This is a genomic window from Oribacterium sp. HCP28S3_H8 (assembly GCF_052064775.1).
Classification (GTDB): Bacteria; Bacillota; Clostridia; order Lachnospirales; family Lachnospiraceae; genus Oribacterium.
The window spans coordinates 115,343-173,013 of the sequence record NZ_JBQHUZ010000005.1 but is presented as its reverse complement, the minus strand read 5'-3'; the positions used below and the strand labels follow the sequence as shown (position 1 = coordinate 173,013).

The window sequence follows — 57,671 nt, the reverse complement described above, 5'->3', positions numbered from 1 at the left end:
TAAACATGTTAAAGGTTTCAAAATATACGACTGGAGTGATACAAACCAATGTATATTTCTGCTTTGATGATACAAGCAGGGAGTGTGTTATCATTGATCCGGCTGCGAATGCAGCTAAAATCATTGAGATCGTGGAGCAGCAGCTGCATGCTTTGCCGCAGGCAATTTTGCTCACACACGGACATTTTGATCATATGATGGCGGCGGAGGAGACGGCGGAGCATTTTGGCGTTGAGATATTCGCATCAGAAAAAGAACGGGAGCTGCTTAAGACACCGGAGTGGAATTTATCGTCCAATTTCCAGCTGGATATTGAGGTTACAAAGTTTACAGCGCTTAAGGATCATGACATACTTCCGCTGCTGGGTCACAGGTGGGAGGTTATTGCCACACCGGGACATACCAGCGGGTCTGTCAGCTATTATGTACCATTAACTATGGAGGAAGAGGCAGCAAATGCCGGCCTCCCGGAAAAGGAACGGCAGGTACCGCTGCTTTTTTCCGGGGATACCTTATTTAGAGAGTCTTATGGCAGAACGGATTTTCCCGGAGGTTCAGAAACCGAAATCTTGGACAGCATTTGTAACAGACTGCTGGTATTGCCGCCGGAGACGCTGGTGTTTCCGGGACATGAGGGGATGAGCAGCATTGCCAACGAGCAGAAGTACAATCCGGCAGCTTACCTTACCATGATGCAGCAGAAAAATAACGGGCAGTGAAACATAACGGACAGTGAAACAAAAAAATGAAAAAGGAAATGAGGCGAAGCATTGATCAGATTGATCTTAGATAAAGAAGCGGCAGAGTACGAACAGGATCTCCGTGAGCTTACCAAGCAGTTTTATCCGGGGGAAGACTTTGAAATCCATACACCGGATGGAGTGCATCTTTCGGAAACGACACAGGAAGAAAAGAACGCTCTTAAAAAGGCACAGGAGAGTGGCACTGCAGCAAGGGTGAACCGGAAGTCAGCTAAAAACCGCAGCCATATGGTGATGGAGCTGACACCGGAGGGCGCCGCCGACGATGCCATCCGGTTGAGTCTTACAGTGCATGCTGCAGAGCTTCCTCTGACCGGGGACCGCAGGACGGATAAATCCATGATTAAGGCGCTGGCATATCAGAAGCTTACGGGTCTCAGCGGCAAAGCGCTTCCCTGGGGAGATCTTACCGGCATCCGCCCGGTTTCCCTTGTGAGTCCGATGATGGAGCAGGCTATGGCAAAAGATCCGCTGCATCATCTTACGGAGGAGGACCGGGCTGCGATCCGACAGAAGATAAGTAAGGAATATATGCTTGAGGGTGAGAAGCTGGAGCTTGTGATGGAAATTGCGGAGCGCGAACAGCAGATCCTCGGGCGGATCCTTGCAAAAACAGGCAGAAGCTATCAGGAGGGCTGGAGTCTTTACATTGGTATCCCGTTCTGCCCGACCCGGTGCCTCTATTGCAGCTTTCTGTCCAATACCATCGACCACTGGGAATCAAGACTTTCCTTATATTTTGAGCATCTTGCAAGTGAGATCCGTCTCGCAGTTTCCGAAATGTCCGGGAGACTTGGCAAGACGCTGCAGACGATTTATATCGGCGGCGGTACACCAACGGCGTTAAATGCCTTCTGGCTTAAGCGGCTGATGGAGCTTGTTCATGAAGAGTGTGATTTTTCGGGCGTCGTGGAGTTTACTGTGGAGGCGGGACGTCCGGACTCGATCGACCGCGAGAAGCTTGAGATCCTTAAGGCAGCAGGGGTCGACAGGATTTCCGTAAACCCGCAGACTTTTCAGCAAAAAACCTTGGAGCTCATTGGCAGGAAGCATTCGGTAGAGGAAACCATTGCGGCGTATCGACTTGCGCGTGAAGTGGGATTTAACAATATCAATATGGATATCATCCTCGGGCTCCCGGGAGAGAAGCTTCCGGAGGTGACGGATACCTTATGTGAGATTGCAAGGCTTAAGCCGGACAGTCTCACGGTGCATACGCTTGCAGTGAAACGGGCGGCGAGACTGACTCTGGAGCGGGATTACTGGGCAGGCGTTTACCGCGCGGGAGATGAGCAGGAGATTGTGAGAGAAACAGAGCTCGCACATCAGGCGGATCAGGATGCCGGGCTTACATTCCGGTATCCGGAAATTACCAGGATGATGATGGCAGCAGAGTATACAGCGGCGCTTCTGGATCTGAAGCCCTACTATCTCTACCGTCAGAAAAATATGGCGGGAAATCTGGAAAATGTCGGATACTGTCTGGAAGGCAAGGAATGTCTTTATAATATCCTCATGATGGAGGAGAAGCATAGCGTCATCGGCTGTGGCGCAGGTACGTCCACCAAGCTTGTGCTGCCGGACAAGGATGGAATTTCAGGGCAGAAGCGAGTGGAACGATGCGATAATGGTAAAAGCATCGGAGAGTATATGGATCATTTTGAGAAATATAAAGAGAGGAAGCTCCGGCTTTTTAAAATGTTTACGTGAATTTTACAGTTTCATAGAATTGAAATTTACAGAAGCCTCCTATAGTGGCGATTGTAAGGAGAGAAAATCCTTACGATTGGACTCACTACAGGAGGCTTTTTATTATGAAAAAAACAATCGGAACTTTACTTTCTATGGCACTTATTGCAGGCGCACTCAGCGGATGTGGAGCAAGCGCTGCCAAGACAGAGGCTGCAAATACCAGCACTGCAGCGGCAGCAAGTACAAAAGCAGAAACTACTGCTGCAGCATCTAAGGCTGAGGCAAGCAGCAAGGCAGCAGAATCAACGCAGGCGGAGACTGCCAATGCCGGCGGCGCAGATGGATCGTTTGAGGGCAGCATTGACGTAATTTCCAGAGAGGATGGTTCTGGCACAAGAGGCGCTTTTATCGAGCTCATGGGCATTGAAGAAAAGAACGCGTCTGGTGAAAAGGTGGATAATACCACACAGGATGCGGAGATCACAAACTCGACAGAGGTTATGATCACAACTGTAGCCGGAGATGCGCAGGCGATCGGATATATTTCACTTGGATCCTTAAACGACACGGTGAAGGCACTTTCCATTGATGGGGCAGAGGCAACCGTCGATAATATCAAGTCCGGAAAGTATAAAGTCGCAAGACCTTTTAATATCGTTACTAAGGGAGATGTCAGTGCAGAGGCACAGGATTTCATCAAATTCATTTTTTCCGAGGATGGTCAGAAGGTTGTAGAAGACAATGGCTACATTTCACAGGGCAATGAGGGTGCCTATACTGCAGCAGGCACCTCCGGAAAGATTACTGTTGCAGGCTCCTCTTCTGTAACTCCGGTCATGGAAAAGCTCGCAGAGGCGTATAAGGCGCTCAACCCGCAGGCTACAATCGAAGTACAGCAGTCTGACTCCACAACAGGCGTTACATCCGCAATCCAGGGCGTATGCGATATCGGTATGGCATCCAGAGAGCTTAAGGATTCGGAAATCTCACAAGGTGTCAAGGCACAGGTTATCGCCATGGATGGCATCGCAGTCATTGTCAACAAGGACAATGGCATCAATGGCCTCACATCAGATCAGGTTAAGTCCATCTATGTTGGTGATACCACAGACTGGTCTGATCTTAAGTAAAGAAAGCTGAGGAAACATGGAAGCGGAAAATGTTACCATGCTCAGGACGGAGGCAGATGTAAAGCGTATGGTTAGAAATCAGCCTGGCGGACACGGGAATTCCGCCAGACTTAAGGAAAGCATAGCAAAATATATTTTCATGGTACTTGCCAGCATGAGTATTGTCCTTGTTGTGCTGATCTGTGTTTTCCTTTTTGCCAACGGTCTGCCTGCGATTTTTAAAATCGGTCCGAGAGAATTTTTACTTGGGACCACATGGAAGCCTGGAAACAATATTTACGGGATCCTGCCAATGATTCTGGGCTCGGTGATTGTAACGATCGGAGCTATTATTGTGGGGGTACCGATAGGCATTTTAACTGCGGTCTATCTGTCCAGATTCTGCTCAAGGAAGCTGTATAAATTTATTTATCCGGCAGTAGAACTTCTGGCAGGGATCCCATCGGTTGTATACGGATTTTTTGGACTGGTTGTCATTGTGCCGGTTGTCGCGGCACTGACAAAGGAGCTTGGCGGCAAGGGCAAGTCGATTCTTACGGCGTCTATCCTGCTTGGTATTATGATCCTGCCGACCATTATCAGTATGGCAAAAGCTGCGCTGGATGCGGTGCCGGAGAGCTATTATGAAGGTTCGCTTGCACTTGGAGCTACGCATGAGAGAACCGTTTTCCACGTTATGGTACCAGCAGCAAAGTCAGGCATTTTTGCCGGCGTTGTCCTTGGTGTTGGTCGGGCCATCGGCGAAACCATGGCGGTAATCATGGTGGCAGGAAACCAGGCGAGGATGCCGAAAGGAATTTTACAAGGTATCCGTACAATGACTGCCAACATTGTCCTTGAAATGGGGTATGTTACGGATCTGCATCGGGAAGCATTGATTGCGACCGGAGTGGTGCTGTTTATTTTCCTCTTAATTATTAACTCAATTTTTTCCTGGATGAAGAGAAAATCAGAAGCGGAGCATTAATCTTATGAGTCAGAAAACAGAAAGCATATTGCTTAGACTTTTAACATATATTGCGGCGATTCTTACTGTGGCAACACTGCTGTTTCTCATTGCGTATATCCTGATCAAAGGGATACCGTATCTGAAACCAAGTCTTTTTGCCTGGGAATATAATACGGAAAATGTTTCCCTGATGCCTGCACTGATCAATACCATTGTGATGGTTTTCCTATCGCTTCTTGTAGCGGTACCGATGGGAGTCGGATCAGCCATCTATCTTGTGGAATATGCTAAAAAAGGCTCAAAACTGGTGGAGCTTATCCGGCTCACGACAGAAACACTTTCCGGCATTCCTTCCATTATTTATGGCCTTTTTGGATATCTCCTGTTTGTGATGCAGCTTGGTATGGGGTATTCCATCCTTGGAGGCGCTCTTACGATCAGCATCATGATCCTGCCGCTCATCATGCGGCAGACAGAGGAATCGCTGAAGGCAGTGCCGGATCTTTTTAGAGAGGGTTCGTTTGGACTTGGCGCTGGAAAGCTAAGGACGATTTTTGCGATTGTCCTGCCGGCCAGTATCCCCGGCATCCTGGCGGGAGTGATCCTTGCTATTGGCCGAATCGTCGGCGAAACCGCCGCATTGATTTATACCTCCGGGACAGTAGCGGGGATTCCTGCCAGTGTGATGGGATCGGGCAGAACGCTTGCAATCCATATGTATGTCTTGACCAATGAAGGACTCTATACCAATCAGGCATATGCCACTGCGGTCGTTTTACTGGTAGGGGTTCTGGGGATCAATGCATTGTCTGCATTCGCGGCAAAAAAACTCGTAAAGGTCTGAGTATAGCAAGAAATCAGGAGAAAAATGGACACTTCACAGAACAAGTTTACAATACGAAATATGAATCTGCATTATGGTCAGTTTCATGCACTGCATAATATCAATCTGGATATCAAGACCAATGAAATCACGGCGTTTATCGGACCGAGTGGATGTGGAAAGTCCACACTTCTTAAATCCTTAAACCGGATGAATGATTTAGTCGAGGGCTGTGTCATTGATGGAGAGGTCCTTCTGGATCAGGATAACATCTATGACAAGTCCATGGATGTGAATTATTTAAGGAAACGGGTTGGTATGGTTTTCCAGAAGCCAAATCCATTCCCAATGTCGATTTATGACAATATTGCTTACGGACCAAGAACACATGGAATCCGGAATCGTCAGAAGCTGGATGAGATCGTGGAAACTTCGCTTAAGCAGGCGGCGATCTGGGATGAGCTTAAGGATCGTCTTGGGAAATCTGCGCTGGGACTTTCCGGTGGACAGCAGCAGAGACTTTGCATTGCAAGAGCGCTGGCGGTAAAACCTGAGGTACTCCTGATGGATGAGCCGACCTCTGCACTGGATCCGATTTCCACGGCTAAAATTGAGGATCTCGCGATTGACCTTAAAAAAGATCTTACGATTGTCATTGTCACGCACAATATGCAGCAGGCAACAAGAATCTCGGATAAGACAGCGTTCTTTCTGCTGGGAGATCTCATTGAGACGGGTCCGACAGACCAGCTGTTTTCCATGCCTAAGGAGAAAAAAACCGAGGATTATATTACAGGAAGGTTTGGGTGATCATATGAAAAGTATAGGATTCTGGGACCTTGCAGTGATGTGGTTTTATATTGCGGCTTTGCCGAAGCGCTGCCTGGCAAAGGCGTGCCGGAGTATCTGGAGTCTGACACAGGAATTTTTTAAGAAAAACATGAATCCGGAGGTAAGATGCCATGCGGAACAGATTTGACCGGCAGCTGGACGATCTTAATCGTAATCTAACGGAAATGGGGTCCTGCTGCGAAGAGTGCATCGGACAGGTTGCGGTAGCATTGTCCAGTATTAATGAAATCAGCAGGAGTCATGAGTCCGGTGTGACGGAACGTCTTATTGAAAAGATCTATGAATCGGATGCGGAGATTGACAAGCTGGAAAGAACGATAGAAAACCAGTGCTTACGTCTGCTCCTGGAGCAGCAGCCGGTGGCAAGAGACCTCCGCTACGTTTCTGCCGCACTCAAAATGATTTCCGACATGGAACGAATCGGCGATCAGTGTTCGGACATCGCGGATATTGCAAAGTACCTGTCGACGGAAAACAAGGGTACACTGGAATCGGCTGTCCATATCCAGGATATGGCAAGCGCAACCATGAATATGGTCATGCGGGCAGTGGACTCTTTTATCAAAAGAAATCTGGAAATAGCAAAGGTCGTGGAGAAATCCGATGATGTCGTGGATGAGCTTTTTGTAAAGGTCAAGGAAGAGATTGCGGAGATGATATCCAGGCATCCGGAGCAGGGAGAGTCACTGCTGGATCTTCTGATGGTCGCAAAATACTTTGAGAGGATCGGAGACCATGCGACCAATATCGCCGAGTGGGTAGAGTTTTCCATCAATGGAGAGCGGCCGCTTAAGGTAAAATATCAGTTTGATGAAGCAAGCCAACAGGAAATCAAAATCGATAAAAAAACAAGCTGACGGAGATTTCCTTAAGCTTACTGAAATTATATCAGTCATGCATAAATCATGCGGAAGCGCCTGGAAGTGCAGCATAAGACGCTTTACATACTTGCAATATTGTTTGATTTCGCCTATACTTTCCGGGTATAGGCGAAATTTTTGTTCTATAAATTATGAATCATAGAAAAATGACGGAAATTCCTTTTTAAGGATGTCCGATAGACAGGAGATCATATGGGATTTGAATTTAGAAGAAAGCTGCCTTCCTCGGCAGAAATCAGAGAGCAGATTCCTCTTTCCGCAGAGCTTGCCGAGATCAAGGCGGAACGGGATGAAGAAGTTAAAGCAATTTTCCGCGGGGATTCCAAGAGATTCCTTCTGATTATCGGACCATGCTCCGCGGATCACCCGGACCCTGTGCTGGAGTATTGCGGCAAGCTTAAAGAGGTCGCGGAGCAGGTGAAGGATCGGATCATGATTATCCCGAGAATCTACACCAACAAGCCGAGAACTACAGGTGAGGGGTATAAGGGCATGCTGCATCAGCCGGATCCGGAAAAAGGCGCCAATGTTGCGGATGGCATCGCAGCCATCCGTAAGCTGCATCTCGCAGTGCTTAAGGAAACCGGGTTTAGTACGGCGGATGAAATGCTGTATCCGGATAATCTCAGGTATCTCTCGGATATCATGAGCTATGTCGCGGTAGGCGCGCGTTCCGTAGAGAACCAGCAGCACCGCCTGGTGGCCTCCGGCATTGATGTGCCAACCGGTATGAAAAACCCGACTTCGGGGGACCTCGGTGTTATGCTTAACTCTATTTATGCCGGTCAGCATCCGCATGATTTTATCTTCCGCGAGTGGGAGGTAAAGTCGGATGGCAACCCGTATACACATGCGATTCTCAGAGGCTCGCAGAGTAAGCATGGTCAGATTATGCCAAACTATCACTATGAAGATCTGAAGCTTTTGCTTAATCTTTATAATGAACGAGAGCTTGAATATCCTGCAGTAGTTGTGGATACGAATCACTGCAACTCGGCTAAGAAATACAAGGAGCAGCTGCGGATTGCACAGGAGGTTATGCATTCGCGGAAGTACTCACCGGAGTTAAATGACTTTGTCAAGGGTCTCATGGTGGAGTCCTATCTGCTCGAGGGCAGCTGTAAGGTGGAGGAGCATATTTACGGTAAATCCATTACCGATCCATGTATTGGCTGGGAGGATACGGAAAGGCTGATCTCCATGATTTATGATTATATGCAGCAGACAACGGTCTGATAATCAACGGAAACTATAGAAAGAGGGTATCATATGGGAGTTTATGAGGAGCTGGTAGCTCGTGGTCTGATCGCCCAGGTTACGGACGAGGACAAAATCAAGGATCTTGTAAATAATGGTAAAGCCACTTTTTATATTGGTTTTGATCCGACGGCAGATTCTCTGCATGTAGGACATTTTATGGCGCTGGTTCTGATGAAGCGTCTGCAGGCTGCCGGCAATAAGCCGATTGCTCTGGTGGGCGGCGGAACCGGTATGATTGGTGATCCATCCGGACGTACAGATATGCGTAAGATGATGACCATTGAGCAGATTGATCATAACTGCGAATGCTTCAAGCAGCAGATGAGCCGCTTCATCGAGTTTGGTGAGGGCAAGGCCAGAATGGTAAATAATGCAGACTGGCTTCGGGATCTTAATTTCCTGGAGTTTATGCGGGATATCGGCTCCTGCTTCTCGGTAAACGATATGTTACGTGCGAGAGCCTATGTAAATCGTATGGAGAGAGGACTTACCTTCCTGGAGTTCTCCTACATGCTGATGCAGGGCTATGATTTCTATCGTCTGTACAATGACTATGGCTGCAATATGGAGTTTGGCGGAGATGACCAGTGGTCCAATATGCTTGCCGGAACAGAGCTGATCCGTAAGAAGCTGGGAAAGGATGCCTATGCGCTGACCATTACCCTGCTGACCAATTCGGAGGGCAAAAAAATGGGCAAGACCGTCGGCGGCGCGGTATGGCTGGATCCTAAAAAGACTTCTCCGTATGATTTCTACCAGTACTGGAGAAATGTTGATGATGCAGATGTAATCAAATGCATGAAGCTTCTTACGTTTATTCCGCTTGAGGAAATAGATGAGATGGCGAAGTGGGAGGGCGCTGACCTTAACAAGGCAAAAGAGAAGCTTGCGTTCTCACTTACGGAAATGGTTCATGGCAGAGAGGAAGCAGAAAAGGCGGATACGGCAGCCAAAGCCATATTTATGGGCGGTGGAGATTCTGAAAATATGCCCAAAGTTCTGCTCAAGGATGAGGATTATAAGGATGGTTCCATTGACATCCTCGGGATCCTGGTAGCCTCCGGTCTATGCAGTTCCCGCGGCGATGCGAGAAGAAATGTGCAGCAGGGCGGAGTCACTGCAGCAGGAGAAAAGGTCACAGATATCTCTTTGAGCTTTACTAAAGAAGCACTTAAGGATGGCATCGTGGTGCAGAAGGGCAAGAAAAAGTTTGTGAAGGTGATCGGATAAGACTCTGTAAATTTTACAATTCTCTTACTAAAAACCGCATTGCTTGCCGATCCCTTAAAACTGCACTATAATAAAGCCTGTAATCTTAAAAGGAGATTGACAGATTATAATGTTAAGTTTAAAAACCTTGAAGCTGGGAGCTCTGCTCAGTGCGATGATTTTGGGAACAGCTTTTCCGGCGATGGCTAAAACAAAAAGTGCTGCGCAGGCACAGGATCCGATTCGCCTGGTGATGGACAGCGACTATGTTGATGGCAAGGTCAATGATCCTGCATCTAAAAATACACGCAAGGCTTATATCGTTTGCAATAATGCGGAATTTCATCTGGAGTCTGCAAGCTCTGATATTTCGGAAGCAGACGTCATAGTATATGAAAACACTTACGTTGACGGGCAGGATTTTGGCGTTCGAAACCGGATTGTTAAAAAGACCTTAAAGATCAATGACAGTGAGCAGCTTCTGCCGGACAATATCTATGAGAGCTGTCTTGGTGACGGATCGCTTTATGATTTTGTCAATCACTGTTATGATGTGCGTGTCTATATGGATGAGCAGGATACAAAATATGTGGACTATTATTTCGGCATTGTAGATGACAATATTTTTTCTGAAATGTTAAAAGCACAGCAGGAAAAACAGGCTGCGAGCAAGGAAACAGAGTCTGCGGCTTCCGGTGGACCGGTTGTCACAAAATAAAAAGTCAAAAGACATTGCCTTTGGCAATGTCTTTTTTTAGTGTATTTTTGATTTTTTTCATGCGTTTTTTTTCATGTTACCCCTATAGGATCTGAAGAAGTCTTATCAAAATCTGCAATAATGTAAGAAAGTGTAAGGGAAATTATGTAGCATAAGATCATGTGTGGATGATATCATTTAACTTAAAACCGACTAGTTTATGACTGAATGTTGAGACAGAAATGGAGGCATACAATGCATCTTAAATTTACCGGCAGGAAACTGCTGTTAAGCTTTGCGACTCTTATGATGCTGACCTGTGGGGGAACCATAACAGCATTTGCGCATAACCTTACGGCAGCTATACAGTCCGTAACCATTGACACGGCTACCAAGAACACAATCAATATTAATGTGTCAACCAATGGAGACAGCACGGGCACGGATGGCAAGCTCTATATATTTGAGATAAAGCCGTATCAGAGCGATTTAAGCGGCAGATCCGATCCGATTGCGTCGGCACCGATTGCAGGCAATATGGACTTTTCCGCCAGCCTTCTTGCAGGTCCCGGTGAGAAGCGGATCTACAGTGCGTTTACAGCCGCGGTGAAGGAAAACGGAAAATATCAGATGGTTGGCAGCAGGCATTACATCACCAATCCGGAGGTCCTTGCCACCAATACCGATCCGGCACTGAATCCCGGCAAAAAAGGACTCAGGATTGAAAATTATCTTGCGGATGATGCCATCAGCATGAACATTAAACATGCCGGTCTGGACCTTGCTACAGAGCATTTTTTTGGAAAGGGGATCTGGTACTATTACGAAGGTAAAAATTATCAGATCAATGCAGATATGATCAGCTATATTGATCAATCTGTAAAAAAGCTGAGTGACAATGGAGTAGCGGTTACACTGGTGCTGCTTAACAGCTGGAACCCGGCTTATCCGGAGCTCTACCGTCCGGGCGTTACCCAGCAGGCAGGAAATGTAGCCTTGTATTATGACTTCAATGTCGAAACAGAGTCAGGCTATCGCGCAATCAAGGCCATGGCATCCTTCCTTGCAAAACGTTATAACGGTAAAAACGGATATGGCAAGGTGACAAACTGGGTGATCGGCAATGAGATTAATAATCAGTACTGGAATTATGCGGGTATTTCCGATATTACAACATATGTCCGGATGTATCAGAGAGCCTTCCGTGTGTTCTATACAGCGATGAAGAGCGAGTCTGCCAATGACAACGTGATGTTCAGTCTGGATCTTTACTGGAACATGCTTCCGGAGAGCGGGGTATTTGGCAAGTATAAGGCAAGAGATGTACTGGATACCTTTAATAACATAGATATTGAGGAGGGGCGGATCGACTGGGGTCTGGCACTTCATCCTTATCCTTATCCGTTGGTATCTCCTAATTTCTGGGATGACCTTACTACAAATCAGGGGAAGGTGACGACCGATGTCAATTCTCCGATTGTAACCTTTGCCAACCTTAACGTCATTACCGATTATATGCAGAACGCAGGCATGCTGGATACGCATGGCAAGGTACGGCATATTTTCCTGACAGAGCAGGGATTCACCTCTGTTTCCGGACAAGGGCAGGATGTGTCACAGGAGCAGGCAGCGGCAGTGGCGTATGCCTATTACATCGTATACAACAATCCGTATATTGATGCGATGCTTCTGACAAGGCAGATTGATGTAGCCGCAGGCGATGGTATGTCGGATGGGCTTGAGTATGTTGGAAAGGATGCCAATGGACAGGAAGTGATGATTCACAAGCCTGCAAGAGATGTCTTTGCCAATATTGACAATCCGGCGTTGACACAGCAGACCTCGGAATTTGCCAAGGCAGTGGTGGGTATCACAGACTGGAATCAGGTCATCCCGGGCTTCCGCTATCCGGGGCAGTAAGCTATGGCAGGATATTATCTGATACTGGTAAATGTACTTGCCTTTGTACTTTACGGGGTGGATAAGTGGAAGGCGAGGCGGAGTCTATGGAGGATTCCGGAGGCAGAGCTGATTTCCATTGCAGCCATCGGAGGTGCTGCCGGAGCACTTGCGGGTATGCTGTTTTTTCATCATAAAACCCGAAAACCTAGGTTCCGTTATGGGATACCTCTGATTCTTATTCTTTGGATTTTACTGATTCTTTATCTTACACGACTTTAAAAAATGCCGCACTGCTGAAATGCAGTGCGGCATTTTTAATACTGCAACAGTATCGTTGGAGAGCGAGTAGCTCTGACTTCACTGGATTTTTTTTGTAAGAAAGTGGAAAAAGTATATCATTTTTGAGATTCTCCCTTTAAGTATATGTAAAGTACAGGATAACTAAAAGTTAACACTTCTATAATAATCTGCTATACTATCAGAATATATCGATATGAGGGGAGTACATCATGCAGAAATTAAAAGTACATCAGATATTGGTAATTGGATTTATGCTGTTTTCCATGTTTTTTGGCGCAGGCAACCTGATTTTTCCACCGCTTCTCGGAGCGCAGGCGGGCAGCAATACCATACAGGCGATGGCAGGACTTACAGTTACCGCCGTGGTTTTTCCAATACTTGCGGTTGCTGCCGTTGCAAAGCATGATAATCTTATGAAGCTTGGAAGCTACATCCATCCATGGTTTGCATCTGCCTGGACGGTATTGATTTGTCTTATGATCGGACCATTTGTCGCAATCCCAAGGACTGCGAGCACCTCCTTTGAAATGGCGGCGGCTCCATTCCTCTCACTGGATGCGCAGGGGATGTTTCTGGCAAGGGTGCTGTATTCCCTGATATTTTTCTGTCTGGCAACCTTAGTCGCAATGAAACCACATAAGCTTAAGGATCTCCTCGGCAGGATTATGACACCGGTTCTGGTTGTACTTATCGGAAGTGTCTTTGCTGCTGTACTGATCAAGATCCCGGCGGCTGTTTCAGCGCCAAATACGGAGGGGTATAGGGATGCACCATTTGTCACCGGCTTTGTTACGGGATATCAGACAATGGATATACTTGCCGCGCTGAATTTCGGTCTGGTTATTGCTGTAAATATCCGGGATTTTGGTGTGACGGATCGTAAAGCAGTTGCAAGGGAAACGATTAAGGCAGGGGTCATCGCCGGTCTGATGCTTGCCGGAATCTATTTTGCGACAGCGTATATCGGAGCAGTCATGAGCGCAGTCCCCGGGCTTCTCAAGGAAGGAGAAACCGGTGCAGGCATACTTACCTATGCAATCCTTCAGTGCTTTGGACCGGCAGGACAGATTCTCTGCGGTCTGGTATTTCTAATCGCATGCTTTGATGTATGCTGCGGCCTTTTATCCAGCTGTTCCGAATATTTTAACCGCCTTGTACCTATGGTTACGTACCGGACATGGCTTTTTATATTTGCAATATTCAGCTTTGTGGTTTCCAGTGCAGGCCTTTACAGGATTTTGAGCTTCTCGTTCCCGATCTTAAAGGTCATGTGCCCGATCTCCATTGCGCTGATTATTTATGGTCTGATCCGGAAACGGAATCCGGATGATAAGGCTTAATTAAAAGGAAAAAACTATGCCATCACCTCCATCAATTTGACGGGAGACTGAAAAAGCTCTCATGAGCCTATGGCAGCAGCTCAAAAAATGCTTCGGGATCTGCAATGCGGATCCCGTTTTTTTCTATGGAAATAAGTCCATCCTCCTGCATGTTGTTAAGCTCTCTGGACACACTGGGTCTTGCTGCATTGACAAAATCCGCCAGATCTTCACGCTTCATGGCAAAGAGCCCGTCCGCGTTTTGAAAGGTCGGGAGAGAAATCGCCTTGGCAAGCTTTTGCCGGAGTGTTGCTCCGGTTACCGATTGAATCCGCTGATTCAGATAGTATGCCTTGGAAGCAAAGACACACATTAGATTATAGATCATCCTGCTTTTCAGTTCGTCGACATGAGTTACTTCACGGAAATAGCTGATTGGTATTTCCAGAATCTCTGATTTTTTCTGAGCGGTTGCAAAACAGTCAAAGCCATGACCAAGGAAGGCATATACCTCTCCAAACAGCTCGCCTGCCTCTGTAAAGGTCGCCATAACGGACCTCCGCCCCTCGGGGGAGGTCCGCCCGACCACGACCATTCCGGATAAAAGAACCAGAACATATTTGGGCTCGTCCTCCTGATGAAACACAAAGCTGTCTCTTTCATATTGCTGGATATGAGCGCCGCTGTCCTCGAGTGAATGAATGATTTCATCGGCTTGCATGTGGTGGAACAACGGACATTCCGTGAGCTGTCTGGCTGCTGTTTGCATTAACATATCTTAACCTCGATCCTTTTATAGTAATATTCTATAAAAATAGTATCAGAAAAAGAAAAAATCAGCAAATAAGATCATCTGATTCCGGTATCAATCAACTTGATCCGTAAAACCCGGAAGATGAAAAACTTGCAGTTGTCCCTCTCCCTGGCAAAGCTTATAATGAGATAAGACAACATCGTGCATTTAATTATGACAAAAGAAGGAGACGAATATGGGACTTTTACGTGTTGCAAAGGGCTCTCTGGACACGGTACTTGCAGATCAGTGGCGTGAATATTTCTACGCAAGTGCACTCAATGAGGATATTCTTGTTACTAAAGGCATCCCCAGACAGCAGAAAAAATCCTTTAATACAAAGAAGACGGACAATATTATCACCAACGGATCTGTGATTTCGGTCAATGAAGGCCAGTGCATGATCATTGTGGATAATGGAGCGATTGTTGAAGTCAGTGCCGAGCCGGGCGAGTTTGTATGGGACGCATCAACGGAACCGTCGATTTTTTATGGCGGACTGCAAAAGGGAATTGTGGATTCCTTTAATACATGGAAAAAACGTGTCGGCTTTGGCGGAGATACTGCTAAAGATCAGAGAATCTATTATTTTAATACAAAAGATATTATCGGCAATAAATATGGGACACAGAGTCCCATTCCGTTCCGTGTGATTGATGCAAATATCGGACTGGATACGGATGTGGCGGTACGGTGTCATGGTGAATATGCCTACCATCTCGCTGACCCGATCCTGTTTTATAAAAAGGTCTGCGGCAATGTAAGTGAGGATTTTACCAGAGACCGTATTGACAGCCAGTTAAAATCCGAGCTGTTAACTGCATTACAGCCGGTGTTTGCCGAGATTTCCATGAAAGGAGTACGGTACTCCCAGCTGCCTGCCTATACCGGGGAACTCACCAGGGTGCTTCATGCAGAGCTCAGTAAGACCTGGGGCACACTTTACGGGATAGAAATCACATCCTTTGGCATAAATTCCGCAACGATTTCGGAAGAGGATGCAGAGAAGATCAAGACATTACAGATGAACGCAACGCTCCGCAGCCCGCAGATGGCGGCAGCAACGCTTGCAGCTGCACAGGCGCAGGCAATGCAGGATGCGGCTAAAAATCAAAATGCCGGTCCAATGATGGCATTTGCAGGCTTAAATATGGCAAATATGACCGGCGGCATCAATGCAGCAAGCCTTTATCAGATGGGAGGACAAAGCGGAGTCGGAGAACCACAGGCCCCGGAAAAACCGGATCAAATGCCTGAAAGCACCGGGACTGCAAAAATGCAGCCGGGAAGCTGGATCTGCCCTAAGTGCGGTAATCAAAATGCTGGAAATTTCTGCTCAAACTGTGGTACGGCTAAACCTGAACCCACGGCCTGGATCTGCTCCTGCGGCACGCAGAATATAGGAAATTTCTGTACCAATTGCGGAAAACCCAGGAATCAGCAATAAAACGGACAGGGCAGCTTAAAATAGTAAAGGAGAGCATAAAAGAGCTGCTGCAATTTCTGTAAACGAAACTGCAGCAGCTCATATTAAAATGCTCCTGGGCGGATTCGAACCGCCACTACTGGCGTCGGAGGCCAGCGCTCTATCCATTAAGCTACAAGAACTTGACCCGTATAGTATACGACATTCCGGATAAAATGACAAGTGCTATTAAAAGAGAAATTTTCCTGTCACCATTTACATTGAAAACATTTTTCTTTTATGCTATATTTATGAAAGTAAACATATGTATTTTATTTCTATCTAAACTAACTCTAAGAAATTAAGAAAAGGTGGCATATATGCAGGAAGATTATCTTACCAAAATCCGGTCCGCGTACAATCAGTTTACCAAAGCAGAAAAGAAGGTCGCGGACTATATTCTTGCCAATCCCAATAAAGTACTCTTTATGTCAATTTCGGATCTCGCAGAGGCATGCAATGTAGGAGACACTTCGGTGTTCCGTTTTTGCAAAACCATGAATGTCAAGGGGTATCAGGAGTTTAAGATGATGCTCTCATTGTCGATGCGTTCAACGGACGAGGATATTACCGAGACCTCCGAGCGTAATATTACGCTGGAGGATGATATCTCCAAACTTGCAAAAAAGGTTTTGACAGAAAATATTTCTGCGATTCAGGAAACGTATTCCCTGCTGGATCTGAAACAGATGACAGCCGCAATGGATTTGCTTTCCGGTGCAAGGAAAATCATCTTTTTTGGTGCCGGAACCTCTATGCTTACCGCGATGAAGGCGATGAACAAGTTCCTGAGGATTGAGCAGAAGGTCTACTGCAATGAGGTTGTAAATGTGCAGCTGATGACCGCGGCTACAATGAGTCCTGATGATGTGGCAGTGATCTTTTCTTATTCCGGTGCGACAAAGGATACGGTGGAAATTGCGCGTCTCGTAAAGGAAGCAGGAGCAAGAACGATCGTCATAACAAGATTTAACCGCTCACCGCTTACAGAATACGCGGATATCATCCTGCTTTGCGGAGCGAATGAGGGTACACTGCAGAGTGGATCCACGTCGGCGGAAATCAGTCAGCTTTTCCTTGTAGATATCATGTATTCAGAGTATTATAGGAGGCATTACAAGAGGTGTTCTGCCTATTTGGAAAAGACTTCCAAGGCAATCGCGGATAAATCATTTAACTGAGTTTATGACAGATTATAAAAATAAAGACATCAATGTCGAGTTGCTCCGGATTGTGGCTTGCTTCCTCGTAATCATGAACCATATCAAGGCGTTTGATTTCACAGGAGCAAACCTAAATCGCGGAGCATTGCTCATTAACGGACTGGTTACACCGGCAGTCGGGATTTTCTTTTTGATCAGTGGTTTCTTTTTAAGCAGTCACTCCACAATCCGGAGATCCTGGAGCCGCTTTTTTAAACGCGTGGCACTGCCGGCGTTTGTGCTTGTTATTGTGACTGGGTATCTCAGAGCCTGGCTTGCAAGCCCGGCGGACAATGGTACAGTAACAACGCTGTGGCAAAGTATACGTAAGACGGAGCTTATTGGCAATCTGCGGAATATCGTACTTGGCATATTGGCATTTGATGCGGGAGTATTTGGCAAATATACGGAGCATCTGTGGTTTGTACTAAGCTATGGAGCAGTTATGATTTATCTTCCCATCCTGCTTGCCATGATCCGGGCGGATATGGAGAAATGGATGGCATTTCTTTCCGGAATCACGCTGCTTCGTCTTTTGATGACGGATATCACCATGCAGGAAGCACCTCCGATACAGCTTTATATACCAAAGGGTATCCCGATTCAGCCGGTATACTGCATGCTGGGATATCTTTTGTATCAGCTTGTCAGGAAATCCCGCTGGATTTTAAGTGGAGCGCAGGTGTCGGAGCGCCCCGATACAAGGCATGGCGGATGCCAAAGGCAGATCCGGCTGCTTCTTTTTTTTGCAGCCTTTTATATCGTCGTAATGCTGCTTCTCTGGAAGGCGCAGTTTACATATACCTATAAAGGACTTGCTGCGGGCAGAAGCGTTGCCGAGATGGAAGAGGATACCTACTACTGTACATGGCTGAGCGGGCTTGGACTTTTAAGCTCTGTGGGCCTCAGCGGAATGGTGCTGTCCCTGCCGCTAAAAAGGATACCGGAACTCGTTAAACGATTGATTGTACGCCTGGGATTCTATACATATCCCATCTTCCTTATGCATTATATGATCGTACAGAAGCTTAGAATCATCGAGCTCGAGCCTGAGATAAAAGAAAAGCTTGCTGCAGATGGCACGCAGGGAGCGATCCTGTATGCCTTTTTATATGCAGCGTTTATTTTTATCATCACATTGGGAATCTGTATCCTGATTCACCGGAGCTTATGCTTTTTACAGCAGAGTATCCGGAGGATGACAGGTAAGAAAACAGAAATTATGTCTTAGCTTTACGGATCTCGTCAATTTTATCCCGGTAGCGTGCGGCATCCTCAAAGTTAAGCTCGGCAGCAGCAGCCCGCATCTTTTTGGTGAGTTCCCGGATCAGTTTGTCGATCTCCTGATGTGTCATGGACTCCACATCCTTGGAGATTCCCCTGACATCATCGGCGTCGGCTGCCTTGGAGATGGAAATCAGATCCCGAACCGCCTTTTTAATGGTGGTCGGTGTAATGCCATGCTCCTCATTATACTTTTCCTGAATTTTCCGACGGCGGTTGGTTTCCTCAATCGTACGATCCATAGACTCTGTAATGGTGTCAGCATACATGATGACATGACCCTCCGCATTTCGGGCGGCTCTGCCTACCGTCTGGATCAGCGAGGTTTCCGAACGCAGAAAACCCTCTTTATCCGCATCGAGGATGGCGACCAGCGTGATTTCCGGAATATCCAGACCCTCTCTTAAAAGATTGATTCCCACAAGTACATCAAATTTATCGAGACGCATGTCCCGGATGATGCTAGCCCGCTCCAGTGTATCAATGTCAGAATGCAGATATTTTACGCGAATGTCTGCCTCCTTGAGATATTTCGTGAGATCCTCCGCCATACGCTTGGTAAGGGTGGTTACAAGAACCTTATGCTGCTTGTCGGTTTCCTTATGGATTTCGGAAATCAGGTCGTCAATCTGACCCTTTGTAGGGCGGACCTCAATTTTAGGATCCAGAAGACCTGTAGGACGGATGATCTGCTCCGCCCTTAGCAGCTCGTGATCTGCTTCGTACTCGCCCGGAGTGGCTGAGACAAACATCATCTGATCAATTTTCTGCTCAAATTCCTGGAAATTTAAAGGACGGTTGTCCAGTGCCGATGGCAGACGGAATCCATAATCTACGAGTGTCATTTTGCGGGAAAGGTTTCCATTGTACATACCGCGTACCTGAGGCAGGGTAATGTGCGACTCATCCACGATAATGAGATAATCATCTGGAAAATAATCCATCAATGTATAGGGCGGTTCCCCGGGCTTCTGGAAATTGAGATGCCGTGTGTAGTTTTCAATTCCGGAGCAGAATCCGGTTTCCTTGAGCATCTCCACATCATAATTGGTGCGTTCCGCGATTCTCTGGGCTTCGATCAGCTTATCCTCGGATTTAAAGTACTTTACCCGTTCCTCCATTTCCGCAAGGATATTATTGCATGCAAGATTGAGCTTTTCCTGAGGGATAACATAGGGACTTGCCGGAAAAATCATCACATGCTCAAGCGTTGCCTTGGCTTTGGCGGTCAGTGCATCAATCAGCTGGATCCGGTCGATCTCATCGCCAAAAAATTCAATTCTATATGCCTGTTCTCCCTCGGATGCTGGAAATACATCAACAACATCGCCCATAACACGGAAGGTGCCACGCTTAAAGTCAATATCATTTCGGTTGTACTGGATGTTGATGAGCTGCCGTAAGAAATCGTCGCGGTCTCTGTTTTGTCCGGGTCTCAGAGAAATTGCCATATTGAGATATTCGTTTGGTGCACCAAGACCATAGATACAGGATACGGAAGAAACCACGATGACATCATTCCGCTCCGACAGGGATGCCATGGCGGAGTTCCGGAGCTTATCGATTTCGTCGTTGATATCCGAGTCCTTTTCTATATATGTATCTGTCGCCGGCATATATGCCTCCGGCTGGTAGTAATCATAATATGATACAAAATACTCTACCGCATTTTCCGGGAAAAATTCCTTCATTTCCGAGTAGAGCTGTGCCGCAAGGGTTTTATTATGCGATATAATCAGCGTAGGCTTTTGCAGCTTCTCTATGACATTTGCCATGGTAAAGGTTTTGCCGGAGCCGGTGACACCCAGGAGGGTCTCAAACTGATTTCCTTCCCGGAAGCCCTGCACCAGCTTGTCAATGGCCTGTGGCTGATCTCCGGTGGGCTTGTAGTCGGAATGTAATTTAAATGAATGATGTTCCATTGCATGCTCCATGTGATTCGTGTGTGACAATAATTTCAATAAAGGCGATTTAAGTAAAGGAATTATACCACTGAATGTGCATGACAGCCATAAAAGATAGCTATTCGCTTTTATGGAAAAAGCAGTGTACACTGACGATACATAAATACGCTATTATACTGTCAAAATAATGCTGATATAAAAAGGAGTCGTATCATGAATTTTAAAATTGTAACTATCCCCGGAGACGGTATTGGTCCGGAAATTGTACGTGAAGCGCAGAAAGTGCTTGAAAGGGTGGCAAAGGTCTATGGACATAAGTTTTGCTTTGAAAGGGTACTGATGGGAGGATGCTCCATTGATGCGTATGGCGAGCCGCTTACGGATGAAACCATTGAAATCTGCAAGAGCGCGGATGCTGTGCTGATGGGCTCCATTGGAGGGAAGGTAGGACAGTCCAGCTGGTATGAGCTTCCGCCGGAGAAGCGTCCGGAGGCAGGACTTCTCAAGCTTCGGAAATCGCTTGGTCTCTTTTGCAATCTAAGACCGGCACATCTCTATCCGGAGCTTAAAAAAGCATGTCCGCTCAGAGAGTCCATTGCCGATCAGGGCTTTGATGTAATGATGGTCCGGGAATTGACGGGCGGACTGTATTTCGGCACACGCAAAACGGAAGTGGTCGACGGGGTAGAGGTCGCCACAGATACATTGGTCTACCATGATTATGAAATCCGCAGGATTGCGGAAAAGGCATTTGAAATTGCGTCCAAGAGACAGTGCCATGTAACCTCTGTAGATAAGGCCAATGTGCTGGACTCCTCCAGACTCTGGAGGAAAATTGTAATAGAGGTAGGCAAGGCGCATCCGGATATTGCACTCGATCATGCCCTGGTAGATTCTACAGCGATGCAGCTGGTACGAAATCCCGGACAGTTTGATGTGGTCGTGACCGAAAATATGTTTGGAGATATTCTGTCAGATGAGATGGCAGAGATTGCGGGATCCCTGGGAATGCTTCCATCCGCATCTCTCCGTGAGGATAGTTTTGGACTTTATGAGCCGAGTGGCGGATCTGCACCTGATATTGCCGGTCTCAATGTTGCCAATCCTCTGGCTACCATTTTGTCTGCTGCCATGCTGCTCCGGTATTCCTTTAATTTAAGCAAAGAGGCGGATGCTGTGGAGGCAGCTGTAGCGGAAACCTTGACGGCTGGTTTACGCACTGCGGATATTATGGAGGATGGTGTTTCCGGGCTGACCCGGCTGTCTACCTCGGAGATGGGAGACCAGGTTGCCGCAAGGATCCGGTAACCTGGCAGGTTGAATTTATTTTTTAGCATGATTGCAGGAGAGCTTCCGTCACAGTGACGGGAGCTCTTTTATGTTGTACTAATGTGAATACATAAAAAATATTTATTATGTATATAAATGTAAACGGTGGTATTATAGCATCATATCCGAAAAGGAATATAAATCATAAGAGGTATAATGTATAATTATATCTTTGCCAAAGGAGATATGGATATGAGCAGAGTTTACAACTTCAGTGCAGGTCCGGCAGTTCTGCCGGAGGAGGTCCTCAGAAAAGCAGCGGAAGAGATGCTGGATTATCATGGGTGCGGAATGTCTGTCATGGAGATGTCACATCGTTCCAAGGATTTCCAGGATATCATCGACCAGTGTGAGGCGGATATCCGGGAGCTGCTGGGGATCCCTGATAACTATAAGGTACTGTTTCTCCAGGGCGGTGGAAACACACAGTTTGCGATGGTGCCGATGAACCTCATGCGAAACAAGGTTGCGGATTACATTGTAACCGGAAACTGGGCTAAGAAGGCCGCGAAAGAAGCGGAGCTTTATGGCAAGGTGCACGTTGTTGCAAGCTCTGCGGATAAAAACTTTACCTATATTCCGGACCTTTCGGATCTTCCGATTGATGAGGATGCGGATTATGTATATATTTGCCAGAACAATACCATCTATGGCACAACAATCCGGGAACTTCCGGATACCAAGGGCAAGGACCTCGTGTCAGATGTATCCTCCATGTTTCTCTCCGAGCCGATGGATGTTTCCCGCTATGGCATTGTGTGGGGCGGCGTACAGAAAAACGTAGGTCCGGCAGGCGTCACGATTGTCATTATCCGGGAGGATCTGATCCGGGAGGATGTACTTCCGTTTACACCTACCATGCTCCGTTATAAGACTCACGCAGACAAGGGATCAATGTATAACACCCCGCCCTGCTACAATATTTATATCTGCGGGCTCGTATTCCAGTGGCTTAAGGAGATGGGCGGACTTGAGGTTATGAAGGAGCGGAATGAAAGGAAAGCCAAGGTGCTGTATGATTTCCTTGATCAGTCCCGCATGTTCCATGGAACGGTAGTACCTAAAGATCGTTCTCTTATGAATGTTCCCTTTGTTACAGGAGATAAGGATCTCGATGCAAAGTTTATTGCAGAGTCCTCTGCCGCAGGCTTTAAAAACCTCAAGGGACATCGCACCGTCGGAGGTATGAGAGCATCGCTCTACAACGCAATGCCATATGAAGGGGTCGTAAAGCTTGTTGAATTTATGGATCAGTTTGAAAAGGAGAATCATAAGGCATGAAGGACCGTAAAATTTTTTGCTTAAACAATATCAGTCGTGTCGGAACCGGAAAATTCCGTAAGGGCTACACACTCGTTGACCAGATGGAGGAAGCAGCAGGAGTCCTCGTCAGATCTCAGGATATGGATGACATGGCATTTCCAAAGACTCTGCGCGCGATCGGGCGTGCAGGAGCCGGGGTTAATAATATCCCTCTGATCGACTGCGCAGAGCATGGCATTGTAGTATTCAATACACCAGGCGCCAATGCCAATGCCGTAAAGGAGCTTGTGATTTCAGGACTCATGATGGCAAGCCGGGATATCCTGGGCGGAGCTGACTGGGTAAAGGCCAATGCACAGGATCCGGACATTCAGAAAAAGGCGGAGAAGGCAAAAAAGAACTTTGCCGGTGTGGAAATCAAGGGTAAGAAGCTTGGCGTCATCGGGCTTGGAGCAATCGGTGTACTGGTAGCCAATGCGGCGGTTGATCTCGGAATGGAGGTGTACGGCTATGATCCCTATCTCTCTGTAGCATCCGCATGGAATCTCTCGCAGAAGGTGCATCACACTGCGCTCACCGAGGAACTGTTTGCCAAGTGCGATTATCTTACGATCCATGTGCCGGCAACGGACTCCACTAAGGGAATGCTTAACAAAAAGGCTTTCCAGCAGATGAAGGATGGTGTGCGGATCCTCAACTTTGCACGAGATACGCTTGTGAATGATGACGATATGGCGGAAGCGCTGTCACAGGGCAAGGTTAAGGTCTATGTTTCCGATTTCCCTAACCCAAAGGTTGCCAATATGCCCGGAGCGGTTGTACTGCCACACCTTGGTGCATCCACCGAGGAAGCAGAGGATAACTGCGCGGTGATGGCGGTTGAAGAGATTCAGGACTATCTGGATAACGGAAACATTCACCATAGCGTTAATTTCCCGGATACAGAAATGGGTATCTGCCAGACCGATGGCAGAATCGCGATCCTCCATAGAAATGTGCCCAACATGCTGGGACAGATTACAAGAGCTCTGGGAGATGCCGGCATCAATATTGCAGGCATGCAGAACAAATCCCGCGGTCAGTATGCATACACACTGATGGATATTGACAGACATCTTACAGATGAGGGCTTTACCAACCTGCAGCAGATTGAGGGGATCCTGAGAGTAAGGAAAATCAAGTAAGTAGGTAAGCTTTGCGAAGGGCTCTGCCTTTAGATGCCCGCTTTATGCGATAAAATACAATGATGCGGCTTTGATAAACAGGCTTTGTATGTTATTATGTTAACACACATTTGCTGAGCTGAATGTGAAATTATCAGGAGGCGTAGAGTATGAATATTTTATTTGTTGTTCCGGTGCTGGGTGTACTGGCACTGATCTTTGCCGGCTATCAGGCAGGCAGAGTTTCCGGAACAGAAGCGGGAAATGACCGGATGAAGGAAATTGCCGGAGCCATTTCCGAGGGTGCCCATGCATTCCTCTTTTCGGAATATAAGATTCTGATTATTTTTGTTGCCGTGCTGTTTGTAGCAATCGGACTGGGAACCGGATCCTGGGTTACTGCAGTCTGCTTTGTGTTTGGAGCGCTGTTTTCAACACTTGCAGGATATTTCGGTATGACGGTTGCAACCAAGGCCAATGTCCGGACAGCAAATGCAGCGATGACCCATGGCATGAATCATGCACTTCAGATTGCATTTGCAGGTGGTTCGGTTATGGGCATGTGCGTTGCAGGCTTCGGTGTAGTCGGAGTCTCTCTTATTTATCTTATTACAGGAAATGTAGGAGTGCTCTCCGGATTTTCCCTTGGCGCATCCTCCATTGCATTGTTTGCCCGTGTTGGAGGTGGTATCTACACTAAGGCTGCGGACGTTGGAGCGGATCTTGTAGGTAAGGTAGAAGCGGGCATCCCGGAGGATGATCCGAGAAATCCTGCTGTTATTGCGGATAATGTTGGTGACAACGTCGGTGATGTTGCCGGTATGGGTGCGGATCTTTTTGAGTCTTACGTCGGCGCGCTGGTTTCTGCCTTGACTCTGGGAATCGCCTATTATCAGGTTGCGGGGGCCCTGTATCCTCTGCTTCTTGCTGGCTGCGGACTGGCTGCCTGCATCATCGGCTGCTTTTTTGTCAAGGGCGATGATAAGATGGATCCGCACAAATCCCTGAACCGTGGCACGTATATTGCGAGTGCTCTGGTGCTTGTGATTTCGGTTGTTCTTTCTGTTATGATCTTCCATACCATTTCCGCCGCGGTTGCGGTTATCTCCGGACTTCTGGTCGGTCTTGTGATTGGTATGATTACCGAGTATTACACATCCGGAGACTACAAGCCGGTACAGGAGATTGCCAAGGAGTCCGAGACCGGAGCAGGCACCAATATTATTTCAGGTCTTGCTGTTGGTATGCGCTCTGCAGCAATCCCGGTGCTTCTGATCTGTGTAGGTATCTTTATTTCCTTCCAGGTGATGGGACTGTATGGCATTGCCCTTTCTGCTGTAGGTATGCTTTCAACAACAGCCATTACTGTTGCGGTAGATGCGTATGGACCGATCGCGGATAATGCTGGTGGTATTGCCGAGATGTCCGGTCTGGATGAGTCTGTCCGGGATATCACAGATAAGCTGGACGCGGTTGGAAATACTACAGCAGCCATGGGTAAGGGCTTTGCGATTGGCTCTGCGGCGCTTACAGCGCTGGCACTGTTTGTTTCCTATGCAGAGGCAGTCGGTCTCAAGTCCATTGATATCCTCAATAACCGTGTTACGATCGGACTTATGATTGGCGGCATGCTGCCGTTCCTTTTCAGCGCATTTACGATGAGTTCGGTTTCCAGAGCTGCATATACGATGATTGAGGAAGTACGCAGGCAGTTCCATGCAGATGCCGGGATTCTTGCCGGAACCTCCCGTCCGGACTATACCTCCTGTGTAGCTATTTCCACACAGGCAGCCCTCAGGGAAATGATTATCCCGGGAGTGCTGGCGGTATTTGCTCCACTCGCAGTAGGTTTGCTGCTGGGACCGGAAGCTCTCGGCGGACTGCTCGCCGGCGCACTTGTTGCAGGCGTTATGATGGCAATTTTTATGTCCAATTCCGGTGGAGCCTGGGATAATGCCAAGAAGTATATCGAGGAAGGACATCATGGCGGTAAGGGCAGCGAAGCGCACAAGGCAGCAGTTGTTGGTGATACCGTAGGTGATCCGTTTAAGGATACTTCCGGACCATCCATTAACATCCTTATCAAGCTGATGACGATTATTTCTCTGGTATTTGCGCCACTTTTCTTAAGTGTAGGCGGTATCCTTTAATCTAAATTGTATAATCAAGCCTGCCGGGTCCATCCCGGCAGGCTATTTTAAAAGGTATAAGTTATTTTATGTAAAGGAGCAGAGTTCATGGCAGTGATTAAACCATTTCGCGCGATACGACCGGCAGCTCAATATGTAGAGCAGGTTGCAGCGCTTCCGTATGATGTGTATTCCCAGGCAGAGGCTAGAGCAGCCGTGCAGGGCAAACCGCTTTCCTTCCTTAATATTGATCGTCCGGAGACACAGTTTCCGGAGCGGCAGGATATGTATGCACCGGAGGTATATCAAAAGGCATCTGAGATGCTGGATCAGGAAATCCGGGATGGAGTTTTTATCCAGGATGCAGAGCCATGCTATTATGTTTACGAGCTTACCATGGACGGCAGAACGCAGACAGGGATCGCGGCGCTCTCTTCGATTGATGATTATTTAAACAATGTATGTAAGAAACATGAAAATACGGTTGCCGAGAAGGAGCAGGACAGAATACATCATGTGGATGTCTGCTCGTGCCAGACGGGTCCGATTTTCCTTGCGTATCGAGGCGAAAGCAAAATAAATGACATTGTAACGGAGACCAAGAAGACCGAAGCCCTATATGATTTTACTTCAGAGGATGGCATTCGCCACAGAGTTTTCAGAATATCGGATCCGGATACGGTCAACAGACTGCAGGGATATTTCGCTGAGATTCCGGCAACCTATATTGCGGATGGACACCACAGAGCAGCCTCGGCAGTGAAGGTCGGGCTTAAGAGAAGGGCAGAACATCCGGATTATGATGGCTCAGAGGAATTTAACTATTTCCTGTCGGTACTCTTTCCTGATGAAGAGCTTAAGATCATGGACTACAATCGGGTTGTGAAGGATCTCAATGGATATTCGGCGGAAGATTTTATGATTTCCATCGAGGAAAACTTCCAGGTATTTCATATTAAGGAAGCTTTTAAACCGAGAGTGAAGGGCGAGATCTGCATGTACCTGGGTGGAGAATGGTTTCTGATCCGGGAGAGAGAGGCTCTTATGGAGGAGAGAAGCGAGGACCCTGTTAAAACGCTGGATGTTTCGCTTTTACAGGATGAGATTCTGAAGCCGCTTCTCGGCATCGGTGATCCGAGGACGGATCAGAGAATTGAGTTTGTCGGAGGAATCCGGGGACTTAAGGAGCTTGAAAAAAGAGTCAGCCGCTACACGTATCAGCATGCCATGGATGGAACGCTGGAGGAAACAGGTCCGGCAGTTGCATTCGCAATGCATCCGACCAGTATTTCGGAGCTTCTCAATGTGGCAGATCATGGACTGCTTATGCCGCCGAAATCCACCTGGTTTGAACCTAAGCTTAGAAGCGGTATCTTTTTACATCGCATTGAAAGGTGATTGCAGCGTGATCGTAAGCTGCCCGGGGATGTTTTAACCTGGGGGCAGGTACATAAAGCGGCTGCTTCCTGAGGTTAAGTTTACACTTATTTCATAACAGTCACCTTGATTTATCCGACTATGCCCCGTATAATAAATTGAAAACTGTTTTTATTTTATGACAGTTAAATACCAGGCGCAAAACAGGAGATATGGATGGATAATAATGACAACAGAGGCGATGGTGGAAGGTTCCGAAATACCAATTCAGGGCAGACATTTCTGATTCTGATCATTGCGGCAGTCGTTACCTTCTTTATATATACAATGGTAAGGCAGTTTTTTGTATCCGGGGTAAGTCAGGAGCTGAGCTACTCTGAGTTTATCCAGATGGTGGATAACGACCAGGTAAAAGAGGTGCGCTGGGGAGATAACCAGATCACAATCACGCCTAAATATAATGCGCTTGACAACAGCATCGGCACGTCTAACACGTACCAGCAGTTTCTAAACCAGAGCAACATGACCTTTTATGTGGTGCCGGTCAATGCAGATGCTGCAAATCTTGTGGACCGGATGCTGAAGCATAATGTCGTGATTTATAAAAACAAGCCTGATAATACCGGCTATATCATGGAGACATTGATCGGACTTGTGCTTCCGTTTGTGCTGCTTTTTGTGATCATGAATATGACCATGAAGCGGATGGGAAGTGGCGGCGGAGTGATGGGAGTCGGCAAATCCACAGCCAAGATGTATATGCAGAAGGAAACCGGCGTCAGTTTTAAGGATGTTGCCGGTGAAGATGAGGCAAAGGAAAGCCTGATTGAGATTGTGGATTTCCTGCATAATCCTGCAAAATATAAGGCGGTTGGAGCAAAGCTCCCTAAGGGCGCACTGCTGGTAGGCCCTCCGGGGACCGGTAAAACCTTGCTTGCCAAGGCAGTTGCCGGTGAGGCACAGGTTCCGTTTTATTCTCTTTCTGGTTCTGACTTTGTAGAAATGTTTGTCGGAGTCGGTGCAAGCCGTGTAAGAGATTTATTTAAGCAGGCTTCGCAAACGGCACCCTGCATTATCTTTATAGATGAGATTGATGCAATTGGTAAAACCCGTGATACCCGTTACGGTGGTAATGATGAGCGGGAGCAGACGCTGAACCAGTTGCTTTCCGAGATGGATGGCTTTGATGCCTCCAAGGGCATCATGGTTATGGGAGCGACAAACCGTCCGGAGATTTTAGATCCTGCGTTGCTGAGACCCGGCAGATTTGACCGACGCGTCATTGTGGAAAAGCCGGATTTAAAGGGACGTGTCAATATTTTAAAGGTACATGCCAGGGACATCCAGTTGGATGATTCTGTAGATTTTAACGAGATTGCGCTGGCAACCTCGGGAGCTGTAGGCGCGGATCTTGCCAATATGGTAAATGAAGCAGCCATTACCGCTGTGAAGCATGGCAGATCAAAGGTCTCTCAGGCGGATCTGTTTGAAGCGGTTGAGGTTGTGCTTGTTGGTAAGGAAAAGAAGGACCGGATCCTTAGCCAGGAGGAACGTAGAATTGTGTCCTATCATGAGGTAGGGCATGCGCTTGTTTCCGCGATCCAAAAGGATTCCGAGCCGGTGCAGAAGATTACGATTGTACCGAGAACCATGGGTGCGTTAGGCTATGTAATGCAGGTTCCGGAGGAGGAGAAGTACCTCAATACAAAAAGCGAGCTGCTAGCCATGCTTGTCGGGCTTCTGGCAGGCAGGGCTGCGGAGGAAATTGTCTTTGATACCGTGACAACCGGTGCAGCCAATGATATTGAGAGAGCAACCAAGATTGCCCGTGCGATGGTTACGCAGTACGGTATGTCCGACCGCTTTGGACTGATGGGTCTGGCAACACAGGAAAATATGTATCTTACCGGCAGGACGGTTATGAACTGCGGAGATGATACTGCTACAGAGGTCGATAAGGAGGTCAGCAGCCTGCTGAAATCCTGCTATAATGAGGCAAAAAGAATTTTAAGCGAGAACCGCTATGCGCTGGACCGGATTGCAGAGTTTCTGATTGAGAGGGAAACCATCACCGGTAAGGAGTTTATGCAGATCCTCCATGATGTGCAAAGAGAGCATGCTGCAGCTACGGGTCAGAGCCCTGATGCTGCTGTATCCGGTAACCATCCTGAGGTGTCGGACGGTGGCTCCGGGGTAGAGAACATTCAGGAAAGAGCTAAGGCGCTGGAAGCAGACGTGCGTAAGGCTGAGCAGAATACAAGTGGAGGCAAGCGAAGCTTTGAGGAGGTAAGAGCAGCTTACACGCATTTTGCGGATGATACAGCTGCTGCACCTGCAGAAAATGCTTCAGGTGCTCAGGAGTCAGCCTTATCAGATGCAAAGGATACGGAGCATAATTCAAAGACCGACGATCCATCTAAATCTGGAGACTGATCAGAGACTGAGATGGGGCGCTTCTTAAGGCACAGAAAATGCCCGGTGATGATGCGTAGAGCAATATCAAATACCACATAGCATACATAGAAAACTGTCTGTCCGGAAGTCTGGCAGGCAGTTTTCTTTATGACAGATCATATGAAATACCTTACTTCAGCTTGATGGGATAAACTCCATAATGTCCATCACATTACATTTTAATATGCTGCAAAGATGTCGGATTGTTTCCGTAGAGACGGGAAGATTGTTTCTGAGACGATTGACTTGTCCTGCTGAGATGTTATGGAACTTTATCAGCTGATACTGACTGACCTCGGACTTAGCAAGCGTTTGCCAGAAGGGACTGTAAGAAATCATGAGACCTCCTTAGGTAGTTGTTCGGTTTGATAGGTTCGGGGGAGTCCTGCTAAAACAGAAATCCACTGCATTAATAATTTATCAGAACAAATTTAACTTAACAATTAATAAAATGCATAAGGATTTGGACCTTTTAGATGTAAAAAATCTTGCACAATCAAAGAAAAACATCTCATATAAGGAGATCACTGTCTTTAATGAGATAACATTAGTAATGCAATTACATCCAAATAAATTAATAGATTTTATAATATTATTAAAGCATTGACTCTGGATTTGAAATTCACACAGAGATCCATGTTGCGTTGTGATAGTTCTCTATGGTAAATATATAGGGTCGGATTTTTAACAGGGATCATGAAAATATGGAAGAACTAACATTTAAGCTGGAACATTTTGAGGGTCCTCTGGATCTTTTACTCCATCTGATTGACCGGGACAAAATAGATATTTTTGATATTCCCATTATACAGATTACTGCGGAATACATGGAGTATATCAGCCAGATGGAGGAGGAAGACCTTGAGATTGTTTCGGATTTCCTCGTTATGGCGGCGACGCTTTTGGAAATCAAGTCCAAAATGCTGCTTCCTAAGGAAGTGAATGAAGAAGGGGAGGAAATTGATCCCCGGGCAGAGCTGGTTGAGAGACTTCTGGAATATAAAAAGTATAAGTATATGGGACAAGTGCTGGAACAAAGGGAAGATGAAGCAGGGCTTCGTTTTTATAAGGATCCAACGATTCCCAAGGAGGTGGAAAAGTATGTACCTCCGATCAATCTTGATGAGCTTCTTAAAAATGTCACCCTGGAAAAGCTGGGAAAGCTCTTTAATGATGTGATGAAACGTAAGGAAGACTCGATTGATCAGCTGCGTTCCAAGTTTGGCGTCATTAAGAGGGAGAAGGTAAGTCTTGAAGGCAGGATTGTTGATGTGCTTAAGTATGCGCGGTCCCACCGGCATTTCTCATTCCGGCATATGGTCCGGAAAAAGAAGGACAAAATGGATGTGGTCATCAGCTTCCTGGCAATTCTTGAGCTGATGAAGATGGGTAAAATTACGCTGGTACAGGAGAGACCTTTTGCGGATATGGACATTACCACAGTGGAGAGCGGAGATACTGTCGAAGATGATGCACTTGAGCTTCAGGGTCTGGAGGATTTCAACTGATGGGATTGGATGAGAAGGAACAGAAAATAGCAGACCAGATTGACCGGGAATACTCCGACGAGCTCCTCCGGGAGGAAAATACGATCGAAGCGCTGCTTTTTACAATGGGCAGGTCTGTGTCGCTGGATCAGATTGCGGCAGCACTGGAGCTTGGTAAAAAGCCTGCGGAGCAGGCGGTAAAGCGCCTGATGGACAGGTATGCAAAACGAAATGGCGGTATCCGTATCCTGCAGCTTGATACCCGGTATCAGATGTGCACCGCGCCCGAGTATTATGATGCGTTAATCCGGGTAGCCAAGCAGCCGCGGAAGCCGGTTCTCACGGAGGTGGTGATGGAAACTCTGGCGATTATTGCCTATAAGCAGCCGGTGACCAAGGCGGAGATAGAAAAAATCCGTGGAGTAAAATCTGACCATGCCGTCAATAAGCTTGTGGAATATGAGCTGGTGGAGGAGGTCGGCAGACTCAATGCCCCGGGACGGCCGACGCTTTTTGCTACGACAGAGGAATTTCTCAGAAGATTTGGAGTTTCCAGTCTGGAGGAGCTCCCGGGACTGAACCCGGAGGTGCAGGCAGAAATTGAGCAGGAAGTGCAGGATGAAGTAAAAAACGTACTGGGAACGACGGACGAACAGGAATCCAATGCACAGAATGAGGATCCGGAATCCGCTGTGGAAAAAAGCCCGGAAACCGGGGAAATACAGGATCCGGGACAGATGGAAACAGCCGGGACAAGTGAAAATGGAGTAAAACAGGATGGAAAAGACAATACGGATACATTATCACAGCAATGAGATATCAAAGCTTCAATATATCGGTGGCAAAAGTGACTGGATTGATTTACGAGTCGCCGAGCATGTAAAGATGAAAAAGGGTGAGTTTCGACTCATCAGCATGGGGATTTCCGTACAGGTGCCGGATGGATATGAAATGATCCTCGCTCCCCGAAGCTCCACATTTAAAAATTACGGTCTGATCCAGACAAATTCTATCGGGGTTATCGACGAGAGCTATTGCGGTGACAATGATATTATCCGTATGCCTGTGTATGCAACGAGAGATACGGAAATTCAGATCAATGACCGGATCTGCCAGTTCCGCATCCTGGAGCATCAGCCTGTCATCCGCTTTGAAGAAACAGATTCTCTTGGAAACACGGACCGGGGAGGATTTGGAAGTACAGGCAGACAGTAAGAGGAAAACAGATGATAAAACGAGGCAGAAGATGAAAAAGAGACCAAGGCTCCGGCGAATGCTTTTTGCCACTGCTTGTGCACTTATGATACTTGGTACCATGAGCTCCTGCGGAAGTAAGGCAAAGGAATTACGACTGGAGGGAATCGCACAGCTGGAAAAGGGCGACTATCAGGATGCCATCACAACGCTTAATAAGGCACTGGACGAAAGCAATGGGCAGATTTCCAAGGTGCAGTTTGATATCCTTCTCTACCGGGCAGAGGCAGAGTACATGACGGGAGATCTTGCGGCAGCACAAAAGACGGTCAACATTCTCACCAAAATTGATGGGAAAAATGAGACATATCAGAAGCTGCAGACACAGATCGATGCTAAAAAGCTGATACAGGATGCTGCTACGGCGCTTAATGAGGAGGATCTTGAGACTGCTCGCGCAGATCTGGACAAGGCACGTGATGCAGGTCTGCAAAACGACAGAGACCTTTTGTTTAACGAGGCGGTGTATCTTGAAAAAACAGCGCAGTGGCAGTCAGCTTATGATGCTTTTACCGATTATCTAGGTATGTATCCGGGAGATGAGGAAGCCAAGAGGGAATTAAGCTTTTTGGAAACGCGTGTGGATGCGCTGAAGCATAATGCACTGTTGTCAGGCGGCAAGGCGGATACCTCGGAAAGCAGTCAGGCAGCAGATGGTCAGGCAGGCAGTCAGACGGGCAGCAGTGGAACTGGCAGCAGTTCGACAGAGGAGACAAGTGCAGCAGCAAAAACTGCTTCCTGAGCTTAAGATGAACTGCTGAATCATATGAGTTAATTCTGTAAACCAGCGTATATTCCACCAAGGAAGCTGAAATGAAAGCAAAAGTAGGCACTTGAAAGCGGTGGAAATTAAGTATATACTGCATCTAACCATACGGTTTTCTATGGGACTTTCTTTGGCAGAAGCGGGAGGATAGGATGAAGACATACGATACGATGACCAGAGAGGAACTAAAAGGGGAGCTTGCTCAGCTTAAAAAGGAGTACAGCAGATATCAGTCTATGGAAATGAGCCTGGATATGAGCCGCGGCAAGCCTTGTAAGGAACAGCTGGATCTCAGCATGGGACTTATGGACGCGCTCAATTCAGATGCGGATATGTACTGTGAGGATGGTACAGACTGCCGTAACTATGGTGTACTGGGCGGCATTGAGGAAGCAAAGGTACTGCTTTCCGATATGATGGAAAACAATCCGGATAATATCCTGATTTTCGGCAATTCCTCGCTCAATGTAATGTACGATTCCATTTCCCGCTCTATGACGCACGGCGTAATGGGCAACACGCCCTGGTGCAAGCTGGATAAGGTTAAGTGGCTGTGCCCTGTACCCGGATATGATCGTCATTTTGGCATCACCGAATATTTCGGCATTGAGATGATCAATGTGCCTATGTCGGAAACCGGTCCGGATATGGATATGGTAGAGAGGCTGGTTGCTGAGGATGAGGCAATCAAGGGCATCTGGTGTGTACCGAAGTACTCTAATCCACAGGGATACAGCTATTCTGACGAGACAGTGAGACGCTTTGCAAGATTAAAGCCGGCAGCGAAGGACTTCCGTATTTACTGGGACAATGCCTATGGCATTCATCATCTCTATGATCATGATCAGGACTACCTGATTGAGATTCTTGCAGAGTGCAAGCGGGCAGGAAATCCTGATCTTGTATATAAGTTTGCATCTACCTCCAAGGTTACGTTCCCGGGCTCCGGTATTGCAGCGCTTGCCACATCATCCAATAATCTGGAGGATATCCGTAACCAATTAAAGCATCAGACAATTGGATATGACAAGGTAAATCAGCTGCGCCATGTAAGGTTTTTTAAGGATATCCATGGCATGGTGGAGCATATGAGGAAGCATGCGGATATCATCCGTCCGAAGTTTGAAATGGTGGAGGATATCTTTGAGAAAAACCTGGGAGGCCTTGGAATCGGTTCCTGGACCAAACCAAGGGGAGGCTATTTTATAAGCTTTGAGACCATGGACGGCTGTGCCAAGGCGGTTGTTGATAAGTGCAAGAAGGCAGGAGTTAAGTTGACCTCTGCAGGTGCAACCTTCCCATACGGCAAAGACCCGCATGACAGTAATATTCGTATTGCACCAACCTATCCACCGATTGAGGATCTTAGGACTGCGGCACAGCTTTTTACACTTTGCGTAAAGCTTGTCAGTGCTGAAAAGCTTCTCCGTGAGATGCAGGAAGGTACAGCAGTGAAGGCTGAGAGTACAGTAAAATCAGAGGATGCATCTAAGCAGTCCTGATATCGGACAGAATGTCCGGTTTTGATAAAAGAAAAAGAAATATCGAAATCAGCATAAAAAAAGCTCCGAGGATGATCCAGTGATCTTTTCCGCGGAGCTTTTACTGTCCTAAGCTTTAACAGGATTGCCTTAATACTTTATATTTTTGCATCTGCTTATCGTTCTGTTTATCGTTTCCAGCTGGTTTGATTTTACATTGCCTAAAGAGTTTTCCTTATCAGGCGAGCGGTATATAGGACATATCGATAGATTAATCGGTTTAACCCAGGAGCTGCTTTATGATATAAGCATAAATTTTTTGATTTTTTTCCGACCAGCGGGAGCACATAAGCTCTGCAGATTCCTTATCCGGGACATTAAGCTCCAGAGAGTAGAGGATAGAGTTTTCCTCACGTACCTCCATCTGGACAATATAATTACCATCATCGGTTTCAGAATAGTCGGTATAATTAGAGGACTCGGCACGTAAACGGATTTTGTTTTCCTTAAGAAACCGGTCCATATCCTCAATTGCGCCGCTGGTGATTTCGCCCTTAAAAAACTCCAGGGTATCAGAGCCCTCGCGTGTAATCTCATAGCGTGTGGAATTGCGGGAGGAGTGCGCGGTAATCAGCTTGGCTTCTACCAGCTCGGAAATTGCCTGCTGAAGGGTAAAATATGTGGTATATTCATAATCCAGAAAAAATCCGCTCAGCTGATTGTTGGTGAGAGGATAGTTTACGGATTTTAACAGATATAGAATCATCAGCTTATAAAGAGTCAGGGGTTCGGTAATCATACATTCTCCTTTGAGAAAGAGCATGAGCTGCTCAAGTCTCTTTATCTTATCAGGAAGAAAGAATGATTGCAATTATTAAGATAAGCACTTTAACTGGAGAGCCTCCTGTGCTAAAATAAACACTTACGGAGAAAAAAGCATGAAAGAACGTATTAATAAACTTGCCCGAGGAATCGTCGATATGATTTCCCCGGAGCTTAAGATGTCCAAAGACCGCTTTGAGGGGACGTTATCCGCAGGTGAGATCTCAAAATTTGATATGGTGCTGACATCGGAAAACGGTGTGCAGTTAAAAGGGCTGATCTATTCGGATAATCCGAAGGTAACAGTCCTTAAAAGTGCGTTCGGAGGTGTGCGCACGCGGATTTTCCTGTCGGTTGATGCAAGGGGGCTGGAGAGTCGTAAAAAGCTGGAAGGAAAACTTACGGTAGTAAGCAATGCGGGAGAGCTTGAGATCCCGTATGTATTTTACTTGAAATCTCGTGCCGGAGATGAAGAAGCAGCTTTGGACAGTGCTGCGGATTTCCGCCGTCTGTTTGAGGAGGATGAGGAACATGCCATCCGCGTTTTTGACACGGATGATTTCCGTCATGCTTTTTTTATGCAGGATTCCAGAACCCGGGCGATTTATGACGGGCTGCGGCATGGGAAAAACAAGAGAATTGCGGTCATCGAGTTCCTGAAGGCATTGCATGAGGCACCGGAGCTTTCCGGACATAACCCGGAGTTTACGGATACTGCCGTGATGGCTAAAGCCGCTGCGGGAAGTTTAACAGAGGATGCCGGAGAAGGACAAAATAATATAAAAGTTGCTGCAGATTTAAAAAATGCAGCACTTGTTGAAGCTTTGGCAGATCAGTATATAAAAGAGGAAAGAGTGGATCGGGAGGCATTCCGGGTTTACAGCAAAGCCATCAGTAATGGGTCAAGGATTACAAGACTGTATGAATACTATCTTTACGCTCTGCCGGAGGAGTATACGGATCCATTACCAAGAGAGGTATATCTGTACTTTGCCTTTGAAAACAGTATTGATGATAAGGTCAAGCTTCCGCTCTTTTATAATGTCCTTTTAAACTTCAGCGCAGATACGGATATTTACCAGAGGTTTGAACGCAAAATACAGGAATACGCAATTGACGAGCTGCTTCACTCAAGGATCAATGACAGACTGGCACTCATCTATGACCGGATGATTTTTGCGGAAATGGTGGATGAGCACATTGCCGAGGTTCTGCCTGCGATTCTTTACGCTTGTAAAATCCGGACAGAGGATCGTCGGGTGACAAGCGTGGTGGTCAAGTATCAGGAGCTTGATAAGGAAGAAATCTTTCGTTTAAGAGATGGAGCTCAGTATGTGCCACTGTACTTTGACAATGCGGTGATCCTATTTCAGGATAGCTTTGGCAACCGTCTTATGGACATTGCTTATGAAAAGACCAGAGTCATGCATAAGCCAGAGCTGGAAGAGAGATGCTTTACGGTCTATCCGGAGCATCCGATGCTGAAGCTTGCATATGCCCGGGAGATCGCGAAAAATGGCATTAAAAATGAACGAGAGCTCCTGGCAATCGAGGAAGCGGCAAGTACTGCGGGGATTTCACCATTATATCGTTCCTGGCTGTACACGGTCATCCTGCGTTACTATGAAGGGTTAAATGGAAACGGCAAGGATGAGCTTAACGAACCGGATATTGCATTCCTTAAGACGATTCCATCGGAGAACCTGACAGATATGGATCAGAGAGCACTTGTACGCGCGCTGATCAGAACAAAACAGTATGCGCTCGCATTTCATGATATGATTCTGCATGACATCAGAGATCTGGATCGGAAATATCTTGAGAGGCTGCTGGGATATATGGTTTTAAATAAAACGCAGGAGGATGCCGGCGTGCTGACACTTTTCTGCATGGATCTTTTTAACTCCGGCAGCAAAAATGCGGATGTACTTCAATACCTCCTGGAGAACTATAACGGAAGCTCCAGGGAAATGCTCCAGGTATTAAAACGCGGGACTCAGCTTACCTTGGATATTGCTTCGATGGCTGAGCGGCTCCTGGCGCAGATGCTCTTTTCCAGATCAGATGAAGGCATGGACTATGTCTATGAGCGGTATAGTGAGCTTCCGAAGCATTCGGAGCTGCTGGTCCGTGCGTATGTGACAAGGAAGTGCGCCGAATATTTTATTTATGGCAAGGGTATCGAGGAGAAATTCTTTGGGAAGCTCTTCCGGGATATCCATGCGGTAAATATCAAGGATAGAGTTCCGGTGATTCATCTCCTTGCGCTCACCAAGCACATGTCGCTGGAAAAATCACTTACGCCGGAGGAAACCATGGAGCTTCGGGAAATCATGGATGTTCTGCTGCGTAAAAAGCTGATTTTTGCATATACCAAGAAGCTTTCAAAATTTATTACGCTTCCGGATTATGTAATGGACCGTTATTACATTGAGTATACCGGGGATGGTAAAGCAAAGCCGGAGCTTAAGGTAAGAGTGCTGCCAGACGATAAGGAGTTCCATCCTCAGGAGTTTACAAGGGTGTATCTGGATACGTTTGTCTGTCCAATGGTCCTTTTTTCCGGAGAACGGGCAGAATATGAGATTTACTTAGGAGAGAGCAAAAAGCCTGTTAAAACAGGCGTTCTGGAAGCTGGTGAAGCAAGAAACAATCGCGGGGATACCTACGATATTTTAAATGATATGTCGGACAAGCTGTCCGGAACCAATGACAATGAGCTCAAAAACGCAATGCTGCGGTATGTGCGTAACGAATCGGTGATTGATGAGCTTTTTGCAGGGAAAGGCAGCCGGAATGCATGAACTGGAGACGGAGAGGAGAATATTTCCTGTGAAACGATATATAGGAATTTCACTGAATGACGACTACGCGGACCTGTCGGTGAATGGGGAAACTTACACAGTATCCGTACCTACCGTGGTTTGTAAGGAAAAAGGCAGTGAACAGTGGCTGATTGGAGAAGCCGCGTATGAATCTACGTTAAAGGGCTCCGGCATTATTGTCGATAAGCTGATGAGTCTGCTTAAAAAGCACGGGACTGCGACCATTGAGAAGCATCGCTACAAGGCATCGGAGCTTATGACCGAGTTTTTGAAACGGCTGATTCTGGAAGGCCTTTATGGGCTGCGATGCCAGGAAGCCCGCATTTCTCAGACGGATACAGAAGTGACTTCGGACGCTGACGCGGCGGAGGCAGAGACAATACGGGAAGACACGGGATCGGATCCGAATGCTGCAGTAACCGCGGAGTCGGCAGAGGCGTCAGAAAAAAAACCGGAGGAGAAGCCGGAGCTTAAGACAGATTTTGAGACAAAGCCTCAGCTTCCGGAAAGACCTGCCAGTATACCGATTGATGAGCTGCTTGAGGAAATCGGGGTGATCTGTATAAGCATCCGGAAGCCGGAGGAAGAGATGATTTCAGAGCTCCGTAAGGCACTGCTTCGCGTGGGTATCCCGGACAAAAAAATTCACATTTTGAGCCATACAGAGAGCTTTGTACGTTTTGTACTGAAACAGGATAAAAATCTCTATAACCGCATGGTAGGATTGTTTGAACTCTCCAATCAATGCTTTTATTACTATGAAATGCAGGTTTCGCGCGGGTCGAGGAAATATATCGTTGCGGATTCCGAAGCGGAGGAAGAAGCATTTCGACTGGATATTCTTAAAACCGAAGCCGGGCAGAAGATCGGGGATAAAATCCTTCGCTCCTGTGCGGAGCGGATCATGGAGCGGAAGTCTTATGCGTCCGTGTTCCTTGCAGGTAAGGGATTTGAATCTACGGAGTTTGCGCCGGATTTTATGAGCTATATCTGCTCACGCCGCCGCGTCTGCATTGAAGCCAGACTTTTTGCGCTGGGAGCGGAATACTATGCCGAGGACATTGACAACGGAGTAACAGATGAGTATATGATTCTCTGTGATACCCGTGTGAGCTCTGATGTAGATGTCAAGGTGATTGCGCAGGAGAAGGAGAGACGTCTGCCGATCGTAAGCGCAGGATCCAGCTGGCTGGAAGCAAAATCCTGCTGCCATATGATACTGGATCAGCAGAATTACATTGACTTTCAGGTGACTCCGCTGGTAGGATACCGGAAGCCGGTGCAGCTCAGGATGATGCTGGATGGATTTCCGGAGAGAGAAAACCGTACGACCAGGATTAAGATGAGTACAGAATTTCTGGATGCAGACCGTCTTAAAATCACGGTCCGGGATGAGGGATTTGGCTCGCTGTTTCCTGCAACGGATACGGAAATCTCCGAGGAGATTAATTTGAGAGAAACGCTGGAGAGAAACTGAGATGGGACTTTTACTATGTACAGAATATGCGGAGCATCCGTATCATTATGAAAAGCTGGATGTAGATTTGTGGTCCATCCAGGAGCTTTGCTATGTGCTGTACCATTATCCGGTGATTATACCGGAGGATTTTGTGGATAAGCGGCTCATTCACTGGCTTAGAGGAGAGCTTCAGCTGGAAACGCTTGCTGCAAAGCTTGAGCAGTTTATGGGTGCTGGTGAAAACCGGGATGCCATGATTCTTATGATTCTCAGGGAAGGTAATTATTATACGCAGGTGGAAATTGCCACCTTTGCACAGGAGCTTCGGAGACTGAAGGAAATTGACAGGGCATCCTTTAATGAGCTGCTGGGAGATACCTTTTTCCGTATGGGAAAGTATGGCAGAGCAGTAGAGTCCTATCAGGAGTCAGTTCAGGAGGGCAAAGATCCCAGGGTACAAATGAAGCTTGGAGACAGTTATGTGACCGTCATGGAGTTTCGCAGAGCCTCTGACCTTTATGAGGAAATATATATCGAGACCAACAGCGAGAAGCCGTTGCAGAAGCTTTATTTCCTTAACAAGCTGGAGCCGTCTGTCAATACCATTTCAAAATATGTAAATTATATTGATACTGCCAAGCTTAGTGACTGGGAACATACCTATGATGCTGTACTAAAAAAGGTAGAAAACTCGGAACGGGTGGATAAAATCAATAAGATATATCAGCAAGGTTCTGTGGAATTCCGCAAAGCAGCCGCAGAACTGATTCATAAATGGAAAAGAGATTACAGAGATAAGGTCTGAGAGGAGAGAGAATGAAAGAACTTGCAAAGGCGTACAATCCAGCTGAGGTCGAGGATCGCATTTATGACATGTGGATGAAGGGCGACTATTTCCACGCAGAGGTTAATCCTAACAAAAAACCGTTTACCATTATGATGCCGCCACCCAATGTGACAGGACAGCTGCATATGGGCCATGCCCTGGACAACACGCTGCAGGACTCTCTGATCCGATGGAAAAGGATGCAGGGCTATGAAGCCCTCTGGCAGCCCGGATGTGATCACGCAGCGATCGCAACTGAGGTCAAGGTCACCAATAAGCTCAAAGAGCAGGGCATTGACAAGCATGATCTTGGCAGAGAGGGATTTTTGAAGGAAGCCTGGAAATGGAAAGAGGAGTATGAAGCGCGTATTGTCAACCAGCTCCACAAGATTGGATCTTCTGCCGACTGGGACAGACTCCGCTTTACTATGGATGAGGGATGCTCCAAGGCTGTGCTTCAGACCTTTATAAACCTTTATAAGAAAGGGTATATCTATAAGGGATCCAGAATCGTCAACTGGTGTCCGGTATGCAAGACCTCACTGTCTGATGCAGAGGTAATCCATGAGGAGCAGAATGGTAATTTCTGGCATATTAAGTATCCGATTGTTGGTGAGGAAGGCAGATACATTGAAATTGCGACCACAAGACCGGAAACGCTTCTTGGAGATACAGCAGTGGCAGTAAATCCGGAGGATCCCCGTTACAAGGATCTGATCGGCAAGATGGTAAAGCTTCCGCTTACCGACCGGACGATCCCGATTGTCGGAGATGAGCATGCGGATATGACCTTTGGAACCGGTGCGGTTAAGATTACACCTGCCCATGATCCTAACGATTTTGAGGTCGGAAAACGTCACAATCTGCCGGAGATCAATATCTTAAATGATGATGCAACCATTTGCTGCCCGGGTTCAAAATATGATGGTATGGACCGGTATGAAGCCCGGAAGGCTATGGTTCAGGATCTTAAGGACCTGGGGCTTCTGGTTAAGATTGTGCCGACAAAGCATAACGTCGGAACCCATGACCGCTGTGGCACAACGGTTGAGCCAATGGTAAAACCGCAGTGGTTTGTCCGGATGGCAGAGATGGCAAAGCCTGCAATCAAGGCGATTGAAACCGGAGAACTCAAGTTTGTGCCTGAGAACTATTCCAAGACGTATCTGCACTGGCTTGAGAATATCAAGGACTGGTGTATTTCAAGACAGCTCTGGTGGGGACATCGTATCCCGGCATATTACTGTGATGACTGTGGAGAAATGGTAGTTTCCGCGGAGGCACCGGACCGCTGCCCGAAATGCGGTGGACATATGACGCAGGATCCGGATACGCTCGATACCTGGTTCTCGAGTGCTCTGTGGCCCTTTGAAACGCTGGGATGGCCGGAAGAGACACCGGAGTATAAGTATTTTTATCCGACCGATGTCCTCGTGACAGGATATGATATTATTTTCTTCTGGGTTGTCCGCATGGTTTTCTCGGGGATCGAGCAGACCGGTAAGGTTCCATTCCATAAGGTACTGATCCATGGACTTGTCCGCGATGATCAGGGACGTAAGATGTCAAAGTCTCTTGGAAATGGTATTGATCCGCTGGAGGTTATCGATAAGTATGGCGCGGATGCACTGCGTATGACACTCCTTACAGGCAACGCTCCTGGTAACGACATGCGTTTCTACTGGTCCAGAGTCGAGGCATCCAGTAACTTTATGAATAAGGTTTGGAATGCGTCCCGCTTTATTATGATGAATCTGGATAAGGCTGAAATTCCGTCAGAGATGCCATCTAATCTGCTGCAGTCCGATAAATGGATCCTCTCCAAGGTAAATAGTCTGATCAATGAGGTGAACCGTAATATGGAAGCCTTTGATCTTGGCATTGCTCTGGATAAGGTACAGAGCTTTATCTGGGAGGAGTTCTGCGACTGGTATATCGAGATGGTAAAGCCAAGACTTCATTCTGATACAGATCAGAGTAAAGCTGCTGCATTATGGACGCTGAAATATGTGCTTGTAACATCGCTTAAGCTTCTGCATCCGTTCTGTCCGTTCATTACCGAGGAGATCTTTGATACACTGGAGACTCCGAAGATTCCTTTGATGCGTCAGTCCTGGCCGGTATATGATGAGCGTCTGGCATTCCAGGAGGATGAACAGGAAGTAGAAATGATTAAGGAAGCGGTACGAATCATCCGCCAGGTACGTACCGGTATGAATGTTGCTCCATCCCGTAAAGCCAAGACGTATATTGTAACTACGTCCGAGAGAGTAAGAAAAACCTTTGAGCATAGTAAAGTATTCTTTGGTACGCTTGCCAGTGCATCAGAGGTTATCATACAGAGTGACAAAACCGGAATCCAGGAGGATGCGGTATCTGCCGTAATTCCGGATGCCAATATTTATATGCCATTTGCAGAGCTTGTAGATATTGACAAGGAAATTGAGAGACTGAATAAGGAAAAGGGACGTCTTGAAGGTGAAATCAAGCGCTCATCCGGTATGCTTGGCAATGAAAGATTTGTTTTAAAGGCACCGGCTGCCAAGGTCAGCGAGGAGCGGGAGAAGCTTCTGAAGTATCAGCAGATGCTTACGCAGGTTGAGGAGAGACTTGCCGCACTTACGAAATAATGTTCGATTAAAAACCGGTGTCCGGTGCTGGACGCCGGTTTTTGTAATAGGGATAAGAACCCAGAGGTCTGATCTTGTTCTTATCCATTTGGAGGTTACATATTGCTGCGTATTACAATCATAGCGGTTGGGAAGGTTAAGGAAAAATATTTGAGAGACGCCATTGCGGAGTATGCCAAAAGGCTTACAGCTTACTGCAATCTTAATGTGATTGAAGTCATGGATGAAAAAACGCCGGAAAATGCATCTTCGGCACTGAATGAGCAGATCAAAAAAAAGGAGGGAGACCGGATCCTTTCCAAAATACCCGACCGGGCATATGTGATTGCCCTTGCGATAAACGGCAGCATGCTAAGCTCCGAAGAATTTGCAGGTAAGCTGGAAGCACTTTCCGTGCAGGGTAGAAGTGAGATATGTCTTGTGATCGGCGGATCACTAGGGCTTGCGCCGGAGGTCCTTGAACGGGCGGAATATAAGCTGAGCTTCTCCAGGATGACCTTTCCACATCAGCTCATGAGAGCGATTCTGCTGGAGCAGGTTTACAGGGCGTTTAAAATCAATGCGCATGAGCCTTATCACAAATGACATTTATAAATGACTTAGTTAAAAATCAGCTTGAACACAAAATGCGGACAGCCATGCAACCCGGGCTGTCCGCATTTTTGCTAATTATTAAATTGTATGCTTCTGTACATTTCCTGTGCTTAAACATTGCTATTTAAATATTTTTGCTTACATGCTTTTACTTCACCAGTTCCTGATCCACAAGACTCTGAATGTAATCAGGCATTTCCTCGAGAGATTTGTCAAGGGCAAGAGAGAGCTCGGTATATAATATAGTTTCTGCCTGGGTGAGATAATGAAGGTCTGTGAGCGTAAGCTTTTTGCCGGCAGCCTTGCGGGACTGCTTCCTGCGATAGAGCGTTTTGATAACTCTCATGAGCTCATCCGGGTCACAGCTCCGGATACACTCCTTATAGGCTTCCTCCCGCTGTTTGTTGCTCTTGATATCCAGTGGAGCTATGGAATCTATGGTGGAAAGGAATGCCTCTGCCTCGGCTTTTGTCATGACCAGCCGCATATTAATTTTCTGCGCGTCTACAGGTGCATATACAGAGCCCTCCTGTTTGCCGCAGGGCTGCATCACATAATACTTCTTGTCCTTGGATATCCCGTCCATATCAAGAGTTGTGATATCCATAATCCTGTGAATCCCCTTACAACCATACACTACATATTCTCCTGGCTGAAACATCCATACCTCCTTTTTGATAATTTAAAAACAATTAAAGCATATGAATAAGTAATAAGAAAGTTTAATGATAAAAAGTTTTACTAATATATTGACTTCCGGATACTTACCATGTATATTACTAGTTTACTTCAAATCTAAAATAATTTCTATAGCTTTTCTTAAATCTGAGCATTCTTGTGAAAAATTTCGAGACACGCATTTTAAAGCTTGGCAACACTGCACAATCCGGGATGAAAATCATTTCTTTTGTCATGTAAAATCACAATGAAAGTTTAAACTGCAGGCTTATCGTGGCCTGGTCACAGTGCGACTTACCGGTAAAAAGATTGCGATCATTTCTAAGGTAATGTATACTATTTCGGTATATTGCCCTTCTACGATACCGGGCAGTACAAGGAAGTGTGAGTATTATGGTAAAGAAGCTGCTTAAGATGGGGATGGTGCTGTATCATAAATATACAGAGATATGCAATTACCTCATTATCGGAGGGCTGACTACGGTTGTAAGCCTTGCCGTTTACTATGGTTCGGTGCTGACTTTTCTTGACCCTTCGCGGCCGGTCGAGCTGCAGATGGCAAATATTCTATCCTGGATCTGCGCCGTAACATTTGCGTATTTTACAAATCGGAAATTTGTTTTTCATAGTCGTAACCGGAACATACTTAAGGAAGCAGGAAGCTTTTATGTTTCCCGTCTCAGCACGCTGCTTCTGGATATGGCAGTCATGTTTATCGGCGTTACAGTACTTGGACAGAATGATAAAATAGTAAAGCTCATTGATCAGGTTCTGGTTACCGTTGCCAACTATATTATCAGTAAGCTGATTGTTTTCAGGAAGAAGGGGTAAAGGCCTATGCAGTCAAAATTGATTCTGGATGAGACAACAGCAGCAAAAAGGATGCGGCTTAAGCCGCAGGATGCATATTTGTTTTCTTTTCTGATTCCGCTTCTGATCATGATTTTGATCTTCTTTGTCAAGGAAATTTTTCCTTTTGGAGAGGAAACTTTTCTCCGGACGGATATGTATCATCAGTACGCTCCGTTTTTTTCGGAGTTTCAATATAAGCTCCGTCATGGAGGATCGCTTCTCTACAGCTGGGATGTGGGTCTTGGAGTAAATTTTTCCGCACTTTATGCCTATTATCTTGCGAGCCCTCTGAACTGGCTCATTATCCTCTGCCCCAAGAGTCTTGTACTTGAGTTTATGACATATATGATCGTACTCAAAATCGCTCTCAGCGGGCTGACGATGGCATACTATCTCAGACATCATTACCGGACCTATGATTTTGGGTGTACCTATTTTGCAGTCTTTTATGCCATGTCAGGATACATTGCTGCGTACTCCTGGAATATCATGTGGCTTGACTGCATTATCCTTTTTCCACTGATCCTTTATGGCATGGAAAAGCTGATGCGGGGCGAGAGCGGGATGCTTTACAGTTTTACGCTGGGGCTATCCATCCTGTCCAACTACTATATTTCCATCATGACCTGCATCTTTCTGGTCATTTACTTCATTTGCTGCCTTATTTTAAGACCTGTCCGGAATTTCCGTGTTTTTTTTAAAAAGGCTATGCGCTTTGCTGTGTTCTCTCTGCTTGCCGGTGGAGTCGCCGCAGCTACTCTGTTACCGGAGATTGCAGCTCTCAAAGGCACTGCGTCAGGAGATTTTAATTTCCCGACTACGGTTACGCAGTATTTTACGATTGTAGACATGTTTGCAAGGCATATGCCGCTTGTATATACCGAGCAGGGATTGGACCACTGGCCTAATTTTTACTGCGGAGCTTTTGTATTTCTGCTGCTGCCTGCTTATGCCATACATCCCCAAATTCCTGTAAAGCGCAAGGCGGTATATTTCTTTTTACTTATTTTCTTTTATCTGAGCTTCTCAATTAATGTACTGAACTTCATCTGGCACGGTTTCCATTATCCTAACAGTCTGCCGTGCAGACAGAGCTTTATTTATGTTCTGCTGGTGCTGTCCATGGGCTATGAGGCTTATATCAAAAGGAAAGGACTTAACCGGAAGCAGGGGGCATTCTGTCTTGCCGCAGGGATGGTTGCAATTATCCTCATGCAGAAGCTGGTGACACAGGATGAGATCAAATGGTGGACCTATTATGTCACATTACTGCTTCTTGCGCTGTATTATATGTTTTTTGCGTTGGATGCCGGTAGAAAAACATCTATGCGTTTCCTTACGCTCGGGATGACGATCCTCATAACCGTGGAAAGCGCCGCCAATATGATGGTGACCTCAGTCACCACAACCTCGCGCACTGCGTATTTAAGAGATAATCAGGATGTGCATACACTTGTAAATGAGGTCCGCAGCACAGATGAGGGATTTTATCGTTTTGAGAAAATGAGTCGTAAAACCAAGGACGATGGTGCCTGGATGAATTTTCCCAGTGTTTCCCTGTTTTCCTCTACTGCCTATGCAGCGTGCTCCGATTTCTTTAAAAAGATCGGCTGCGAAGCTTCCACCAACGCGTATTCCATTACCGGATCCACACCTCTTGTCAATATGCTGTTTGGAGTAAAGTATGATATTTACTCGGAGGAGCCTGAGGCAACAGGGGAACGTGGACTCGATTTTGTGGAGAGTTCCGGGGATACCTTGCTGTATCAGACAAGATTTGCGCTGCCGCTCGGATTTATGATGACGGATAAACAGCTTGAGAACTGGCATATTGATATGGGCACACCGGCGCTGGTACAAAATTCACTTGCGGACGCTATGGAGTGTAATCCGGTGCTGCTTAATGTCCTTGGTACATATGACGGAAACAGCTATGAGTTCACCGCACAGGATGCAGGAGAGTACTACGTTTACTGTAACAGCAAGGCAATCAAGGAAGTGCGGGCGTCCTTTGCGGCAAGGGATCTTAGCTTTGATAATGTGGATCGTGGCATGTTTCTGGAGCTTGGATGGCTGCAACAGGGAGAGACAGTCACATTGACATCCCAGACGGATGGGCAGAATATTAACTGTGATGTTTACCGCTTTGATTACAATGCATTGTCGGAGCTATATGAGAAGCTTGCAAAAGAAACGTGGAGTCTTGACACCTGGGAGGATACACATCTTAAGGGAAGGATCCAGACAGAGGATGGCGGTGTTATGCTGACGTCTATCCCCTATGATGCCGGATGGACGGTGTTTGTAGATGGACAGAAGGTGACAACGGAAAAATACCTGGATACCTTTATCGGAATCCCGATGGCAGCAGGCACACACACGGTGGAGCTCAGATATTTCCCTGTAGGACTTCGGCAGGGCATCGTGATCTCCGGGCTTTCTCTGATTTTACTGCTGCTGCTTTGGCATTTTTCCGAGAGCAAAAGAAAAAAGGCAGGTAAATCGTATCGTAGAGATGACATAAATGCATTGGACAAACGCATCATAAAGGATAGAATTACTACAATTCGTGAATGAAATTGACAGGAGGTGCACAATGAAGCTTTGGGGTGGAAGATTTACGGGAGAGACAGATCAGCTGGTGGAAGCATTTAATGAATCACTCAGCTTTGACAGGAGATTTTATAAGCAGGATATTACCGGGTCTATTGCACATGCAAGGATGCTTGGCAGGCAGGGTATTATCCCGGAGGATGATGCCCGGAAAATTGTCGCAGGACTTGAGGAGATCCTTAAGGATATTGAGGACGGAAAACTCAAAATTGAGGGTGATGCCGAGGATATCCATTCTTTTATTGAGGCAGAGCTTACGCAAAGGATCGGTGAGCCCGGGAAGCGTCTGCATACCGGCAGGAGCCGGAATGACCAGGTCGCTCTGGATATGAAACTTTATACAAGGGATGAGCTGGACGATATGATCGGACATCTGGAAACGCTTCTCCAGGAGCTGGACGCGATCATCTCGGACAATAAAAAAACATATATGCCGGGCTTTACGCATCTTCAGAAGGCGCAGCCTACGACGCTTGCACATCACATGGGGGCGTACCGGGAGATGTTCCGGAGAGATGTATCAAGACTTAAGGATACCAGAGCCCGCCTCAATGAGTGTCCGCTGGGAGCTGGCGCATTTGCGGGAACGACGTATCCCCTTGACCGGGAGTTTACCGCACGGGAGCTTGGCTTTGACCGGCCGACAGCCAACTCGATGGATTCTGTTTCAGACAGAGATTATTTACTTGAGTATTTGTTTGATCTTGCAACGATCCAGATGCACCTATCAAGACTTAGCGAGGAAATCATCATCTGGAATACCAATGAATACCGCTTTGTAACCATCTCGGATGCGTATTCGACCGGCTCCAGCATCATGCCGCAGAAAAAGAACCCGGATATTGCGGAGCTGATCCGTGGAAAGACGGGTCGGGTCTATGGGGCACTGCAGTCCCTGCTGGTTACCATGAAGGGGCTCCCGCTTGCCTATAACAAGGATATGCAGGAGGATAAAGAAATGGCATTTGATGCCATGGATACCGTACGGCATTCTGTGATACTTATGACCGGAATGCTGAAATCCATGCAGTGGAACAAGGAACGTATGGAGGCAAGTGCCAAAAATGGCTTTACCAACGCAACAGACGTGGCAGACTACCTGGTACGGAAGGGGGTACCGTTCCGTACCGCACACGGACTGGTCGGAGAACTGGTGCTGCTGTGTGAAAAAAAGAACTGTGCGCTGGATGATCTGAGTATTGAGGAGTTCCGGAGTGTCTGCGATAAGATTGACGGGGATATCTATGACGCGATTTCTCTTGAAACCTGCGTCAATAACCGTAAGACCCTGGGAGCGCCGGGCGCGATGGAGTGAATCCGAAACCAGTGGACCTGAAATATGCAGAGACTGCAGGATAAATATACATAAATTTAAAATTATATGTATAATTATGCAAAAACTGCTTGATTTTTCCTTTGCACAGGAGTAAGATACGATCCAGCAAGAGAAACCAGCCTGTAGTTATGCAGGCATAAGCGGATCATGCGGCTTTGATGCTTACCACATCATTTCAGAAGCCCTTATAAAGGAGTTTACTATGAGCAATCTTACACCTAAAAACAAAACACAGGGAGAGAAGGTTATCCTCGCGTATTCCGGCGGACTGGATACTACTGCCATCATTCCCTGGCTTAAGGAAAATTTCGGATATCAGGTTATCTGCTGCTGCGTTGATGTAGGGCAGGGTAAGGAGCTGGATGGACTGGGAGAAAGGGCTAAGCTCTCCGGCGCTTCCAAGCTCTATATCGAGGATATCCAGGATGATTTCTGTGATCATTATGTGGTTCCCTGCATTCAGGCAAATGCAACCTACGAAAATAAATATCTCCTGGGCACATCGATGGCTCGTCCGGCGATTGCCAAACGGCTTGTAGAGATTGCCCGGAAGGAGGGAGCAACCGCGATCTGCCATGGCGCGACCGGCAAAGGAAATGACCAGATCCGTTTTGAGCTGTCCATCAAGGCACTGGCACCGGATCTTGACATCATTGCTCCCTGGCGTATGACGGATGTCTGGACCTTCCAGTCCCGGGAGGATGAGTATAATTATGTAAAATCCAAGGGCATTCCGCTGCAGTTTGATGCGGAGAACTCCTACAGCCGTGACCGGAACCTCTGGCACCTCTCACATGAGGGACTGGAGCTGGAGGACCCTTCCAATGAACCAAACTATGATCATGTGCTGCTGATGTCCAACACACCGGAAAAGGCGCCGGACAAGGAGACCGAGATTTCCATTTCCTGGGAGGCGGGCGTGCCGGTTGCCCTGAACGGCGAGAAAATGTCAGTGAAAGATATCGTAACCAAGCTGAATGTACTTGGCGGAGAAAACGGTATCGGCATTATCGACATTGTTGAGAACCGTGTGGTTGGCATGAAGAGCCGTGGTGTATATGAAACTCCTGGCGGCACAATTCTGATCGAAGCGCACAAGCAGCTTGAGGAGCTGATTCTGGATCGTCAGACCATGGAGTTTAAATCCTATGTGGACAACAAGTTTGCAGAGTGCGTATATGAGGGTAAGTGGTTTGATCCGCTAAGGGAAGCACTGGAGGCGTTTGTTGTTTCCACGCAGAAATATGTCACCGGCGAAACCAGGATGAAGCTTTATAAGGGCAATATCATCAAGGCAGGCACTACATCGCCGTATTCGCTTTACAACGAGTCTCTGGCATCCTTCACTACCGGTGATCTCTATGATCATCATGACGCATCCGGCTTTATTACCCTGTTTGGTCTGCCGGAAAAGGTACGTGCCATGAAGATGCTTGAGGTTCAGAACAAGACAAAAAATCTTTAACAGAGTAAGAACTTTCCGGGAGGAAAGCTGCTCATACAGAGAAACATAGCCTCCGGCCTGGTAAACCGGAGGCGTTCTCATTTCAGGGAGGATCAGAAATGAACAGCACGATTTCGCAAAATGTCATGGACAAAGCAGCCACCCTCGTGGAGGCGCTGCCGTATATCCAGAAGTTCCAGGGTAAGGTTATCGTCGTAAAATACGGCGGATCAGCAATGGTCGATGAAACGCTGAAGCGTCAGGTGATGCAGGATGTGACACTGCTTAAGCTGGTAGGATTTAAGCCGATTATCGTACATGGAGGCGGCAAGGAAATCTCCAGATGGATCGGGAAGGTCGGCATGGAACCGCATTTTGTCAACGGACTCCGGGTCACCGATGCGGATACCATGGAAATCGCGGAAATGGTGCTGAATAAAGTAAATAAAAGCCTGGTACAGCTTATAAATGGTCTTGGCAGCAAGGCAGTCGGGATTTCCGGCAAGGACGGGATGCTTTTAAAATGTGTTAAAAGGTATGCGAATGGAGAAGACATCGGATTTGTCGGGGAGATCACGTCTGTGGATACCGCGATTATCAAGGACCTTCTGGATCATGACTACATCCCGGTGATCTGCCCGGTCGGATTTGATGATCATAACCAGAGCTACAACATCAACGCAGATGATGCTGCCTGCGCCGTGGCAGGAGCGATGCATGCAGAGAAGCTTGCATTCCTTACAGATGTCGAGGGACTCTACAGAGATTTTAATGATAAGGATTCGCTGATCCCCATGCTGACACTGGATGAAGCCCAGGCACTGATTGATTCCGGCACCCTGGGAGGAGGTATGCTGCCTAAGCTCTCCAACTGCATTGAGGCAATGAAACGGGGCGTGAACCGGGTTCATATCCTCGACGGCAGAATTGCACACTGCCTGCTGCTTGAGTTCTTTACCAATAAGGGCGTCGGAACCGCGATCCGTAAGGATGTGGATCCGCTTTTTGAATGATTTTAGGGAAAGGGGGATGTATGAATTTCTTACGTGATTCCATAGTCAAGGGAACGGTGGTAAATGACCGTCTGGTAGCAGAAGGAGAGAAGGTACTTTATAAAACCTATAATCGTTTCCCGATTGTGTTTGACCATGCAGAGGACGTCTATCTGTATGATGAAGGGGACAATCAATATCTGGATTTCGGCGCGGGCATCTCTGTGTGCGGACTCGGATACAGCAATGCGCTCGTGAAGGAGGCAATGAAGGCGCAGATTGACAAAGGACTTCTGCATACCTCCAATCTGTTTTACAATGAGCCTGCGATTGAGGCAGGAGAGAAGCTTCTGGAAGCGGCGGAGATGGATAAGGTGTTTTTTACCAATTCCGGCACAGAAGCGATCGAGGGCGCACTTAAGATTGCAAGACGCTATCAGTACAATAAAAAGAGTGGAAAAACGGAAATCATTGCCATGCTTGGATCCTTCCACGGGCGTTCCATGGGAGCACTTTCCGTGACGGGCAAGGAGCATTACCGCGTGCCGTTTGAGCCTCTCGTCAGTGGTGTAAAATTTGCGGATTTTAATGATCTGGAATCGGTAAAGGCACAGATCACGGACAAAACCGGTGCCATCATCCTGGAAACCATCCAGGGAGAGGGCGGCATCTATCCGGCGACAGAAGAATTTCTCAAGGGTATCCGCAACCTCTGCGATGAGCATGACCTTATCATGATTCTGGATGAGGTGCAGTGCGGCATGGGACGCTCCGGCTATATGTTTGCCTGGCAGGAGTACGGCATCAAGCCGGATGTTGTAACAGTAGCCAAGGCACTTGGAAATGGTGTGCCGATCGGAGCATTTCTTGCAAGAGGAGAAGCGGCAACTGCCATGGTTCCGGGAGACCACGGATCAACCTACGGAGGCAATCCGCTGGTTTGTGCCGCGGCTAGCGCCATCCTGGATGTCTTTAAGGAGATGGACATCCCGGCGCATGTGAGAGAGCTCGGTGCGTATTTATGGGAAGTGCTTGACAATATCAAGGCAGAGTTCCCGGATGCAATTATCGATCACCGCGGCAAGGGACTTTTACAGGGACTGGAATTTGCTACGGATATAAAAGTCGGAGAGATTGTCAGCAATGCGATCCTTAAGCAGCATCTGGTCCTTATCGCCGCGGAGCATAATACGATCCGTTTTGTGCCGCCGCTTGTCATCGAGAGACAGCATGTGGATGAAATGGCGGAGAAGCTCCGCATGGCGTTAAAGGAGGTCACGAGCGGAGACAGGTAAGCTTTACAGATGCGCTTCTGAATGTTTCCGCATCGCAAGGATCGTATCCAGGAGCTTGTCGGCAGCCTCCCATTTGGTAAGAAGCGGAAGCTCGATTTCCTTGTCCTTTGAAATCAACGTCAGGACATTGGTTCCCACTTCAAAGCCTGCGCCCGGGACCTTGACATTATTTGCGGCTATGAGATCCAGATGTTTGGAGATCAGCTTCCGCCGGGAGTTCTCAAGCATATGCTCTGTTTCCATAGAGAAACCGCAGAGGAACTGATTTTCTGTTTTATGCTCTCCCAGGTAACGCAGGATGTCTCTGGTCCTCTCCAGCTGCAAGCTGGCATCCGCGTCATCCTTTTTATGAATTTTTTCAGCTGCGACTGTTGCAGAACGGTAGTCTGCGACAGCCGCAGCTTTTATAATAATATCCTGATCGCCCGCGCGAGAGGTGATCTCCTGATACATCTGTTCTGCAGTCCTGATCTTAATGGTATTGACATAAATGGGCGGTTCAAGATTTACCGGTCCGCTTACCAGCGTTACTTCGGCACCTCTTGCCGCAGCAACCCTTGCGATACTGTAGCCCATCCTGCCGGAGGAGTGATTGGTAATGTAACGCACCGGATCAATGTCCTCCTGTGTCGGACCGGCACTTACCAGCACACGAAGCCCTGTCATGTCTTTACTGTGCCAGGCTGTATGGATGACATGCTGCAGCAGTAACTCCGGCTCCGGAAGCTTCCCGGTACCATTGGTGCCGCAGGCAAGGTGCCCGGAGGCAGGCTCTATTACGGTCCATCCATAGTGGCGCAGCTTCTCGATATTATCCCTTGTAACCGGGTTAGTATACATATGTGTGTTCATCGCGGGAGCGATCAGCCTGGGACAGGAGCATGCCAGGGCGGTTGTGGTCAGCATGTTGTCGGCAATGCCATTTGCAAGCTTCGCAATGGTATTGGCAGTTGCCGGAGCAATGATCATCGCATCCGCTTTTTCTGCAAGAGCAATGTGCTCCACCTCCCATGGATGGTTCCGGTCAAAGGTATCGGTCACGACTCTGTTATGACACAGCGCCTCAAAGGTATTGGGAGTAATAAATTGCGTGGCATTGTCCGTCATGATTACATCGACATTGGCATGCTGTTTTACAAGCAAAGAGCAGAGTGCAGCAGCCTTGTAGGCGGCAATTCCTCCGGTAACTCCCAACAGTATATTTTTCCCTTTCAGCATAAATTCCTCCATATTATCCGTCTGTATTTGATTTCTATTATTAATAAGGAAGCCTCATGGCATATAAACAAAAACGTCTGTAAATATCTTACCGGTGTCACGGACGTTTTTCAAGTACCAAGACAACGCAGAGTCTTGTTGAAGCAGCCGGATTGTTGTATTATTATCCGGAAGCAAAGGAAAGGCGGAGCGATGGCTAAAATACTTGCAATTGATGTCGGAAATTCAAACATTGTTGTCGGATGTATCGAGGAGGGCAGTGTCCTTTTTACAGAGCGCATGGAAACACGGGTGCGTCGGGATCAGCAGACGCTTTATGATCTGTTCCGGGACATGCTATATAAGCATAAAATTACGCCGGCAGAGCTCGAGGGCTCCATCCTCTCCTCTGTGGTTCCGGATGCAAATGCACTCATCATGTCAGCCGCGCGGCATCTTACGGGGAAGCCCTGTCTCAAAATCGACCGAAGCTTTGACAGCGGACTGGATCTTTCCGACTATGACAGCGCTACGCTTGGTATTGACCGGATTACCGATATGACAGCAGCTGTAGCCAAATACGGAGCGCCCGTTCTGGTGTGTGATCTTGGTACGGCAACCACCATCTCCGTTGCAGACGGGCAAAAACGGTTTCTGGGCGGTATGATTTCCGCCGGCATTCAGCTCTCACTCCGTGCACTTGGAGAGTACACAGCGCAGCTTCCGGAGCTTTGTGCCGCAGCACCGGAAAGGCTGATCGGAGCAGATACAGTTGAGAGTATCATAAGCGGTGCGGTCATTGGACAGGCAGCTATGATTGACGGCATTGCAGAACGTGTAGCACAGGAACTGGGAGTAGACAGGGTTCCACTGGTGCTGACAGGAGGACTCAGCCGCTACGTGATCCCCTGGCTGAAACATGAGGTTTCATATGAACCGGAGCTTTTATTTGCCGGCATGGAGCTTCTGTATCATAGAAATCAGCATCGTCTGGCAGCACTGGAAGAAAGGACATAAATCATGGAAACAGCAGAGCTTCAAATCCGGGATTATCTTGAGCGTTTATCCTCCAAGGAGCCGGTGCCTGGCGGTGGCGGCGCTTCTGCACTTGCCGGAGCCTTTGGTGTGAGCCTCGGACTTATGGAAGGAAATCTTACGCTTGGAAAAAAGAAATACAGGGAGTATGAAGCGGAAATCCGGGACATACAGGAGAAGCTGATCCGGATCCGGGAGGATTTCCTGCAGCTTTCTGATGAGGATGAGGCTGTTTTTCTGCCGCTGTCAAGAGCCTATGGACTTCCGCGGGACAGTGCAGAGCAGGAAGGCATTCGCAGGATCACACTGGAAAAATGCCTATGTGATGCTACGGATGTGCCGATTAAGCTTATGAAAAAGGTAGTGGAAGCTTTGGATCTTATGGAAAAGCTTGCGGAGCACGGATCCAGACTTTCAGTCAGCGATGTTGGTGTCGGAGTGCAGTTTCTTGAGACGGCACTCAATGGTGCTATTATGAATGTTTATATTAATACCAGGATGATGCAGGACCGGGAACATGCCGGGCAGATGGTACATTATGCAGAGACGCTCAGGCAGACCGGGATCCGGAAGGCGCAGGATATTTTTGACAAGGTGGAGAAAAGCATATGCAGGAATTAAGAGGAAAACTCGTTTACGATCAGATCAAAAATGAATGTCTGGATTTTGTCGGAAGTCACAATGGTATCATGCCGGCACTCGCGATTGTCAGGGTTGGAGAGCGGGCGGAAGATATTGCCTATGAAAACTCTGTGAAGAAGAGATTTATGGACTTCGGACTGGAAGTCAAGACCTATGAGTTTCCGGGGAATGTCTCTAATGTGGACTTCCAGCATGCATTCCGGTTTATTAATCAGGATCCGGAGATCCATGGGATCCTGGTGATGCGCCCGCTGCCAAAGCAGATTGATGAAGAGGAAATGCTTGGAAACATGGATCCGGCGAAGGATCTCGATGGAATTACCCGCCAGAATCTCGCTGGTGTGATGATGGGCGATAGAGATGCATTTGCACCCTGCACTGCCCAGGCAGTTCTGGAGATGTTAAAGGGCTATCAGATCGAGATGCAGGGGAAGCATACGGTAATTATAGGTCGGTCCCTTGTGGTCGGGAAGCCACTGGCTATGCTGCTGCTTCAGGAAAATGCCACGGTGACGGTATGTCATTCCAAGACGGAGAATCTTAAGGAAATCTGCCAGTCTGCAGACATCCTGGTTGTCGCTGTTGGCAGACCGCAGATGGTCGGATCCAGTTATATCCGTGAGGGCGCAACCGTGATTGATGTCGGGATCAATGTGGATCAGGACGGACATCTCGTGGGAGACTGTAACTATGATACGATTTCTCTTAAGGCGGGTGCGGTAACGCCGGTGCCGGGCGGAGTCGGCGTGGTAACTACAGCGGTACTTGCCAAGCATCTGGTGCAGGCAGCCGGACGGCAGATCAACTTTACATCGGAGGAGGAAACAAAAGATCAGTATCTTGAGGATGCATGGAAGCCGGGCAGACCGTAACAAGCATAAAAGCTGAAATGACCACGTGGATGTGGCTTAAAACAATGACTTTAAAACGGGGCTGCTGCAGGAGCACTTTTTAGTGCCGGCAACAGTCCCGTTCATAATTGGATACGATTTTTCAAAATCCAGGATTTCTATGGTTTTGATGTCTCAATGACTCTGAGATTTGATTTTGATTTGTTTTGATGAAATTTAATTATAATCAGTTCTTATTGCTAAATTTAATAGAATCTGTTATGATTTTTCTATCAGCGTTCTGCTGATTCGATGAAACTCTTTCATTGATATTTCAGGATATATTGTTAAAAATTAACGCGCGCTGCGACGGATCTGATCGATGGCTTTGCGTACCGCCGGAATTGCAAGGATGACTAAGGTAATGCCGGCTTCAATCGCGATATAAAAGCCGTTGTATGCACAGGAATACAGC

At 47.2% G+C, this 57,671-nt stretch carries 50 protein-coding genes and 1 tRNA gene (2 of these 51 running past the window's edge); 43 read left to right on the top strand and 8 right to left on the bottom strand.

Features of this window, described 5'->3' with window-relative positions:
• The 15 genes from ACTNEN_RS07955 to brnQ form a co-directional block, all read left to right on the top strand.
• Positions 1–3 carry the 3' portion of a RelA/SpoT family protein gene (locus ACTNEN_RS07955; RefSeq protein WP_441205728.1) on the top strand. It extends 2,268 nt beyond the left edge of the window, so the window shows 3 of its 2,271 coding nt (coding positions 2,269–2,271); the start codon falls outside the window, past its left edge; its stop codon occupies positions 1–3.
• 2 nt (positions 4–5) lie between these two features.
• Positions 6–719: an MBL fold metallo-hydrolase gene (locus ACTNEN_RS07950; RefSeq protein WP_441205665.1), complete on the top strand. Its 714-nt coding sequence runs from the start codon at positions 6–8 to the stop codon at positions 717–719.
• A gap of 51 nt (positions 720–770) precedes the next feature.
• Entirely contained in the window at positions 771–2,471 is a 1,701-nt protein-coding gene (hemZ, locus tag ACTNEN_RS07945) for a coproporphyrinogen dehydrogenase HemZ (RefSeq protein WP_441205663.1), read from the top strand.
• Positions 2,472–2,575: 104 nt separating this feature from the next.
• On the top strand, positions 2,576–3,583 hold the full coding sequence (locus ACTNEN_RS07940; RefSeq protein WP_441205661.1) for a substrate-binding domain-containing protein: 1,008 nt from the start codon (positions 2,576–2,578) through the stop codon (positions 3,581–3,583).
• A gap of 67 nt (positions 3,584–3,650) precedes the next feature.
• Entirely contained in the window at positions 3,651–4,550 is a 900-nt protein-coding gene (gene pstC / locus ACTNEN_RS07935) for a phosphate ABC transporter permease subunit PstC (RefSeq protein ID WP_441205726.1), read from the top strand.
• A gap of 4 nt (positions 4,551–4,554) precedes the next feature.
• Positions 4,555–5,376: a phosphate ABC transporter permease PstA gene (gene pstA, locus ACTNEN_RS07930; protein ID WP_441205659.1), complete on the top strand. Its 822-nt coding sequence runs from the start codon at positions 4,555–4,557 to the stop codon at positions 5,374–5,376.
• A gap of 24 nt (positions 5,377–5,400) precedes the next feature.
• Complete coding sequence (gene pstB, locus ACTNEN_RS07925; protein ID WP_441205657.1) at positions 5,401–6,165, top strand: phosphate ABC transporter ATP-binding protein PstB; 765 nt, start codon at positions 5,401–5,403, stop codon at positions 6,163–6,165.
• Between the two features lie 4 nt (positions 6,166–6,169).
• On the top strand, positions 6,170–6,334 hold the full coding sequence (locus ACTNEN_RS07920) for a hypothetical protein (protein WP_441205655.1): 165 nt from the start codon (positions 6,170–6,172) through the stop codon (positions 6,332–6,334).
• Entirely contained in the window at positions 6,318–7,064 is a 747-nt protein-coding gene (gene phoU, locus ACTNEN_RS07915; protein ID WP_441205654.1) for a phosphate signaling complex protein PhoU, read from the top strand. The genes ACTNEN_RS07920 and phoU overlap by 17 nt, the downstream gene beginning before the upstream one ends.
• Before the next feature lie 216 nt (positions 7,065–7,280).
• A complete protein-coding gene (locus tag ACTNEN_RS07910; protein ID WP_441205652.1) occupies positions 7,281–8,324 on the top strand; it encodes a 3-deoxy-7-phosphoheptulonate synthase in 1,044 nt (347 codons plus the stop codon).
• 33 nt (positions 8,325–8,357) lie between these two features.
• Complete coding sequence (gene tyrS, locus ACTNEN_RS07905; RefSeq protein ID WP_441205651.1) at positions 8,358–9,578, top strand: tyrosine--tRNA ligase; 1,221 nt, start codon at positions 8,358–8,360, stop codon at positions 9,576–9,578.
• Positions 9,579–9,687: 109 nt separating this feature from the next.
• Complete coding sequence (locus ACTNEN_RS07900) at positions 9,688–10,275, top strand: hypothetical protein (protein WP_441205649.1); 588 nt, start codon at positions 9,688–9,690, stop codon at positions 10,273–10,275.
• 234 nt (positions 10,276–10,509) lie between these two features.
• A complete protein-coding gene (locus tag ACTNEN_RS07895; protein ID WP_441205648.1) occupies positions 10,510–12,174 on the top strand; it encodes a DUF5722 domain-containing protein in 1,665 nt (554 codons plus the stop codon).
• A 3-nt stretch (positions 12,175–12,177) separates the two neighbouring features.
• Positions 12,178–12,435: a DUF1294 domain-containing protein gene (locus ACTNEN_RS07890; protein WP_441205647.1), complete on the top strand. Its 258-nt coding sequence runs from the start codon at positions 12,178–12,180 to the stop codon at positions 12,433–12,435.
• A gap of 230 nt (positions 12,436–12,665) precedes the next feature.
• Entirely contained in the window at positions 12,666–13,796 is a 1,131-nt protein-coding gene (brnQ, locus tag ACTNEN_RS07885; protein ID WP_441205646.1) for a branched-chain amino acid transport system II carrier protein, read from the top strand.
• Positions 13,797–13,863: 67 nt separating this feature from the next.
• Here brnQ and ACTNEN_RS07880 read toward each other — a convergent pair whose 3' ends face one another.
• Complete coding sequence (locus ACTNEN_RS07880; protein WP_441205645.1) at positions 13,864–14,550, bottom strand: Crp/Fnr family transcriptional regulator; 687 nt, start codon at positions 14,548–14,550, stop codon at positions 13,864–13,866.
• A gap of 214 nt (positions 14,551–14,764) precedes the next feature.
• Between ACTNEN_RS07880 and ACTNEN_RS07875 the strand changes: the two genes are divergently transcribed.
• Positions 14,765–16,015: an SPFH domain-containing protein gene (locus tag ACTNEN_RS07875; protein ID WP_441205643.1), complete on the top strand. Its 1,251-nt coding sequence runs from the start codon at positions 14,765–14,767 to the stop codon at positions 16,013–16,015.
• Between the two features lie 89 nt (positions 16,016–16,104).
• Here ACTNEN_RS07875 and ACTNEN_RS07870 read toward each other — a convergent pair.
• Positions 16,105–16,176 (bottom strand) — tRNA-Arg (locus ACTNEN_RS07870).
• A 177-nt stretch (positions 16,177–16,353) separates the two neighbouring features.
• Between ACTNEN_RS07870 and ACTNEN_RS07865 the strand changes: the two genes are divergently transcribed.
• A complete protein-coding gene (locus ACTNEN_RS07865) occupies positions 16,354–17,214 on the top strand; it encodes a MurR/RpiR family transcriptional regulator (protein WP_441205642.1) in 861 nt (286 codons plus the stop codon).
• A 4-nt stretch (positions 17,215–17,218) separates the two neighbouring features.
• Positions 17,219–18,466, top strand: a complete 1,248-nt coding sequence (locus ACTNEN_RS07860; protein ID WP_441205641.1) for an acyltransferase family protein — start codon at positions 17,219–17,221, stop codon at positions 18,464–18,466.
• On the opposite strand, the gene uvrB is transcribed toward ACTNEN_RS07860, so the two are convergent.
• Positions 18,456–20,441 carry an excinuclease ABC subunit UvrB gene (gene uvrB, locus ACTNEN_RS07855; protein WP_441205640.1) on the bottom strand — a complete coding sequence of 662 codons (1,986 nt, stop codon included), beginning with the start codon at positions 20,439–20,441 and terminating at the stop codon, positions 18,456–18,458. The two genes, ACTNEN_RS07860 and uvrB, sit on opposite strands and share 11 nt — an antisense overlap.
• 195 nt (positions 20,442–20,636) lie before the next feature.
• Here uvrB and leuB point away from each other — a divergent pair, with 195 nt between their 5' ends.
• The 6 genes from leuB (at position 20,637) to ftsH (ending at position 30,117) form a co-directional block, all read left to right on the top strand.
• Positions 20,637–21,731: a 3-isopropylmalate dehydrogenase gene (leuB, locus tag ACTNEN_RS07850; RefSeq protein WP_441205638.1), complete on the top strand. Its 1,095-nt coding sequence runs from the start codon at positions 20,637–20,639 to the stop codon at positions 21,729–21,731.
• Positions 21,732–21,944: 213 nt separating this feature from the next.
• On the top strand, positions 21,945–23,033 hold the full coding sequence (gene serC, locus ACTNEN_RS07845) for a 3-phosphoserine/phosphohydroxythreonine transaminase (protein WP_441205636.1): 1,089 nt from the start codon (positions 21,945–21,947) through the stop codon (positions 23,031–23,033).
• Positions 23,030–24,199 carry a phosphoglycerate dehydrogenase gene (locus ACTNEN_RS07840; RefSeq protein WP_441205634.1) on the top strand — a complete coding sequence of 390 codons (1,170 nt, stop codon included), beginning with the start codon at positions 23,030–23,032 and terminating at the stop codon, positions 24,197–24,199. Before serC ends, ACTNEN_RS07840 begins: the two co-directional genes overlap by 4 nt.
• Positions 24,200–24,348: 149 nt before the next feature.
• The gene (locus tag ACTNEN_RS07835; RefSeq protein WP_441205633.1) at positions 24,349–26,328 is read left to right on the top strand and encodes a sodium-translocating pyrophosphatase; all 1,980 of its coding nucleotides are present in this window, start codon (positions 24,349–24,351) and stop codon (positions 26,326–26,328) included.
• An 87-nt stretch (positions 26,329–26,415) separates the two neighbouring features.
• Complete coding sequence (locus tag ACTNEN_RS07830) at positions 26,416–27,705, top strand: DUF1015 domain-containing protein (protein WP_441205631.1); 1,290 nt, start codon at positions 26,416–26,418, stop codon at positions 27,703–27,705.
• 195 nt (positions 27,706–27,900) lie between these two features.
• The gene (gene ftsH / locus ACTNEN_RS07825; RefSeq protein ID WP_441205629.1) at positions 27,901–30,117 is read left to right on the top strand and encodes an ATP-dependent zinc metalloprotease FtsH; all 2,217 of its coding nucleotides are present in this window, start codon (positions 27,901–27,903) and stop codon (positions 30,115–30,117) included.
• A 156-nt stretch (positions 30,118–30,273) separates the two neighbouring features.
• Here ftsH and ACTNEN_RS07820 read toward each other — a convergent pair whose 3' ends face one another.
• Positions 30,274–30,477 (bottom strand): helix-turn-helix domain-containing protein, encoded by a 204-nt coding sequence (locus ACTNEN_RS07820; protein WP_441205627.1) that lies wholly within the window; start codon positions 30,475–30,477, stop codon positions 30,274–30,276.
• 365 nt (positions 30,478–30,842) lie between these two features.
• On the opposite strand from ACTNEN_RS07820, the gene ACTNEN_RS07815 reads away from it, so the two are divergent.
• The 5 genes from ACTNEN_RS07815 to ACTNEN_RS07795 all read left to right on the top strand — a co-directional run bounded on the left by ACTNEN_RS07815 (position 30,843) and on the right by ACTNEN_RS07795 (position 35,147).
• Positions 30,843–31,646: a segregation and condensation protein A gene (locus ACTNEN_RS07815; RefSeq protein ID WP_441205626.1), complete on the top strand. Its 804-nt coding sequence runs from the start codon at positions 30,843–30,845 to the stop codon at positions 31,644–31,646.
• Positions 31,646–32,440 carry an SMC-Scp complex subunit ScpB gene (gene scpB, locus ACTNEN_RS07810; protein ID WP_441205624.1) on the top strand — a complete coding sequence of 265 codons (795 nt, stop codon included), beginning with the start codon at positions 31,646–31,648 and terminating at the stop codon, positions 32,438–32,440. Before ACTNEN_RS07815 ends, scpB begins: the two co-directional genes overlap by 1 nt.
• The gene (locus tag ACTNEN_RS07805) at positions 32,403–32,840 is read left to right on the top strand and encodes a dUTP diphosphatase (RefSeq protein ID WP_441205623.1); all 438 of its coding nucleotides are present in this window, start codon (positions 32,403–32,405) and stop codon (positions 32,838–32,840) included. Before scpB ends, ACTNEN_RS07805 begins: the two co-directional genes overlap by 38 nt.
• Before the next feature lie 31 nt (positions 32,841–32,871).
• A complete protein-coding gene (locus ACTNEN_RS07800; protein ID WP_441205622.1) occupies positions 32,872–33,621 on the top strand; it encodes a tetratricopeptide repeat protein in 750 nt (249 codons plus the stop codon).
• Positions 33,622–33,797: 176 nt separating this feature from the next.
• Positions 33,798–35,147, top strand: a complete 1,350-nt coding sequence (locus ACTNEN_RS07795) for an aminotransferase (protein ID WP_441205620.1) — start codon at positions 33,798–33,800, stop codon at positions 35,145–35,147.
• A 259-nt stretch (positions 35,148–35,406) separates the two neighbouring features.
• On the opposite strand, the gene ACTNEN_RS07790 is transcribed toward ACTNEN_RS07795, so the two are convergent.
• Positions 35,407–35,925: a DUF4364 family protein gene (locus ACTNEN_RS07790; protein ID WP_441205619.1), complete on the bottom strand. Its 519-nt coding sequence runs from the start codon at positions 35,923–35,925 to the stop codon at positions 35,407–35,409.
• Positions 35,926–36,064: 139 nt separating this feature from the next.
• On the opposite strand from ACTNEN_RS07790, the gene ACTNEN_RS07785 reads away from it, so the two are divergent.
• The 5 genes from ACTNEN_RS07785 (at position 36,065) to rlmH (ending at position 44,273) form a co-directional block, all read left to right on the top strand.
• On the top strand, positions 36,065–38,752 hold the full coding sequence (locus ACTNEN_RS07785) for a DUF5717 family protein (RefSeq protein WP_441205617.1): 2,688 nt from the start codon (positions 36,065–36,067) through the stop codon (positions 38,750–38,752).
• 28 nt (positions 38,753–38,780) lie between these two features.
• Positions 38,781–40,250: a DUF5716 family protein gene (locus ACTNEN_RS07780; protein ID WP_441205615.1), complete on the top strand. Its 1,470-nt coding sequence runs from the start codon at positions 38,781–38,783 to the stop codon at positions 40,248–40,250.
• 1 nt (position 40,251) lies between these two features.
• On the top strand, positions 40,252–41,037 hold the full coding sequence (locus tag ACTNEN_RS07775) for a hypothetical protein (protein ID WP_441205614.1): 786 nt from the start codon (positions 40,252–40,254) through the stop codon (positions 41,035–41,037).
• 11 nt (positions 41,038–41,048) lie between these two features.
• Entirely contained in the window at positions 41,049–43,688 is a 2,640-nt protein-coding gene (locus ACTNEN_RS07770; protein WP_441205613.1) for a valine--tRNA ligase, read from the top strand.
• A 105-nt stretch (positions 43,689–43,793) separates the two neighbouring features.
• Positions 43,794–44,273, top strand: coding sequence for a 23S rRNA (pseudouridine(1915)-N(3))-methyltransferase RlmH (gene rlmH / locus ACTNEN_RS07765; protein WP_441205724.1), 480 nt, complete (start codon positions 43,794–43,796; stop codon positions 44,271–44,273).
• Positions 44,274–44,430: 157 nt separating this feature from the next.
• Here the strand turns inward: rlmH and ACTNEN_RS07760 are convergent, their stop codons facing one another.
• On the bottom strand, positions 44,431–44,943 hold the full coding sequence (locus ACTNEN_RS07760) for a CarD family transcriptional regulator (RefSeq protein ID WP_441205612.1): 513 nt from the start codon (positions 44,941–44,943) through the stop codon (positions 44,431–44,433).
• A 410-nt stretch (positions 44,944–45,353) separates the two neighbouring features.
• On the opposite strand from ACTNEN_RS07760, the gene ACTNEN_RS07755 reads away from it, so the two are divergent.
• The 6 genes from ACTNEN_RS07755 (at position 45,354) to ACTNEN_RS07730 (ending at position 53,492) form a co-directional block, all read left to right on the top strand.
• Positions 45,354–45,791 carry a GtrA family protein gene (locus tag ACTNEN_RS07755; protein ID WP_441205611.1) on the top strand — a complete coding sequence of 146 codons (438 nt, stop codon included), beginning with the start codon at positions 45,354–45,356 and terminating at the stop codon, positions 45,789–45,791.
• A gap of 6 nt (positions 45,792–45,797) precedes the next feature.
• A complete protein-coding gene (locus ACTNEN_RS07750; protein WP_441205610.1) occupies positions 45,798–48,389 on the top strand; it encodes a YfhO family protein in 2,592 nt (863 codons plus the stop codon).
• Between the two features lie 19 nt (positions 48,390–48,408).
• Complete coding sequence (gene argH, locus ACTNEN_RS07745; RefSeq protein WP_441205608.1) at positions 48,409–49,740, top strand: argininosuccinate lyase; 1,332 nt, start codon at positions 48,409–48,411, stop codon at positions 49,738–49,740.
• Between the two features lie 223 nt (positions 49,741–49,963).
• A complete protein-coding gene (locus ACTNEN_RS07740; protein WP_441205606.1) occupies positions 49,964–51,226 on the top strand; it encodes an argininosuccinate synthase in 1,263 nt (420 codons plus the stop codon).
• A 98-nt stretch (positions 51,227–51,324) separates the two neighbouring features.
• The gene (gene argB / locus ACTNEN_RS07735) at positions 51,325–52,218 is read left to right on the top strand and encodes an acetylglutamate kinase (protein ID WP_441205605.1); all 894 of its coding nucleotides are present in this window, start codon (positions 51,325–51,327) and stop codon (positions 52,216–52,218) included.
• A 56-nt stretch (positions 52,219–52,274) separates the two neighbouring features.
• Positions 52,275–53,492, top strand: a complete 1,218-nt coding sequence (locus tag ACTNEN_RS07730; RefSeq protein WP_441205722.1) for an aspartate aminotransferase family protein — start codon at positions 52,275–52,277, stop codon at positions 53,490–53,492.
• A 3-nt stretch (positions 53,493–53,495) separates the two neighbouring features.
• Here ACTNEN_RS07730 and coaBC read toward each other — a convergent pair whose 3' ends face one another.
• Complete coding sequence (gene coaBC, locus ACTNEN_RS07725; RefSeq protein WP_441205604.1) at positions 53,496–54,710, bottom strand: bifunctional phosphopantothenoylcysteine decarboxylase/phosphopantothenate--cysteine ligase CoaBC; 1,215 nt, start codon at positions 54,708–54,710, stop codon at positions 53,496–53,498.
• Positions 54,711–54,902: 192 nt separating this feature from the next.
• Between coaBC and ACTNEN_RS07720 the strand changes: the two genes are divergently transcribed.
• Genes ACTNEN_RS07720 through ACTNEN_RS07710 form a run of 3 tightly spaced genes read left to right on the top strand, consistent with a single transcriptional unit; the run spans position 54,903 to position 57,238 of the window.
• Positions 54,903–55,706: a type III pantothenate kinase gene (locus tag ACTNEN_RS07720; protein WP_441205603.1), complete on the top strand. Its 804-nt coding sequence runs from the start codon at positions 54,903–54,905 to the stop codon at positions 55,704–55,706.
• A 3-nt stretch (positions 55,707–55,709) separates the two neighbouring features.
• Positions 55,710–56,345, top strand: coding sequence for a cyclodeaminase/cyclohydrolase family protein (locus ACTNEN_RS07715; protein WP_441205601.1), 636 nt, complete (start codon positions 55,710–55,712; stop codon positions 56,343–56,345).
• Positions 56,333–57,238: a bifunctional 5,10-methylenetetrahydrofolate dehydrogenase/5,10-methenyltetrahydrofolate cyclohydrolase gene (locus ACTNEN_RS07710; RefSeq protein ID WP_441205600.1), complete on the top strand. Its 906-nt coding sequence runs from the start codon at positions 56,333–56,335 to the stop codon at positions 57,236–57,238. Before ACTNEN_RS07715 ends, ACTNEN_RS07710 begins: the two co-directional genes overlap by 13 nt.
• Positions 57,239–57,550: 312 nt before the next feature.
• On the opposite strand, the gene ACTNEN_RS07705 is transcribed toward ACTNEN_RS07710, so the two are convergent.
• A protein-coding gene (locus tag ACTNEN_RS07705; protein ID WP_441205599.1) for an energy-coupled thiamine transporter ThiT crosses the window boundary here: on the bottom strand, positions 57,551–57,671 show its end. The gene runs 416 nt beyond the window's last position; 121 of the gene's 537 nt are visible here — the last part of the coding sequence; the start codon falls outside the window, past its right edge; it ends in the stop codon at positions 57,551–57,553.

Coding starts and splice junctions, on each gene's coding strand:
- ACTNEN_RS07740 (WP_441205606.1), top strand. CDS start 49,964: ATGAGCAATCTTACACCTAAAAACAAAACACAGGGAGAGAAGGTTATC.
- ACTNEN_RS07840 (WP_441205634.1), top strand. CDS start 23,030: ATGAAGGACCGTAAAATTTTTTGCTTAAACAATATCAGTCGTGTCGGA.
- ACTNEN_RS07805 (WP_441205623.1), top strand. CDS start 32,403: ATGGAAAAGACAATACGGATACATTATCACAGCAATGAGATATCAAAG.
- scpB (WP_441205624.1), top strand. CDS start 31,646: ATGGGATTGGATGAGAAGGAACAGAAAATAGCAGACCAGATTGACCGG.
- ACTNEN_RS07830 (WP_441205631.1), top strand. CDS start 26,416: ATGGCAGTGATTAAACCATTTCGCGCGATACGACCGGCAGCTCAATAT.
- pstB (WP_441205657.1), top strand. CDS start 5,401: ATGGACACTTCACAGAACAAGTTTACAATACGAAATATGAATCTGCAT.
- ACTNEN_RS07895 (WP_441205648.1), top strand. CDS start 10,510: ATGCATCTTAAATTTACCGGCAGGAAACTGCTGTTAAGCTTTGCGACT.
- ACTNEN_RS07880 (WP_441205645.1), bottom strand. CDS start 14,550: ATGTTAATGCAAACAGCAGCCAGACAGCTCACGGAATGTCCGTTGTTC.
- ACTNEN_RS07875 (WP_441205643.1), top strand. CDS start 14,765: ATGGGACTTTTACGTGTTGCAAAGGGCTCTCTGGACACGGTACTTGCA.
- ACTNEN_RS07910 (WP_441205652.1), top strand. CDS start 7,281: ATGGGATTTGAATTTAGAAGAAAGCTGCCTTCCTCGGCAGAAATCAGA.
- ACTNEN_RS07820 (WP_441205627.1), bottom strand. CDS start 30,477: ATGATTTCTTACAGTCCCTTCTGGCAAACGCTTGCTAAGTCCGAGGTC.
- brnQ (WP_441205646.1), top strand. CDS start 12,666: ATGCAGAAATTAAAAGTACATCAGATATTGGTAATTGGATTTATGCTG.
- ACTNEN_RS07720 (WP_441205603.1), top strand. CDS start 54,903: ATGGCTAAAATACTTGCAATTGATGTCGGAAATTCAAACATTGTTGTC.
- ACTNEN_RS07770 (WP_441205613.1), top strand. CDS start 41,049: ATGAAAGAACTTGCAAAGGCGTACAATCCAGCTGAGGTCGAGGATCGC.
- ACTNEN_RS07710 (WP_441205600.1), top strand. CDS start 56,333: ATGCAGGAATTAAGAGGAAAACTCGTTTACGATCAGATCAAAAATGAA.
- ACTNEN_RS07760 (WP_441205612.1), bottom strand. CDS start 44,943: ATGTTTCAGCCAGGAGAATATGTAGTGTATGGTTGTAAGGGGATTCAC.
- ACTNEN_RS07750 (WP_441205610.1), top strand. CDS start 45,798: ATGCAGTCAAAATTGATTCTGGATGAGACAACAGCAGCAAAAAGGATG.
- tyrS (WP_441205651.1), top strand. CDS start 8,358: ATGGGAGTTTATGAGGAGCTGGTAGCTCGTGGTCTGATCGCCCAGGTT.
- ACTNEN_RS07815 (WP_441205626.1), top strand. CDS start 30,843: ATGGAAGAACTAACATTTAAGCTGGAACATTTTGAGGGTCCTCTGGAT.
- ACTNEN_RS07800 (WP_441205622.1), top strand. CDS start 32,872: ATGAAAAAGAGACCAAGGCTCCGGCGAATGCTTTTTGCCACTGCTTGT.
- ftsH (WP_441205629.1), top strand. CDS start 27,901: ATGGATAATAATGACAACAGAGGCGATGGTGGAAGGTTCCGAAATACC.
- argH (WP_441205608.1), top strand. CDS start 48,409: ATGAAGCTTTGGGGTGGAAGATTTACGGGAGAGACAGATCAGCTGGTG.
- ACTNEN_RS07950 (WP_441205665.1), top strand. CDS start 6: ATGTTAAAGGTTTCAAAATATACGACTGGAGTGATACAAACCAATGTA.
- ACTNEN_RS07790 (WP_441205619.1), bottom strand. CDS start 35,925: ATGATTACCGAACCCCTGACTCTTTATAAGCTGATGATTCTATATCTG.
- serC (WP_441205636.1), top strand. CDS start 21,945: ATGAGCAGAGTTTACAACTTCAGTGCAGGTCCGGCAGTTCTGCCGGAG.
- phoU (WP_441205654.1), top strand. CDS start 6,318: ATGCGGAACAGATTTGACCGGCAGCTGGACGATCTTAATCGTAATCTA.
- coaBC (WP_441205604.1), bottom strand. CDS start 54,710: ATGCTGAAAGGGAAAAATATACTGTTGGGAGTTACCGGAGGAATTGCC.
- ACTNEN_RS07755 (WP_441205611.1), top strand. CDS start 45,354: ATGGTAAAGAAGCTGCTTAAGATGGGGATGGTGCTGTATCATAAATAT.
- ACTNEN_RS07715 (WP_441205601.1), top strand. CDS start 55,710: ATGGAAACAGCAGAGCTTCAAATCCGGGATTATCTTGAGCGTTTATCC.
- argB (WP_441205605.1), top strand. CDS start 51,325: ATGAACAGCACGATTTCGCAAAATGTCATGGACAAAGCAGCCACCCTC.
- ACTNEN_RS07860 (WP_441205641.1), top strand. CDS start 17,219: ATGACAGATTATAAAAATAAAGACATCAATGTCGAGTTGCTCCGGATT.
- leuB (WP_441205638.1), top strand. CDS start 20,637: ATGAATTTTAAAATTGTAACTATCCCCGGAGACGGTATTGGTCCGGAA.
- uvrB (WP_441205640.1), bottom strand. CDS start 20,441: ATGGAACATCATTCATTTAAATTACATTCCGACTACAAGCCCACCGGA.
- ACTNEN_RS07775 (WP_441205614.1), top strand. CDS start 40,252: ATGGGACTTTTACTATGTACAGAATATGCGGAGCATCCGTATCATTAT.
- ACTNEN_RS07890 (WP_441205647.1), top strand. CDS start 12,178: ATGGCAGGATATTATCTGATACTGGTAAATGTACTTGCCTTTGTACTT.
- ACTNEN_RS07920 (WP_441205655.1), top strand. CDS start 6,170: ATGAAAAGTATAGGATTCTGGGACCTTGCAGTGATGTGGTTTTATATT.
- ACTNEN_RS07785 (WP_441205617.1), top strand. CDS start 36,065: ATGAAAGAACGTATTAATAAACTTGCCCGAGGAATCGTCGATATGATT.
- ACTNEN_RS07865 (WP_441205642.1), top strand. CDS start 16,354: ATGCAGGAAGATTATCTTACCAAAATCCGGTCCGCGTACAATCAGTTT.
- ACTNEN_RS07835 (WP_441205633.1), top strand. CDS start 24,349: ATGAATATTTTATTTGTTGTTCCGGTGCTGGGTGTACTGGCACTGATC.
- ACTNEN_RS07900 (WP_441205649.1), top strand. CDS start 9,688: ATGTTAAGTTTAAAAACCTTGAAGCTGGGAGCTCTGCTCAGTGCGATG.
- ACTNEN_RS07940 (WP_441205661.1), top strand. CDS start 2,576: ATGAAAAAAACAATCGGAACTTTACTTTCTATGGCACTTATTGCAGGC.
- pstC (WP_441205726.1), top strand. CDS start 3,651: ATGGTTAGAAATCAGCCTGGCGGACACGGGAATTCCGCCAGACTTAAG.
- ACTNEN_RS07795 (WP_441205620.1), top strand. CDS start 33,798: ATGAAGACATACGATACGATGACCAGAGAGGAACTAAAAGGGGAGCTT.
- pstA (WP_441205659.1), top strand. CDS start 4,555: ATGAGTCAGAAAACAGAAAGCATATTGCTTAGACTTTTAACATATATT.